Source organism: Furfurilactobacillus entadae, assembly GCF_045862745.1.
Taxonomy (GTDB): domain Bacteria; phylum Bacillota; class Bacilli; order Lactobacillales; family Lactobacillaceae; genus Furfurilactobacillus; species Furfurilactobacillus entadae.
The window spans coordinates 1-55,962 of sequence record NZ_BQXN01000014.1 but is presented as its reverse complement, the minus strand read 5'-3'; the positions used below and the strand labels follow the sequence as shown (position 1 = coordinate 55,962).

The following is a 55,962-nucleotide window of genomic DNA, read 5'->3' as shown; positions in this document are numbered from 1 at the left end:
ATTCAATCAATGACTGATTGGTTGGATTATTACAAACAACGCCGAATCAAAACCAAACTAAAAGGCAAGACACCGGTTTAATACCGGCAGCTTGCCCTTCAATCAGTCGCTTAATATACATGTCCAACTTAATGGGTTCACTTCATCAGGGGTGTTCTTATTTATCTTTATTTTCGTGTTTGGCCACGTAACCAATCGCAAACCAACTCGGCAAGAAACCAGTAACATATACCAACGCCGTCGTATAAATACTAGTTGGTGCATGGTTCCACTGTTTTAAAAACAAAGCATGTGCAGACGCGCCGGTAATAAAGATGATTAGCGTAAGTCCAACACTAATCATTTTTGCAACAGGATCGAGCAGTGGAAACAGTGATTTTATGTTGTGGGCAATAATCGAATTATGCGAAAAAATTAGCACTTGCAAAAAATACGATATAACATAGTGACTGATTAGAACAGCTAACAAAAGAGAATCGTTTTTAATGACAAATATAGAGGCTACTATGATAAATCCTGAGCTACTAACAACCACAAAGATTACCAATGGGATTACCTGTTCATAGAGAAAATTTATATTGAATTTCATGCTCGAATTATAACAAACGACGAATCTCATCGCTAGTTTATATAATGCTGATTAGGGCAAATTCACCCACAAATTCGTGTATTATCCCTAACTGCACTAAAACCTTAGCTCATCCAAATTGGTATCGGTTATGATTGCCTACTTTGGCGGTATTTCGCCAGCACAAAAGTTAGCAAAATCACTTTGCGAAGTAGCTAATGAAGTGGGTAAATGATACGCTTATAAGTGGCCACGTTGTTTTCAACAATCTGGTCACATTGGTGGTGATCGAAATGTACGAACGAAAACAGCTACCTTACAAGTTCATCATGATTGTAGCTTTAACGGTTATCGTTGTTTTGAGCTTGTTCACAGTTAGTGCTTCTTAATGAAGCCAACTGTAAGCGCCTCTTGCCCGGCAGCAAGAGGCGTTTTTATTTACAAAAAAACACTCGTGCCGGCAGACGCGAGTGTTTGGTGATCGAAATGTACAACAACTACCTTACACAAAATATTATAACGACATTTTGTGGAAATAACAAATCTAAGTCGCTAGATTTTGCTTAAAGATTCTCTGGTTAGCGTTTCATTTTGAACACTAAAATAGAAATCGTGGTTTTTCATCTTTGGCCAAAAACACCTCAATGCCTTTAAAGATGCGCAGGTGCTAACGGCCGTTAATTATAGCCGCGGTCGCCGAATGGTTGAAGCTTTGCGAGCCATTCTTCACGGAGGTCCTTGAGGGTTTGCCGTAGGTTTAAAACATCCGCAGCGTCTTTTCGATACAGTTCCGTAAATTCAAAGTTCTCCCGACCAAACGTTTTCCAGTCGGCCTGAAGCTGGTGAACAGGAAAGCTCCCGTTATCCAGGTTCTGCTGATAAAATGACCAGCGATTCTTGAGGTTAGGGACAGCGGCAATGTAAATCTTCCCGTTTTGCTTATTTTTAATTTGGATGACGCCGTAGTAGACCTTGATCTGGGCGTATTCATCGAGTAATTGTTGTTTTCGTTGTGGATTCATAATGGCTCCTTAAATAAAGCGCATGACGGTGTGCACGAGATTGGTTGGTAACTTGTGAAGGTCAGTGAAGTCCAGGAAGTGGTCAGCGCCGTAAATTTCCTTAAGGGTGGCAGCATCATCGCCCAGGGCCGCAGAAAGTAATGTACAACCACGACTGGTGGCGAGTTTAACCACGTCCTGTAGGTCGGCTTTTGCGAGTGCGCCGGTATAATTTGGTAACGCCCGGGGCTGGCCATCACTGAGGTTGAGTAATAATTTGGTTTGTTCCGGTCGGTCGGCTAGCTGATCTAAGAGGATGCGAAGGGCGCTACCATCACGATTATTATTAAACGCTTTGAGGTCCGCTAATCGTAATAACGCGGTGTCGTAATCATCAGCAAACGTCTTATAGGTGTAGATTGAGGTGGCCTCACGGGCGCTGATGTCTGCCGTGTCACCGCTGATAGCAAGTGGAATGTCCAATGCCCGACAAAAGGCGGTGAGGGTAAGGATGGCGGCCTGCTCATGAGCAATCCGGTCATCATCGACCATTGAAGCGGATTGATCTAACCGAACCGCAATCGCCAAGGTGGGCGCTTCGTTTGGGGGCCGTTTTTTGGTGAAGTAGCGAAAATCTTGATTCACGGTGCGCGTCGCGTCAAACGTTTGTCCGAATGGCTTCCCGTGAGCGACGGTTGTCGCACGCTGATGTTGTAAAATGCCCTGCATCTGACGAACAAGTTGGGTCATGATTTGCTGATTATCGGCTAGCAAAGCGTGCGCCGTTTTCATGCTGGCGTCCGTAATGTCCGGTGTATGGACGATGAGGCCCTCATGCGCGTTCATGGTGTGACGAAGGCTGGCTCTGGCCGTAAGGTTAAGCTCGTGTCGTTGTGCCTTGGCGGCATTTGCATCAAGGTGTGGCCGGTGAAGCGTTATTCCGGCGTGAAAACTGGCGCGCGTTTGGGCCCGACCATGACGACTGTCAACGGTGAGACTGGCATCGCGGGATTGTGGCGCTGCCGTGGTTACTTGTTCGGCTTGACTAGGACGTGTGGCCTGTGCAGACACTGCTGGCGAAGCAGCAGAACTTGCGGCCGCTTGGTGGCTAGCGGTGCCTCGCCGAAGACGCTGGCGCAGTTGTTGCGGAAGATGCGGTGGGAGCCTGAGTCAAGGGCTGCTTGTCCGTGACCGTTTGGGGTGTTGATGGTCCTGTGGCCGCGGTTGGGTGAACGATGGCCTGCAAGTCAGTCCAGAGACCACTTGCGGCCAATGCATCATGCAACAACGCCAGTTCTGTTTCATCCGTGGTGATTTTATAGAGGACGAGTTGGTCAAAACCGGTGAGCAGATCAGTGAACGACGCGCTGGCGGCCCAGTACAGGTAACTCCGCATGCCGGCGACACCGCGAATCCCGTTAGCGGTCGCTGTTTCATCCAACAATCGAATGATTTCCGCCATGATGGTCAGGGCAGCTGTGGTGGTTGCCGTTGTTTTGGCTTGGGCACGGGCAACCATGACCGGAATGGTGGGTAAATCCATTTTTTCAGAATACTGCATCCGGTCACGGAGCGATTCGTTTAGTGGCCGATTCCCTTGGTAGTGCCGGTTAGTTGTCAAAACGACCACGGTGTCAGGATGACGGGGAATCTGTCCCTGCAAGGTTTCAAGTGTGCCGTTTGGCTCTAGGACAGCGTTTAAGGCGACCAGGACAGACGCATCACGAATGACGGTTGGTTCCTGAATTTCTAGCAGATAACCGTGTTGAACTGCGCGAACGATCTCAGACGGATAAAATTGGTAATGAACGGTCTGGTGCTGTTGTTCATACTGATCAAGGTACTGCTGGGTGGCAGCGGGCGTTAACCCCAAGTGCTCACCCAATTGGTTGAGAAGATCCGTTCGGGTCGTTGCTCGTTCGAAGATTTCTTGAATGGCGGTGTCACCATCCAAAACGGGAAGCAGCGCGCCAAGGACATCAGTTTTGTCCATGTCGGCAAAACAGGTAATCTTTGTGTAGGGAAGCTGAAAGTCAGCAGAGAGGGCTTTCGCGAGCTGGGTCTTCCCGGAGCCTGCGTCCCCTTCAAGGAGAAGGTTGATAATGCGTAATTCTGGTTGGTCCCAGGTGGCGCTGACGGTTGCCACGATACGGCGTTCCTGAGCACTCATAACGTGTGTCGTCAGTTTATGCCAAATCATGGCCCGTTCGGCCGGGGTATAGGTGGTTCGTTGTTTGGTTAATGGTGCAGTCATAATGGGGTTACTCCTTCTTGCTAGTACCCCAACTTTGCAAGCTCGTCGCGCAACAGACGGTAACGTTCACCGTAGAGTTCGCCATCAGCTTGAAGTTGGTTATAGAAAAATTGAATGTCGTGGGCCAAGGTGTCGTTGTCTGTGGCAACGGTGATTGGGAAACTGGTGCCTTGTAATGCATGGCGGGCAATTTCCGGGTGGTCCGGATCGTAAAGTGCCGGTAGTTTGTAGGCGGCCTCTGAAAAGTAAGCGTTGGTGCTTAGAATTAATAGCGCCAGGTCTAAAATGCGGGTTGCGGGGACCGTTTTAGCTGGATCATCGTCCAGTTGAACCATGAGTTCCCCAGTTGTGGGCCGGGCACCGAGCGCGTCGCCATAGCTTGCGTGGTGAATTGTGGTCGCCTCTGTGGCGCGACCATCCGTTTGGGAGAAGTTTTGGTTATGTGAAATTGGTTGGTAAGTCATTTTGATTATCCTTTATTGTTTGCGTGGTGAAGTGACCCAGTAGTCGGCGCCGTCACGGGTCCGGCTAAGGAACCCGTAATCGATAAGGTAGCGGCGTAATGTGACGGGATCACTGGTGATGGTCTTTAGGTGGGCAGTAATGTCATGCTCATTCCAATGTTGATCAGTAGGTAAGTCTTGGGTGATGCGGTCTAAAACGATGATGATTTGTTTCTGCTTTTTCGGGATTTTTGTCAGCGTGAGGTGTCCGTTTTGCTCAGTAAAGGCCTCGGAAACGGTCGCTTGCCATTCTGCATTGGTAATGGCAAACCGATCATCAGGTTTTGCAACGTGTCCCGGTGTGGGGATGAGGCTGTCTGCTGAATCTGGTTGGACCTCAAAAACATTGTGGTACATGGCGAGGTACTGAAGTGCCTGCTTCGCCTTCTCCCGAAACGTAAACTTTTGGTGGCGGATGGTCGAGGCAGAAACACCAAGTGCTTTAGCAACGGCGGCATCTTTTTCACCGTTGGCAAAGGCGTCCAGTAGTTCCTGCTGTTTTTTGGTGAGTTGGTTGTATTTAGTGTCAGCATGAATAAGTTGCTGGGCGTTACCGCCGTGCACATCAGTGATGTGGTGGCGAATGGCCGGGGCAGCCGCATAGAATTGATCGCCAAATTGATAAACTTGGTCAGCAACAAATGCCGTCTCGCAGTAGTTGCAGTAGTAGGTGTCACCATCCCGGTGCCAGCCCTGTTCCATTTCTTCAAGTGTTTGATTGATTGACATTTTATCACCTCAATTGATAAACGTATTCTAAATGTGTTTACTATATTCGTCAACACTTTTTTGAAAACAGGAACAAATGAGCGACAAAAAACGCCTGACGCCCCAAACTTTGTGGGGAATCAGGCGTTTTCGTTTTAATGGTGCTTGAGTGATAGATCAGCTGAGGTGACAGTGGCCTAATTGTCAATTGCCGTCAGGGTAACGCGGTACGTGCCGTTTGGAGCGACAACGCTGACCGTATCACCAATAACATGATCCATGACCGCCCGGCCAAGCGGGGAGTCAAATGAAAGTTTGTTCTGGTTTAAATCGGCTTCAAACTTACCGACAACTTGGTAACGGTCGGGGGCGTCATCATCATCAAACGTGAGCGTGATGGTAGAACCCACTTCCACGTGGTCCGTCGTTTCTGGTGTGACCACCTCGGCATACTGAAGCAATTTATTGAGGTAGCGCAGGCGGCTTTCAAGGTGACAAAGGTCACGTTTAGCAGCGCTATACTCAGCATTTTCGGAGAGGTCGCCCAGGGCGCGTGCCTCCTGGAGCTGTTTGATTTTGTGCGGCCGATCTAATTCAAGGGCAGTGATGGCCTGCTCAATTTGGTGATAGCTGGCAGGGGTCATTGTGTTTACAGTGAGTATCATAATAAGATCCTTTAAAGTAATTAACCGGTTAATGGATTGTTGGGATTGATAAAAGATGGGCCATTCAGTTATTCAGAAGACTCCGTTAACCAGTTAACGAAACGGCGTTAACGGATAAGATTACTTACCCCATAAAAAGTCGATAATCAGCTTATTGACTGCTGCGTTGTTATGAAGGCGACTGTGCTGGGCGCCCTTACCGGTAATCATTTTGGCGGTGTAGTGCCGCGGCGTAGTACCAAGTAAGTATGCTAATGATTTTGAGGACACGTTGCTGACTCGACCGTCGGAGGCCGTCCCGTCGTTGAGGTTGCCGTAGACGTTAAGAACGCTAATCTGATTTTTGGGAAAGTTGGCTTGGTGCTTTAATAAATACCGGTATGAGTCGTTCATGCGAGCAGGCTGGCCATTACTTAACAGGTGGTTTTGATTGGCCTTATCGTCCATGCCAAGGATACCATCAAAGTGACCAGCTAACGCAACGTACTTGTTAATTTGTGGCAGTGTCCGTTTTTGCCCGAAGCGCGCCTCATAGTACATGAGATCAAGGTTGCCCATGGAGTGGGCGACCACGTTGAATTGGGTGATATGATAGCGACGTTGAAGTGCCGTGACCACCCGTTTTAACCAGGTTGCATTTTGAAAAAAATGGCCATTTTTGTTGTCTTTAAAAATGACTTGAACCATGGGATTGACCTTTCCACGTTGCCAATGACCGCTCAGGGAAACGTTGCCGGAGCGGCTGACGGTTGCGGTTAGAACTTTGGTTGCAGCGCCGCTTGATTGCGCCGCGTTAATCATATCCTTTGTTGAAGATGAACCACCACCATAACCGTGAAGAAAAAGGGTTGGCGTTTGACTGTAGTGATAGTTGGCATTGTTTGGTTTACTGGCAGCATTTGTATGCCAGCTGATAAAACCAATAATGAAAACAAGAACAACGGTGACCAATGCACCAATAGCTTTACGCATGAATGATTCCCCCTCGTTAACGTTTATTGTAAGACACTCACCAAGTCGTGCCAACTGGGAACATGTTATTGAATTGATAAGAACTGGATCACTTAAAAAAAGTTGGAAAGTGTTAGAGTTAAAAAATAACTGATTTAAGGGAGGGCCCGTAACGTGGAATACCGAACGTTAGGTAAAACAGGCTTTGAAGTGAGCGAAGTGTCACTGGGAACGTGGCAACTAGGGGGGAAATGGGGGACGCGGTTTAACGAGGAAGATGCACGGGCAACACTTGATGCCGCATATGACGCCGGGGTCAACTTTTTTGATACGGCTGACATCTATCAAGATGGCGCAAGTGAAAAGGCAATTGGTGCGTTTTTAAAGGGGAAAGCTGGTAAGGTGCACGTTTCTACAAAGATCGGTCGGAAACTCGATCCCCACGTTGCGCGTGGCTACACGAAAGAGAATGTTGATAAGTTCATTGATGAATCTTTGCAGAATCTAGGGGTGGATTCATTAGATAACGTGTTGCTTCATTGTCCACCAACGGCGGTTTATTATGATCCCGAAGTGTGGTTTGAATTGGAGCGGTTGAAGCAAGCCGGAAAGATTCAAAACTATGGTGTTAGTGTTGAAAAAGTTGAAGAGGCCATCAAGGCCCTGGATTACAACATTTCAACGGTTGAGATCATTTTTAACATGTTTAGATTTCGGCCATCAAACCGGTTCTTTGAGATGGCAAAGGAAGCTAACGTGGGAATCTTGGCCCGGGTTCCGTTAGCATCCGGGTTATTATCCGGGAAGTACACGGCAACCACGCAGTTCGGAATGAACGATCACCGTTTTTACAATCGTGACGGGGCTGCGTTTGATAAAGGGGAAACCTTCTCAGGTGTTGATTACAAGACTGGGGTCAAGGCCGCTGATGAACTGAAGGAACGGTTAGGAACAGATAACTTGGCAGAAGTAGCGCTTCGCTGGATTCTGATGTTTGACGCGGTGTCAACAGTGATTCCTGGCGCCTCAAAGGCCAGTCAGATTGATCGAAACGTCAGTGCGGCGGATGCACCGGCGCTAACGGACGATCAGATGGCCATTGTCCGGGACGTTTATGATAAGTACATTAAGAACCCCGTTGAGTACCTTTGGTAATCCGGGATTCTAAACAAAATGACTGATTGCCCAGTAAGTGGCAGTCAGTCATTTTTGCTTGCAATTATTCAGGATGATCTTCATTTAGCCGGTGACGGCGCTGAACTTCGCTCTTCAACATTTCATACTGAGTGTCCATGTTGGCATAGATTTTTTTAGCGTTGTCCAAATTCTGTTTCGTGGTGTTTAAACGACCGGCTAGTTCTGCGTTTGAATAACCTGAGAGGTGTTGTTGCGTGTGAACGGTCATGGTGTAGGCCCGCGTAACGGAGCCGTAGCTGACTTTGCCGAGTTCCGCAATCTCAACGCCGATGCTCCGAACTGAGGGCTCGGTACTAAACCGTTGAATGCTGTTAATGGCGTGATCACTGACATGGACGTTCCAGTAGGTGATGAGTGGGCCGGTGAAAAAGGCCACAATAATGGTCGCAACGCCAACGGGACCACCAGCAAAAAAGGCAGCAATCATAAAAACAACGTCTTGGATAATGCGGGCCACGCGGTAATTAATGTGAAAGCGGTCAGACGCAATCGGTGCTAACGCATCATAAGGGGCAACGCCAAGATTTGTGGACATGTACAACGAGGCGCCAAGTGTGAAAAGCAACAAGCCGATAATGGCGTTCGCTAAAATTGTAAAGAGGGTGACACGTTGTGGGAAAAAGGTTTGGTACAATGTCGTAAACCACTGAATTTCATAACCAACAAGGACCATGTTTAAAATGGTTCCAACGCCAATTTTCTTCCGATCGAATAGTAAAACAAGCACAAAAATGGCAGCGTTAGCGGTCAGCTGATAGGCGCCGAGGCTCCAACCAAAATGATTGGCTAAACCGGTATTTAGCGCCGTAAACGGATCCAGGCCAACTTGGCCAGCGCGAAGCAGCGTTGTGCCAAGTGAGAGGATGGCGATGCCGAAAAAGGACATGATCGTCTTTAAAGTGAGGTTAACGGCCTTATTAACCTGCGGGTCTGTCGTTGGTGTTTCGCTTATCATGATGAAAACCTTTTGAGGACCAAAGTGACATAAATTAGGTTCCAACATAACAAAAAGTTGTTTTTGGTTTCAAGGGGGCCTGGCCAATTGGTCGACTAAACGAGTAAGATGAAACGTGAAGTAGCGCCGTGATGACGGGGCTGCGTTGTCCAAGTGGTCTAATGATTAATAAAACGTTACGTTTGGGTGACAGGGACCGGTTAACCACGTGTGTGTAACAGGAGGAGGTTAGTGATGAATGAACAACAAACTGATGGTAACGCGGATTTAGGCGACGTGTTGAAAGTGATTGCTTGTACGGTCGTCATGGTGCAAACGGTTCTAGGGTTGGCTGTTCATGAGTCGCTAACCACAACCCAGCAGACCTGGGTCATTGGCCTTAATGATCTGATGAAGTTTAGTGCACCAGCCTTTATTTTTGGAATCCTGTACACAACGGCAAAAACGACAACGTTAACGACATTTCGTGGTGACTACTTGCCGTATCTCCAGACCCAATGGACGAAATTGATTGCGCCAACCATTTGGTGGACGGCAGCGTACCTCTTGTTAATGCCGGGAGAACAGGTTCACCATCATTATCATGATCTAGCGAGCTTTAACTGGCAGTTTATTAGTGGCAATGCCGCACCCCATCTGTGGTATAGCATCATGATGCTCCAGTTTATTTTGCTCATGCCCGGATGGCTCGGTGTCGGCAAGTGGTTGGATCACCGACCGCAACGCTGGGGGTTTGCGGCCTTACTGGTGGTCCCAGTTTACGTTTGGTGGGTCGCACTCTACGATGTCTCAGTGTTTAACGGGCCACGTGCGGCCAGCTGGTACCTGATGGATCGCCTCTTTATTAGTTTTGTTCCGTACGCGTTACTCGGCTTGTTTGCATGGTCCCACCGTGAACTGGTTTCAAAATGGTTGCTTCGCTGGTGGTGGGTGCTCATTATCGTTAGTGGTCTGACATGGTGGCGTATGAACGTCGAACTGAAAAGCTACGGGGTGCCCATTAATTTAGATAATGCGCCGTACCTAAAACCAACGACTGTACTGTATGCAGTGACCATGATTGGCCTCTTAAGTGCTGTGGGAAATTGGTTAATTGCGCATGGTGGCTGGCTTAATGGCAAAATTCACCGCTTGGCGCAGATCGCGTACCGCGCGTTTTTGGGCAATGTGTTCTGGTTAAACTTGTTGTGGTGGGGAACTGCACGGCTTGGCTGGCACACGGCGCTTGGATTGCGAATGTTTGTGATTGTTGTGTGCGGATGGGGACTATCGTTTGGCGTTGCCGCTAATGGTGGCCGGATGAGCCGGTGGCTAATAACTAAACTGAATTTGAAGAATGATGCAAAAAAACGTTAAGCTGCGCGGATTCAAACCGCGCAGCTTAACGTTTTTTATAACATAGCAGGTAATAACAATCCAAGCCCCGCTACGAGAATGACAGAGCCGAGAAGGATCGCGTGCACCCACTTATGGCGGGTAAAGACCGCAATGTATTCACGGATGATGGCATTTGGAAGGAAGAAACGTGCGGTATGAGAGCCAATGCCGTCAGCCTTCACGCCCGCTTGTTTAGCAATTAAGCCGGCACGAAGCGTGTGGTAATTACTGGTCACAAAGATGGCGTTGGGCTGTTGATGATCGCCAATGTTGTGCATTAATTTGCGTGAAAAGAGCATGTTTTGAAGGGTATTTAATGAGCGGTCTTCCGCCAGGGCATGGTCGGCAGGAATGCCGTGTGCCACTGCATATTCGCGCATGGCCACACCTTCTGGCCGCGTCTCATTGCCACCCTGACCGCCCGAAAGAATGAGGATCGGGGCGACGCCGGTTGCGGCACGCTGCCGCTGATAAAAACGAATGCCACGATCGATCCGCTGTGCGAGCAATGGGGGGACGTCGCCACCATTGATCAGACCGCTGCCAAGAACGATGACGTATTGTTGATTCAGTTTGGGCCGGTTAAATTGGTAAAGGACGAGGACGGTCAGGTAGTTGTAGAACCAAAATAAAAGGTAAAAAACGACCAGATCGGTAATCATGGCGAAAAAGTTAAACCATCGTTGGGACAGAAAGTGACCTGCCAACCGGTCGATCAGCGGAATCAATAAAATGCCAAGTCCCAAGATGAGGGTGAGCATGTTCCCAACAGAATGACTTTCACGGCGCCAGACAACGGCCGCGTTCCAAAGAAGTAAGACACTTTGACCAAGAAAAAGCGCCATGATGCTTAGTAGAACAATGATAAATGGCACACCAAAGGCGATGATCAACAGGTGATTGTTGAGGTGTAAAATGCTTCCACCAAGGGCTGCGAGGGCTGTGTAAAAGGCAATGTTAAACCAAATTCCGTTGATGAGCCGCCGTTTTTCGATGTGCCAAGAAAGTGCAAAGCCGCCGGCAAACATAATGGCAATGAGCCACATGCCAAGTAGCAATAGCGTTGCTGAGTCATGAAGTTGCATAAAAGGTGGTTCCCCCCGGTCAAATAATGAATTTTTGGGGCCGACACCAGGATACCGGCGCCGTCCCCAAAAATCCGAGTGTCGAAAAACGATTGATCACTTAAGAAGTGACCAATCGTTTCAAGGAAAATTTGTTTATTGAATCACGTTAGCGTTTCAGACGGGTCGCTAGCCCCCAAAAAGGGATGTCCACATCATGAAAGCACCGATAAGTGTCATCGCCAACATCACGAGTGTGACACAAAGCCCAGCAAGATACCATAAGGCATGGTAAACGGTCACTTTATTCATCATCATTTCCTCCGTTACACTTCACCTTAAAGTGTAGTGACTGTGGTGGAGAAGTCAATCATAAACTACATAAAACGGAATAAAGTGGAAACAGCGCAATTATTTTAGTGGAAAACCATTCCGCCATCAACCGTAATCGTTTGACCAGTGATGTAGTCAGAATCGCTGCTGGCAAGAAAACCAACCACGTTAGCGACATCTTCGGGTTCTGAAAGACGTTTCAAAGCGATGTCCTTGGCGAATGTTTGCATGCCCCATTCGTCATCTTTACCCGCGTTTTGGCCCACTTCATGGGCGATGTCTAACATCATTGGTGTCCGAACGATTCCTGGTGCAAAGGCGTTAACGGTAATGTTCTCGTCAGCTAATTCCTTAGCGGTTGTTTGGGTGATTCCGCGGATGGCAAACTTCGTGGAACCGTACACCGTGAGGTTAGGGTTTCCGACTTCACCGGCTTGAGACGTTGCGTTAATAATTTTGCCACCGTGATTTAACCGCTTCATGGCAGCATGTGCGGCCTGAGTACCCCAGACAACACCACCAGTGTTGATCATGGTGACATTGGCCAGTTGTTCAGGCGTAACGTCGTCAATGGGTGTGGTTGGGGCAACTCCGGCGTTGTTGACCATAACATTTAGGTCGCCAAGTTGGGCCACTGTTTCATCAACGGCTGCAAAGACAGCATCGCGGTCAGCAACATCGGCAGCGATGGAAATGGCTGTTCCGCCATTTGCAATGATCTCTTCAGCAATGTGGTCAGTTTTTGATTTTGTCCGGCCAACAAGTGCAACGGCAAAACCATCATTAGCTAAACGACGGGCAATGGCGGCACCGATTCCCTGGCCGGCACCGGTAATAAAGGCAACTTTTTGTGTCATGGGAAAATCCTCTCTTTGACTTTGTGATTTTAATAACTAATCCCTAGTATAGGGGACACGCGGCAATAAGGAAAGGACGAATAAAAAAAGGTGTTGGATGGCAGGTTCGATTAGGAAATAAACAGGCAGAGGAAAAACGACTGATCACCGGCATACCAGCGGATCAGTCGTTTTCAATTGAGTAGACCTCGTGGTGTGCAGGCACTACCGCAACTATTTAATGGTTAGGGGTTGGTAGGCAGGGGTCCACTTCGTTTTAAGGACTGCTTCCTTAACGTCAGTAATGGGCCGCTGATTCAGGTGCTGGTCCACAGCGCTTTGAGCCACGGCCTCGGCCACCGTTTCGGAAAAGACACTGAGTTTATCGACAGGTGGCAAGACGGCAGCCCCTGGTTGGGTTGGATCAACGAGCCCACCGAGTGAGTGGGCGGCCTTACTGATCATCGTATCGTTTAGAACCCGGGCCGATGACGCAATCGTGCCGAGGCCCAGTCCCGGATAAACGAGGGCGTTGTTAGCTTGGCCGATGTGATAGGTCACCCCGTCGTAGACAACATCAGGGTTTGGAATTCCGGTTGCAATCAGCCCGCGGCCGTCCGTCCATTTAATGAGGTTGCTAGCGGATGCTTCGGCCAGTTTGGTTGGGTTCGACAACGGGAAAATGATCGGGCGGGGCGTGTGAGCAGCCATGTTTTTGATGATGGCTTCAGTAAACGTACCCGGTTGGGTGGACGTTCCAACCATAATGGTGGGGTGAATGGCGTCGACCACGGCGGCCAAGTCCGTGAGTGCCTCAGGATGAGCAAATTCACTGCGTTGGCGGGCAAATGGCCGCTGTTCCGGTGTCAGATCTGTCATGTCATCGAACAACAAGCCCTGTTTGTCGACCATGTAAAAGTGGCGACGCGCCTCAGCCTCGCTGAGCCCCTGTTCAACCATTTCATCGAAGATGCGGTTGGCAATGCCGGCACCGGCCGATCCTGCGCCAAACGTTAAGTAAGTTTGGTCCGTTAACCGCTGTTTCGAAATGTTGAGAGCACCCAAAATGGCGGCTAACGTAATGATTCCGGTTCCCTGAATGTCATCATTAAACGTCACGTACTTCTGCTGGTACTTTTTAAGGATCCTGGCGGCGTTATTACGACCAAAGTCTTCAAAGTGAAGGTACATTCCGGGAAAGAGGTCTTCGGCGGTCGTCACGAACTGGTCGATAAAGTGATCGTAGTCAGTGCCCTCAATGCGATGATGACGATTGCCAAGGTATAACGGATCGTTAAGCAAGGCCGCATTGTTGGTTCCGGTATCAAGGACAACGGGGAGGACCTTGTGGGGGTCAATGCCAGCGGCAGCGGTGTACACCATGAGTTTGCCGACAGAAATGTCAACGCCCTGGACGCCCCAATCACCAATGCCCAAGATCCCTTCGCCATCAGTCACAACGATGAGCTGAATGTCACGATCACCGGCCACGTTGAGCAACGTTTGGCGCATGCTACCGGGATCATCAATGGATAAAAAGGCGGCGTACTGGGAGCTTAAAAATAGTTCACTGTAGTTTTCGATGGTGTCTGCGATCGTAGGATCATAGACGATGGGCATGAACTCAACTACGTGCTGACTAAACAACTTGTAGAACAAAATCCGGTTTTCATTAAAGAGGGTCATGAGGTACAACCGTTTATCCAACATGGTTGCCTTGGCCTGAAACTGTGCGTAAACACGTTCAAGCTGGTTCTCAATGCTTTGCACCTGGGGTGGTAACAAACCGAGTAAACCAAACTGGCGGCGTTCCTCAGCCGTAAAGGCAGTGCCTTTATTTAAGAAAGGGTCTTCTAAAATTTCTGTTGGTGTCATAAATAGTTCCTCCAAAATTACTTGATGTGGATAGGCTACAACGCTGTTATAATCATAGTCAAACATCCGTTTTGATATAATCATTTTAAATATGGAGAGTGAACATGAATACACGTGATCTGGAATACTTTATGGCTGTCGCCAACCAACAGAACTTTTCTACCGTTGCAGCACAATTCAACGTGAGCCAGCCAACAATTACGGTGGCCATCAAGCGGTTGGAAAAAGAGTTTGGCGACGTGTTAGTGCAGCGCGATCGAACCCACGCGCTGGCCAAACTAACGACGGCCGGGGTGATCCTGCAAACTCGTGCTGAAATAATGCTCCAAAATCTGACGTTGGCACAACGAGAGATCGCACAATCACGGGCGACCACAATTCGCTTTGGGCTCCCGCCAATCATTGGAACGATTTACTTTCCAAAGTTGGCAGGGCGACTACTGTCGGACAACATTCTGTCACACTTGCGAACCCGTGAGGCAGGGTCGGATAAACTCTTGCAAGAGTTAGAGGACGGCGAGATTGATGTTGCCCTGTTAGGATCGGTACGCCCCTTACAGAATCAAACGTTGACCACCACACTGCTCGCACAGCGCCCCTTTAAGGTGATTGTGGGTAAGCAACACCGGTTAGCTAATCAAACAACGGTAAGTTTTAGTGAGCTTGCCGACGAAAACTTTGTGACGTTAACAGATAATTTTATCCACCCGGAGGCGCTTCAAAAATTCGCGGCCGCTAGTGGCATTGAACCACACGTTATTTATAAATCACCAGACATCCCGTTGATCAAAGGGCTAGTGGCGGAAGGTTTAGCGGTCAGTCTTTTAGTCGGCGACGCCATTTTCGAAAGTGATGACGTGGTGGCTTTAGAAATTAGTGATCCGTTGACAATGCGTTTTAACATTTCGGTAGCTTACCGAAAGGGCTTTGTGCCGACCACGGCACAACAACGGTTTATTGACGACCTTGCGCTTATTCAGTAAGCTCATTTTGAACGAAAATAACCCCCTGAACTTGGCATTTGCCGAGTTCAGGGGGTTTACATTTATTGTGATTATGAGGGTGTTTTGTCGGCGGCCTGAACTAAGCTCAGGTGACCGTCCTGAATTTTATAAACGGCATCACTTTCGGCAGTGAGACGTTCATCGTGGGTAACCATGATGATGGCCGTCTGCCGTTGGTGAGCTTGCTCAATGAGCCGCTTTACGACATCAAAGGACCGGGCGGTGTCCAAACTAGCCGTTGGTTCATCCGCTAAGATGAGTTCTGGCTGGTGATAGAGGGCCTTGGCAATGGCCACCCGTTGGCGTTCACCACCAGACAGTTCGTTTGGATAAACGCGTTCTAACCGTTTAAGCCCCAGTTGGTCCAATAAGTCACGCATGTGGCTTAACTGGAAGGGGCGGTGTGCCAGTTTATCGAGTGCTTTAAACTGTTCGGCAACGGTAAGGTATGGGATTAAGTTTGAGCCTTGGAGAATAAACCCGACGTGGTCAAACCGGTACTGAAGCCGTTGCTTCTCCGATTGGGTCGATAGATCGGTGTCGTTTAAAAAGACCTGGCCGTGCGTTGGCAACTGAAGGCCAGCGGCAATGGTGAGTAACGTGCTTTTTCCGGAGCCAGACGGGCCGATGATCGAAATGAATTGGCCCGGTTCAACACTCATGCTGGCATCCTTTAACGCGGTCACCGCGGTGTGATCTTTCCCGAATTGTTTTGTAACATGATTTAATTTTAAGACTGCTTGAACCATAAACGTAACCTCCTAACCAATGGCTGTGACGGGGTTGATCCGGGCAATGGTTCGCCAAGAACAACAAGCGCCAAGAAGGGCGGCAACGACAAGGAGCACACTGTAGATTCCAAGCTGCGTGTAATCGAGGGCAAACGGCATGCCAGTTGGGGCGATGACGCCAACACCACCGGCTAAAAGCAGCCCGATGAGGACACCGACCACACTAATGATGGCAGCCTGAATGATAACACTGGCGAGGATGTGTGTGGTGCCGATCCCCTCAACCTTTAGGATGCCAAAGAGGGCCTGCTTTTGAAGGGTCAAGATGTACATAAAGATCCCAATGATGGCCAGTGACATGGCCACTAAAAAGTAGATCATGGTGTTTAAGGTTGCTTGTTCAGCAGTGTAGCCAGGAAGGTGCTGAATGAATTCAGCGATGGGCAACTTTTGAAGGCCCTTTGAATTCGTCAAAGCGTGATTATTCTTCATCACAACGGCATTGACCATGGTCGTTGGGCTGTTGGTCAGCAGTGAGAACGTTTCGAGATCAGTATAGACTGTTGGGGTAATGCTGTACGTGCTGGCTTGGTAATCACCAACAACGGTAAATGTTGTGGCATTGGTGCCAAAGCGCAGTTTGTCACCCACCTTAATGCCCTGTTGCCGTAAATTATCCGAAATCAACAATTCCCGCGAATGCTGCAGGGTGCGGCCATGGTTAATTGATGGGATAATAAACGCCTTTTTTTTGGTCGCTAAAACAGCCACGTTGATCTTCTTGCCGGAGCCTGTTCGTAAAACGGTGTTAGCAACACTCAACGGTGCAACCGTTTTGGGATCCGTCTGGTTCGTGGCTGTCAACGGAATTTGTGACGCATTCAATGTCTTGTTTGCCGTTTCATTCAGATAAACGTTTTGAGCGTTCCACTGATCAACGGCCAACCGGTTTCCCTGAGAGAGACCGTTAGCAAGGCCAGCTAAAATAAAAACAACAACGGCAATCAGTGTCATGACACCAGTTAATAGCGTAAACCGAAGCCGTTCGTAGCGCATTTCTTTCCAACCAAGGTACATGTCGCGCACCTCCCCGTGTTAGTTATCAGGTGATAAATATAGTTACACCTAATGATAACCGAGGTTAAATCAGAGCGCAATTAATCCGTCTGTCGGGGTGGTTGATCAGTCAGACTTGATAAGCGAACAAGCAAGTCATGATGGCGTTCTTGCCGTGTAACGAATGTCCGAATCATTTCGTCGGAATACCCCGTTTGAATGAGGCATTGTGATCGATTAAAAATAATTGGAAACCGCAACATGCTTGGCTGCGCTTCAATTGCCCGAATCAGTTCAGTAAGGGGCAACTCATCAATGTTATGCTCACTGGCTAAAACTTGGTAGGCGTGCGAATGGGGGGCCAGCAGATCCTCAACCCCATTTTCCGATGCTGTTAAAAGTTCTTTGACCGGAACCGGCGTTAATTTTGGTTGCGCTGGATGAACGCGATGCTCATGAAAGGCGACCTGGTGGTCAGTAAGCCACTGAATCGCTCGCCGTGATGGTAAGTTAGATGGAATCGTATAGATATCGATCATCATGCTGTAACCTCGAATCGTAATCAATTGACTACATGATAATAATTATTTGTAAACATAGCAAACGTTTTACCTAGTTAACGGTTAATTTTATCAAAACGAAAGATAAGTGCGCAAGCTGAATTAACAAGCTTTAATAATGTAAGCGCTGACTTAATTTATTAAAACGATTATACTGACGATAATGATGGATAATATAGGAGGTAACTGAATGAACTTAGCAAACAAAGATCGGTATGAGTCGATGATGTACCGGCGAGTTGGCAAGAGTGGCTTAAAATTATCAGTGCTTGGCTTAGGACTCTGGCATAATTTTGGCAACGTGGACGTTTACAGCAACCAACAAGCAATTGTTCGAACCGCCTTTGATGCCGGGATAACGTATTTTGACCTAGCCAATAATTACGGACCAGAACCTGGGAGTGCGGAAGAAAACTTTGGCCGCATGATGAAAAGTGATCTTGGCGCTTACCGGGATGAATTAGTGATCGCGACCAAGGCGGGGCACCGAATGTGGCCTGGCCCTTATGGTGATGGCGGGTCCATGAAAAACATTCTGGCGAGTGCTGATCAAAGTTTGAAGCGGATGAATTTAGACTATGTCGACATCTTTTACTCACACCGTCCTGATCCAGAGACGCCGGTGGCGGAGACTGCGTATGCCTTGGATAAATTAGTTCGTCAGGGAAAGGCACTGTACGTTGGGATTTCTAAGTATGATGTGAACCAAACGGCTGCGATGGAAGCTGTTTTTCAGGACCTTCACACGCCCTACATTGTGCATCAGGATCGCTACAATTTATTGGATCGTCAGTTTGAACAGCAGTTACTGCCAACGTTAGCAGAACGAGAAACGGGTGTTGTGACGTTTAGTTCGCTCGCGCAGGGGCTATTGACGGGTCGGTACTTAAACGGAATTCCAGAAGATTCACGGGCGCACCGGTCAGACAGTCCGTTTCTCCATGAAGATCAGGTGGCAAAAACGTTGACCCTGGTGCGGGCGTTAAACGATCTCGCGGCGAACCGTGGTCAAACGTTGGCGCAAATGGCATTATCCTGGTTATTAAATCATCAAGAGGTGACCAGTGTCTTAGTGGGCGCGAGTCGGCCGACTCAATTGACTGACAGTTTGCAGGCGTTGAAACACATTGATTTTACGCCGGAAGAGCTGGCAGAAATTGATCGGTTAACGTTGGCAGAATCGTAAAGATAAGTGAAATCTAAAAAGGCTGATCTCCCGGGTGGGAGGTCGGCCTTTTAGCAGTGTTAATCACGTTTGATTAAGCGCTTACATTTTCACGAGACGGAATCGGTTGGGGCGCTTACTTCACCAGCCTGAACAGGATCTTCCTTTTTGAGGGTAAACGCTGCGAACAGGGTAATGGCAAAGACCAGAATGCCCATCCAAATGTAGGTATGTTGGTAGCCAATGACATCGTACATTTTGCCGGCAACAGAAGAAAAGATGAAGACGGAAATTTGTTTGGCAAAGTTTGATGCAAGGGCGTAAACCGTTGCGTATAAGCGAATGTCGAAGGCACCGGCAATGTACTTCATGATCGAAGTCAGTAACAGTGGCATTTCCAATCCAGCAATCAACCGGAAGAAGACGATCCAGCCCCACGTTGGTGATAGGGCAGATCCAAGGATGCGGATGCAGGTCAGAAAGCCGTAGATGATTAATCCATGCTTGGCACCAATTTTATTGATGATCCAGGGCATTGGGAACATGAGTAAGAATTCGATGGCTGTTTGGCCAGAGGTCATGTAGCTGTAAACTAACGTTCCTTGAGAAGCGGTGTGGAAAAACGTCTTGAAGAAAATGATGAACTGTTGATCGAAAACGTCGTAAACGGCTGATGCACCCATGTAAAAAATGGCAAGGTACCACAGGTTTTTGATTTTAAACACGTTGGCAACGGTTTTCATGTCCAATGAGTTAGAGGTATCACCCGCTGCTGCGGCGTTATCCAGGTCAACCTTGTCACTGAAAATAAGCAGGCCTGTTAAGATAATTGCGGCAACGGTACAGGCCCAGAAAATTGAGTTGGGGTGCCAGAGAAACAGCCGTCCGGCAATGAGTGAGGCGACAACACCAGCAACAGAACCGCCGACCCGTGAGTGAGCGTATTCAAAGTGGTTAGCAAGACTAGCCCGTTGAACGTACTGCTCAATGACGGAAACCCCGCCGTTTAACACAAAGCTAAGGAAGGTCCCAGTGACAAGCGCAACAAGGAATGAATTGATGTGTAACAGCGGCATGAAGAGCCACTGGAAGTACGGGCCAATAAAGATGGCAACAATGGCGATTAACAGGACAAGGTTCTTTTTGAAGAGGAGTTTGTCGGAGACGATCCCGAAGACCGGTTGGAATAAGAGCGAGATGCCGGCCATCATTGAGAAGACGGCACCAGATTCCGTCCCATTGAGGTGGCCAACTTGCTCTAACCACAGCGTTAAGTAACCGTAAATGGTCGCCAAATGAAGAAATAGCTAAAGTGCGTCAGGGGAAATCCCCAGAAGTGTTTGGTTGATTTTTGTTCAGTTTTCATGTGAATGTTTGCCTCTATTCATAGTTGTATGGCACGGGTTTGCCGAAGTGAGGGGTTCCGTCAGCATTCCAGGTGAATGCTTGGATCTTTGTGTGACGGTTAGGATCGTACAAGGGATCACCGGTGATGTCGGTGTAGTCGCGGCAGTGGTACACCAAGATGTCTGTAACACCGTCTTCCGCCACCGTAAATGAGTTATGGCCGGGGCCGTATTGGTGGGTAGCGGGGTCACTTTGAAAGACTGGGGTGGTCTGTTTATGCCAGTTGGCGGGGTTCAACAAGTCGGCGTCGTCTGCGATGGTCAACATGCCCATGCAGTAGTTTTCATCCGTGGCACTGGCTGAATACGTGAGAAAGAACTGACCGTTGCGATGAAGGACTGCGGGCCCTTCGTTGACCCAGAAACCACGCGTTTCCCAGTCAAGTTCTGGTTTGGAAATCATGACCGGCGCTGTTTTCAGGGTCCACGGATTGCTCATCTCGGCAATATAGAGGTTGGAATTGCCGCGGATGGCGGGATCTTTTTGGGCCCAAACGTAATACAAGGTGTTATTTGCGGTAAAACAGGTGGCGTCAAGGGCAAATGAATCCAGTGGTGTGCTTACTTGGCCACGTTCCTGCCAATCCGCTTCACTGTGCATTGGGTCAACGGCGTCACATTCCAGGCAGAACATCCGGTGTTGGAACATTCCGTTTGCATCAAAGGCGGTTGTTTCGGCAGCCGCAAAATGGATGAACCATTTGCCATCAATGAAGTGAAGTTCTGGAGCCCAAATTAGCTGACTCATGGGCCCACGGTCGTGTTTTTGCCAAATGGTGCGCGGGGCTGAATGGGCTAAACCGGCAAGTGTCTTTGCTCGGCGAAGTTCGATGCGGTTGTAAGCTGGGACAGAAGCCACAAAGTAGTAGTTTCCATCCGAATGGCGATAGATGAACGGATCAGCACGTTGAACAATGAGTGGGTTGGTATACTGTGGTGAATAAGTCATTAAGTTATGTTCCTTTCGTGTTACTCATAATGGTTGGGGACTTGTGCACAAGTTCAGAATAAATGGCAAATTAACCGCTTACAATAGTATTTATATTGTTTTAACTGATAAAGTCGCTGAATAAAAGCGTTTATGTTGCTTTAAAAGACTAACAAACCGTTTAATATTACGTTAAAATGATGTTAATGTTGTTTTTATAAACGAAACAAATGAAAAGGTTGGTGTTGATGATGGAGCTCGATTTATCTGATGCCGCATTAAATGCATATAAAGCGCTGGCAAGTTCGGTCCGGCTGGAAATCTTACGAAAGCTGTCTTATAAGAAGCTAAGTGTGCAAGATTTAGCGACGGAAATGGGCTTGAGCAGCACGATCATCTTGATGCATTTAAACAAGTTGGCAGAAGCAGGATTGATCGAATTTGAACGGATTGGTCATAACAAGGTGTCACGGCTTAAAGTGGATCACATTAACGTGAATTTCCCTCAGGAAATCTACACGGCGTTTTCGGTTTACACGACGCAAGTTCCGGTGGGGCACTACACCAATTTTTCCGTAACACCATCATGTGGTTTAGCGGGTAAGACGGACTACATTGGAAAGGTCGATAATCCGGCCTACTTCATGGACCCGGAACGAATTCATGCGGGGATGATTTGGTGGACCGAGGGCTTCGTTGAGTACCAGTTTCCGAATTATTTGAATAAAAATGACCAGTTAGAGATGATCGATTTATCGATGGAGTTGGGATCAGAATTTCCGTTTTCAAACAATGTGTGGCCCTCAGACATTACGTTTGCAATTAATGGTCACCGGGTCGGGGCGTGGACAAGTCCTGGCGATTTTTCCGACACGCGGGGGAAGTACACGCCGTTATGGGTTCCGGATAATGTGAACCAGTACGGCATGCTGAAGGTATTACGAATTACCAATCACGGGAGTTATTTGGATGGGCAACCATTTTCGGAGGCCTCGTTGGACGACTTAAAGGTCGATGGCGATACGGTGACGGTTCGCTTTGAGGTGGCGAAAAATGCGGAACATCCGGGCGGGTGTACGTTGTTTGGTCATGGCTTTGGAAATTATAATCAGGATATTGAAATGAAGATGTTTTATAGTTAGAGAGCGAAATTGCCCGCGGTAGGCCCCCTCATCTAACCCCACCAACGCTTATGGACGGTTTATGTCCATGAGCGTTGGTGGGGTTAGATGAGTAGTGGGTCTGCGGACAATTTCGCGTTTTCGGGAGCAAAGAACGTGGGAATGGACGGTTTATGTCCATGAGCGTTGGCGTAGTGGACCTGCGGGCAATTTCGCGTTTTCGGGAGCAAACAGGGGAAAGCAAAATGATGAGCAGCAAAAAAAGACCATCGTTAGAATTTTTTTCTAACGATGGTCTTTTTGCTATGTCTGTTAATCGCGGGCGAGCCCTTTTGTCAGGGTGTCCACGGTGTGGTTAATGATTTGCGGGGTGATCGGCTGGTTGAGGAAAAGGTTCCCAAGAATCAGGCCACTGGCACCCGTGATAATTTGGTGAATAATGTCGTGGTTTGGCCAGTTGACAAGCATGTGGTTGGCCTTAAGGTCATCGAGCTCTTGGTCTAAGCTGGCCCAAAATGAAGCAGGAATGTTGCCAATCATTTTATCGCGGGTTGCTTGATTATAAGCCAGTTCGGCAATCAAAATTTTAATAACCTTGCGATTAGCCAAGAGAATCTCAACGCGGGTTGTAATAAACGTTTCCAAAAACGCGTGGAGGGTCAAGTATTCAGTTTGTGTTTGATCCGCAAGCAACTCCGTCATGGTATTGGGGAAAATGGAGGAAACAACGGGGTCGATAATGGCTGTTAATAGCCCCCGCTTGTTTGTGAATTTGCTAAAAATATTACCTTCTGAAACGCCGGCCCGAGTCGCAATCTCCTTGGTACTGGAGTTTGAATACCCCTTTTCTGAAAAAACGTCGATGGCAGCAACAAAAATTTGAACTTGTTTGTCCGTATAGTCGGTCAACGCGTGAGCGTCTTGGTAAAGGCGCAGTTCTGGATGTTCCATGGGTGGACTCCTTTAAAATCGATGTGAGTTGATATGACTAGTATACCGCAAATTTACGTTGATAAATGGGGTTCATTCAAGGAAAAATATTTTTAATTGAGCGCTCACTTATTTCGTTTGATTCAACAAGTTGTTTCCGTAATCAACCATTATTGCCTTTTTATCGGCGTTTTTAGGAATAGCTAAAAAATGTTTGACACACATTTAAACCCGTGTATAATGATTTTTGGAAAGAATATTGAGTGTTTACTCAATCCTGAATTTCTAAACCAATAGAAAAGAGGGCTTGCACATGAAGCGTGTTGCCATGAACGAAAAAGAATTGCGATTCGAAGAAAAGGCGGTTGGAGAAAAGAGTTTAAACGAAATTAACGGCAGTGTTCAGGTTCCACAAAACGCTGGCTTCTGGCGGACGTTGTGGACGTACACCGGACCGGGCGTGCTGATTGCGGTTGGGTACATGGATCCGGGTAACTGGATCACATCGATCGCCGGTGGCGCACAGTTTAAGTACCGGCTACTGTCAGTCATTTTACTATCAAGTTTGGTGGCCATGCTTCTTCAAGCGATGTCAGCACGGTTGGGTATCGTCACGGGGAAGGATTTAGCGCAACTCACCCGGGAAAAGACCTCAAAGAAGATGGGCATCTTTCTCTGGATCATCACAGAATTAGCCATTATGGCAACGGATGTTGCTGAAGTGATTGGCTCTGGAATCGCTTTGGAACTGATCTTCAAGATTCCGTTGGTGGCTGGGATCATTATTACAGCGGCGGACGTCTTGCTACTACTACTTCTGATGAAGCTCGGGTTCCGCAAGATTGAGGCCATTGTGGCAACGTTGGTCCTGGTGATCCTGTTGGTCTTCTTATATGAGGTACTGTTATCCAACCCAAGTGTTAACCAGATCATTGCTGGGTATGTCCCAACGCCATCACTGATCAGTAACAAGTCCATGTTGTACTTAGGTCTAGGAATCGTTGGGGCAACGGTTATGCCACACGACCTCTACCTTGGTTCATCCATCTCACAAACCCGGGCCGTTGACCGGAAGGACCGCGGCGCCGTTGCTAAGGCCCTGAAGTTCACCACGATCGACTCAAACATGCAACTGCTTTTGGCCTTCGTCGTGAACAGTTTGCTACTGATTCTGGGCGCTTCATTGTTCTTCGGTACAAACAGCGGTGTTGGGCGGTTCGTCGATTTGTTCAACGCACTGAGCAATAACCAAGTGGTCGGCGCCATTGCCAGCCCAATGCTTAGCATGTTGTTCGCCATTGCTTTACTGGCTTCAGGGCAAAGTTCAACCATTACGGGAACGTTATCAGGACAAATCATCATGGAAGGGTTCATTCAGCTAAAAATGCCAATGTGGGCCCAACGCCTCATCACCCGTGGTTTGTCAGTCCTGCCAGTGTTAGCCTTCGCCATTTACTACCACGGTGACGAAGCAAAGATTGAAAACCTTCTAACGTTTTCACAAGTATTCTTAAGTGTCGCCTTGCCATTTGCGATTGTCCCACTAGTTATTTTCACCAGTGATAAAAAGCTCATGGGAGAGTTTGCAAATCGGCGGTGGGTTCGGCTCACCGCTTGGGTGATCACGATTGTCCTAGTCACCTTAAACGTTTACCTGATTCTTCAAACAATGGGGATTATGAAGTAAGCGGTCGGATAAAACGAATTAGAAAAGAGGAAACGTCAATGTTTAAAAATAAATTTTTTGGATTTGCCATTATTGCTGGTTTGTTACTCACGCTGATCCTGGTTATTGCCCAACTACCGGTGGCAAAAGCAAAGCTTCAGGACGCACCCGTTGCGGTCGTTAACTTGGATAAGGGGCCCATGGGAAAACAGATTACTAAAAAGATGTTAAAGATGAACCATAAGTCTGGTACAAAGGCCTTGCACTGGCGCAAATTTAAGTCAGAGACGGCAGTTAAACGGGCGATGAAAGAACAACGTTACTATGGTGCATTAGTTATTCCAAAGGGCTTCTCACAGTCAATTACGTCGCTTGCCAACCCAACGGCGACCGGTAACGCCAGCATTAAGGTGATGGTCAATGAAGGAATGAACAGCACACTGAGTGCGTCAGTTAAACAAGTGCTCACAGGAATTGTGAACGGGATCGGAAGTGGCATGCAAACAACCATGCTGGCAAACTTCCAGAAGTTAAACGTCCCAGTTCCGGCCGCCGTTGCGGCAAAGTTGGCTCATCCAATTACCGTTAAAACGGAGTCCCTAAACAAAACAACGGGCTTGGCCGCTGCTAGTTCTGTCTTCTTCCAGCCAATCTGGTTATCAAGCCTCGTAATGAGCCTACTGATTTTCTATGCAGGCCGTGGCAAGGTAATGTTACAACGGCGGGAACGGTTACAGTTTAAATTGACGCAGATGGCGGTTGCCGCAGGGTTAGCATTGATGGCAGGCACGGTGACCGCCGTTTACGCGCAGTGGATCTTAGGCTATGACTTTAGCCACTTCATGCCACTGGCAATGTTCCTTTCAATGGCAAGCTTCGCCTTCATGATGTTGTTCTCAGGCGTCATTACGTGGTTAGGAATCGCTGGGGTTGCGGTCTTTGGGCTGTTACTGTTCTTCTCTGCACCACTCATGCAATTGGCACCAGAAATGATTCCCCACTTCTACCAACAGTGGATCTTGCCATGGTTGCCAATGCGATTCTTGTTTGATGGCGCTCGTGACATGTTGTACTACAACGCTTCCTTCTGGAATTCGGCAACAAGCGCCCTGGTCGTTATTTTGGCTCTCGGCATGGCAATGTTTGTCTCAGAATTATGGGCACCAAAGCACCGTCGCACGGCAATGGCAAAGTAAAAAACAATCGAAAACAGGCGCCCAAACGTTGACTCACGTTTGGACGCCTGCTTTCGATTGTAGTGAAGTTTAGTGCTGAGCCATTAGTGAAGCAATGATGTATAACGCCCAGATGTGGAGGGGATAAAAGACGTAGAAGAAGTACTTTAAACTCCCACCCTTGAGCCCGTTGTACAGATAGATCGGGATGATGGCAAAAACCATGATCCATTGACTCATTCCAAGCAGAAGGTACAAGAACGCAACAATCGCGATGGCAATTAATTGAATGGTCCGCTTGTTACGGAATACATATAGGATTCCTGCGAGATAGAATAAAACGAAATATTCGGCAAAGAGAATGGTTGGAACAACACCTAAAAATATTTGTGCAACAATCCCAGCCTTCATCAGGATCAATAAAGCGGCAATCGCTGTTGTCAGAAGTGGGGCCAGGAGCACACTGATTCCTAAAAGTGGCCGCTTTTGTTCAAAGAAGTAAATCCCAAGCATGGTGAGCACGCCCAGAAATAAATCAGCAAAAATATTATTGGTAATGGCTTGGCCGCGTAACTGGAAGAAGTGCTGCACAATGGTGTTCCCTAAGTTCATGAGCCAAAAGCCGATGAGCAAACGGGTTAAGTACAAGCGTTTGTTTCTCGTATGGGTAAAGCCTTCCACGCTCACAAAAAAGAAGATGATGGGGACTGGTCGACCGAACCAGTCCACCCACGCGGGAACGCCGAACGAAGCGAAAAATTCATGAAAGTGATCGATAACCATGAGGATCAACCCCAGGATTTTTAGAGAAAAGGTGGTTAGTCCAAACCGTTGTTTAATTGCCATGATGCTCCTTTAAGGGGGACGTTAGTGAATGTTCTAGCTAAGCAAACTTGCGGTTAGCATTGTAAAGGAAGAAGCCGATCATCAGCAAGGAAAAATACTTTAATGTTTAACAATGAGGAGGGTTACTTTACTATTATCTGATTAAAGGTTACTTTTTTAATAGTTTACAAGCGTCAGAAAACAATCACGCTGATTACGGAACGCATCGGCCATTTTTGGAGGAACGAATGTCAATCATTCTAGTGTTGCTGGCTTTTATCATTATAATGAGCGTGTTTGTGATGAGGCGGCCCAATTTTTGGATCGGGTCGATCCTCTCACTGAGTGTGCTTATTTTCATGATTTTTTTGGCTTGGCGGCTCCTTTTACTTGTTTTAAATGCAGTTTCGTCGTGGTCGATTATCGCGGGCCTTATCTTGCTTGCTGTAATCGTGCTTGCTTTTGTTGCAGTCGCCATTTACTTTATTTGGAATACCTCGGTGATGTCGACGCGAGAGGGGCGCAGCTTCACTGGAAAGTTGTCGGCAATTTTTGGAGTAAACTTGCTGATTTTGATTCCCTTATTTTGGGGCCTGATTAGCTCTGAGACAGTGGTTCTTAAAATCATCTTTGCAATTCTGTTTTGGGAAGACATTTTTCTTTCACTATTGTTCTTCTCTTACATTAACTATTCGGCGTTAAACCAACTGTTAAGACAGCCGAAAAACGTTGATTACTTCATTGTCTTGGGCTCGTGGTCTGGACGAAATGACGTCATTCCGGCGCTGCTCAAAGGCCGGGTTGATAACGCCATTATTCATTGTCGGCGGGATGGCTCATCGGCTAAGTTTGTCGTTAGTGGTGGCCAAGGTCCGGATGAAGAAAAAAGTGAGGCTGCGGTGATGGCCGCCTACTTGAGGAGCCAGGGGATTGAAGACCGTAATATCTTAGTGGAAGACAAATCACGAACAACCCTTGAAAACATGCGCTTTTCAAAGAAATTGATCGATCAGGATTGGTCACGGCAGCAGCCACCAGTAATTGTCTTTTCGACAAATAACTACCATGTGTTGCGAGCCAGTATTTATGCCAAAAAGGCTGGCCTTAACGCAACGGGGATTGGCTCGCCAACGTCCTTTTACTTTTTACCGAGTGCGCTTCTTCGGGAATTTGTGGCGCTATTAGTTCTTTATAAGAAGACAACGGTGACGTTACTAAGTGTGATTGCACTGGTACTGATCTGGTCGTTTACGCATTAATTAAATTTTAAGTAAACAATAAAAAGCCACGCTTTGATTAGCGTGGCTTTTTATCACTCAGTGCGTTGTTACATAACTGCTCGAGCTGGAATCGAACCAGCACACTCTCGATTAACAGTCGAGCGCAGTACCATTGTGCCATCGAGCAAGGATGATTGATTTGATTGACACTAGTATAGCTGACGCTAAATGAAAAGTAAATGAAAACGTTTATTATTTTCTCATTTATTTAGTGGTGAGCAAATGTGCTGCCGCTGGTCCGCAGTATAAAAACGGACGGCAGTATGCTAAAGTGATAGCTATTAGACCACGAAGGATGGAAACAAGGATGTTATTAGCAACAGGAATTAACGCCTATTTTGATCAATTTAAATGGCGGACAGTCGGCCCCCATATCTTTGATGCGGTGTTGCAGATCATACTTTATGCGGCCCTCTTTTGGATAATTAACCGGGTGGCAATTTTTTTGATCGACCGAAGTTTTGACACATATATGAAGGGCCGCCACATTAATGAAAAGCGGGCCCAAACGGTGCACACGCTGGTTCGGAATACCACACGCTACGTGGTGGTATTCTTTGCCATTTACACAATTCTAAGTGCGCTTGGTTTTCCCATTGGCACGTTGATTGCGAGTGCCGGAATTGTGACGGTTATCGTTGGTCTTGGCGCGCAGGGGATCATCCGCGATGTGATTGCCGGCTTTCTCATCTTAATGGAACAGCAGATGGAGGTTGGCGATAGCGTGATTATCAACAACAATACGACAGGGCGGGTGGTTGCGTTTGGGCTCCGGGTGACCACCATTAAGGATGCTGATGGTGGACTGAACTACATTACGAACAGCAGTATCACCACGATTACAAACCAGTCACGCGGTAACGTGCGGGTGCAAATTGATCTGCCATTACACCAAAATGTCGCCAGTAGCCAAGTGACAAAGGTCGTTAAACAGGTGAATGAACGTTTGTTGCCAAAGCATCCAGAGGTTGTGGGGCGGATCAGTATTCAGGGTCCGATTATGCTGCCACAGACGACCACTGTGGGTGTTTCCGTTACGTTGTTTGTCAAACCTGGTGAGCAGGGGACAACGAAAGCAACGTTTACGACCGCTTACCTTAATGCACTGGGCCAGGCGGGAATTGATCTTTCAACAACGATTGGTAAATAAAAAGCAGCGCTACGAAATTTTTCGCGGCGCTGCTTTTTAATGTGCTGATTGTGTCAGCCAGCGATTAACACTGGGCCAACTATTGTCGTTGATAATGATTCGTGGTGTACTCCGTAAGTCAGTGTGGCGAGTGACGATCCCTGTATTAAGGGTGTAGATAACCTGGAGTGGTTGGCGTTCCAGGAATGATTGAACCTGGGGCGTCCCGCTCCCGTATGGATACGTGAAGATCGGTGTTTCGGCACCAATTTTTTCTTGCATGACATCCTGACTGACCGCGTAATCACGACGAAACTTACTGAAGTTCCCAGGAACGTTGAACACCGGAGTTCCGTTACGGGTGAGGTAATGCATGTTGTTTGTGTGAACCGCAAACGTGACCAGGTTACCCATGTCTTTCTTCATGGTGAGGATTTGTGGCCATGAGGCGAGCTTGGTTCCGTCACGATAGGCGCCGGTGTCACCAGTGATAATGGACACGGTAAACGGGAAGTGGTGCTGCTTCATGACCGGTGCGGCGTTATCAATCGTTGTCCGGTCGATGTCGTCAAACGTTAGCACCACGTAACGGCCGTGGATGTGGCGATGTTCGTTTAACATCTGGGTCATTTGGGTGGTTGAAATTACGGTCACGTGGTCGCGTTTAAGCGCGGCCATCTGTTTTTTAAACGTGCTGAGGTTGACGTTGAAATCGTGGAACTGACTGTTGGGCGACAACCGTTCATCTAGCTTAACGGTGTCGGTGTCGTTTAACACACGGTGATAACAGAACACCATGATCCCATTTTGTTTGTGCTGATCGCGGGCCGAGACGGCATAGCTTGGTCGGTTTCCCAGTTCAAACTGAATGCTGCGTTGCACCGTGATGCCGAGAATAACACAAATAATGACAGCGAACCCAGCGAGAAGCCACTTACGCGTTGTTTTGCTCATGATGGCGGGCCCTCCGTTTCAGTGTGTTAATGTGCCATGTGCCGTAAACGGTGATGAGGGCACTAACGATAATGACAAGCACAGCCATCACCTTATACAGGTGGAGAGACAGGTTAAGCACAAGGTAATCGGCCACTAAATCATCGGAGTAGATCCCCAATAAAAAGCATACGTTGATGTAGATGATGAAACCCGTGATGACCCACAAAACGGCGAGAATAATGAGCCGTCGCAATGACGCCCAGAGTGACGATTTTTTCCGAATGATGAGGTTTTGTTGTGAGTGCATGCGTTAGAGCCCCCGATCTGGACTGCGCCACGTCCCCACTCGTTGCGGATCTAGGAAGAACGAGACCAGAGCACTTAGACAGCTAATGAGGTTAATGAACCAGTAAAAAATAATGTAAAGTGGCAGTAATAATAGGTCATGCCAAGCAATGAAGTCAGACTGTTTGGAGTCCGCAAAGCCGATTAAAAATTGCACGAGACTAATCAGTAATAATAAAAATAAAATGACGCCATCCAACAGAAGTGTTTGGGTGAAAGCAATGGTAAATACGTAAAAGAGGAGCACAAACGCACAGGCGAGGGCCCAGCTATCACTGAGCACCATGTCGAACAAAAGCCACTGGGCGCTGAATGGACCGGTAACAAACATCCCCTTGTTGCGCCACAAGACGTCGTAGCCACCGCGGGCCCACCGCTGCCGTTGGTGAATGAGGGCGCCAATGTGTTCAGGCACGAGGATCCAGGCAACGGCGTCTGGACAATAGCTCACCCGCCACTTATTCCGGTACAGTTGCCAAGTCATGTCGATGTCTTCCGTGATGGCTTGGGGATTCCACCAACCAACATCTTTTAGTGCACTTGCACGGTAGGTCACGATCACACCAGAAACGGTGGTGATGTGGTTTGTTAAAAAGGCCTGCCCCCGTTTAATGATGTCGATAACCCCGATGTATTCCAATAATTCTAGCCGCCCGAGTAAACTTGTTCGGTTACGGACGACGGGTTTTCCAGCCACCGCGCCAACACGATCGTCATCGTAAAATTGGGCGAGCATGGGGGCCAATGCGTTTGGATCAACCGCACAGTCGGCATCGAGACAGAGGAAAAATTCGCCACTGGCGGCCTGGGCCCCAACGTTTAACGCATGGGCCTTCCCTTGATTGGGTGTAACGGGGACAACGTGAACGGCACAGCGTGACTGATATTGCTCAGCGAGGCGGTGCATTTCTGCTAAAGTATCGTCATCGCTCCCATCGTCAATGAGGTAAACATCGATGTTTTGGTAGGCAAGCGCAGCGACGGAGGCCATAACCCCGTTGAGTGTTTCTGCCTCATTATGGGCGGGAATAAGCACAGATACGAGTGGATCACGTTTGTCCGTTCGGGTGTCGATTAGCGGTACAGTTCGGCGCTGAATGGAAAAAAAGATGGAGCTGATGATCCAGATGATGGAAACGATGACTGGATATAAAATGACATATGAACTAATGAATTGCATGAAGCTCCCCTTTACATAGGATCAGATTGGTTGACGGGCAAGGGCAAAAAAGTCGTGGAGAAAGGTCGTTGAGCGGGTGACGATTTGTTGATCAGAAATCTTGCCTGCGTCATCGGCCCAGAAACCAACGCCACTTCCCGTGATGTTGTGGAGTGAGTTTAGACTAGAATCTTCATCGTTATCCCAAATCGTTGGGTCCCAGTTTTCCTTCATGTCGCTACTCATGTAGGCCACGTTTTTTGCTGTCATATTCTTAGGTGAAATGTTGAAGTAGAGGTAATAGTCATTATCATTTTGAACCTTGAACCCCTGATGAATAAGCGTCGGCATGCTAGCCCGTGCTCGCTGAAGCTTTTGTTTAGTGGCACCGTGGGCATCGCCAGTCCAGTTCCAGTAAGTAACCTGAATGTTGTGGTCAAACTGGTTAAGGTCGTGATTCAGAAAGCCGTCATTCCATGCTTCAGGCGTGAAGCCGGCTTGCTCCACTGTTTTCGCAACCGCGTTTACGTACGTCACGTACTTGGGATTTGCCTTTGTGCTGCTCGTGAACTCATCGCCACCGAGATGAAAGTAGGGGTTCGCTTGGTTGGTGAAAGAAGTCGCAACCTCGTTGTCAATTTGACTAACAAAAGTGCTACTAGCGGTCGTCAACCGCATTTCTGACCCGTAATCGCTTGAGGTTTCGGTAAGTTGTTTGGCAAGCGTCTGTTGGCCACTCGCTTTTAGCGTTGCCACCAGGCCGCCAACGTGAGCGGGGGTGTCAATTTCTGGAATGAGGGTCACATGCTGTTGTTTAGCATAGGCGACCAGGGTTGCGAGTTGATCCTTACTATAAAATCGTTGGTGGGTTGTGTTGTTACGCCACACGCCGTCTTTTTGGGTGGCGTGATCGAGCGTTTGGCCCACCGTGTTATTTTCAATGGCGAAACTTTGCTCATCCGTCAGGTGAAGCTGAACGAACTGGCCGTGGTCCTTGGCGACAGTATTAATGAGCGTTTTTAATGTATCGACGTTGTAATAGCGCCGGGCGACGTCAATGGTTAAACCGTTAAATTGACCGTCGCGCGGTGCCGCACTAGCAGATCGGCTGGGAATTAGGAAAAGAATCATGATTGGTAACAAAATAAATAGCTGATGCATCCGCTGTGTCATGTGAGCCTCCTTAATCGCGCCTATTAGAATAGTCTCTTCTGGCGAAGATGGGATAGGATCGCCCCAAGCTTAAAGTAAACTAAAGCATCGCTTAGAAAAGTTTAGTTGAAACGGTTGGGATTTGAAAGAAATCGACATTAAGCGTTACGGGCGGACTGCGATGATTCAAGGTTCCCCGCATAATAATGATGGTCGATAATGGATTCGAATAAATTTTAATTCATGATGGCAATTAATCTGACCGGTGAGGGATTGCTATTGGACGATGAAACTAAATTCCTATGATAACAGGTGTTTTTATCAATAAATTCATTGCTAATTTATTGAAAAGACGACTCATTTTCGCTAAACTAGGGTTAAACATGATTGATATGAAGTTGTTATGAAGACTGTGGGTGAAGGGTTCATGGAAAATAAGTATCAAAAGGTGAAGAATGGGCTAAAAGAAGCCATTCTGGCTGGTCAGTATAAGGTTAACGATAAGCTGCCAACGGAAACAGAACTCATGGAAGCCTACGAAGTCTCGCGTTACACGGTGCGTCGGGCAGTGGGTGATTTGGAAACGGATCACTTTATTTACCGCATTCAGGGTGGCGGGATGTTTGTTCAGGATTGGCACAGAGACTGGTCCACGGAACCAGACAGCAAGATGATTGGTGTTATCACGACACACATTGCGGACTACATTTTTCCAAACATCATTGCGGGAATTGACCGTGTGATTTCTGACGCGGGGTATTCGCTCTTAATTAGTAATACGCATAATGATCATGACAAGGAACGCAAAAGTTTGATTAACATGCTGGATTCAAAGGTGGCGGGGCTGATCATCGAACCGACACAAAGTGCGTTGCCTAATCCTAACCTGGATTTGTACCATGAAATTAAGGATGACCAGATCCCAACACTGTTTATCAATGCGAAGTATCCGAGCCTTGATTTTCCTGGGGTCACAACGGGCGATCAAGCGGCGGAAGAACGGTTGGTTGATTACCTGTTTGAACTGGGTCACCAAAGCATTCTGGGCGTGTTCCAGGTGGATGATAGCCAGGGGGTCGCCCGGATGAACGGATTTGTCCAAGCGTACCAAGCCCACCCGGAATTTTCATACAAGAGTAACCAGATTATGTATCAATCTGGAGATGATTTTGCCAAGCTTTCGGAGCGGATTGGGGCGTACATGTCCCTCCCAGAGCGGCCAACAGCGATTGCTTGTTACAACGACCGGTTGGCGATTCAGGTGATGGCCGATTTGCGCAAACGGGGCTTCCGCGTACCGGAGGACGTTTCCGTGGTTGGATTTGATGACTACCAGTTGTCACAGTACATGACCCCGGCGCTCACGACGCTTAGTCATGAAAAGGAACGAATGGGTGCGGATGCCGGGACGATGCTGTTACAAATGCTGGATCAGCAACCCGTCACGGACATTGAGTATCAACCCGAGCTGATTAAACGAACGTCAGCACAAGCACCGGACGTTACGTCTAAATAAGCACAAAAAAACTGATTCCATTTTCAGGAATCAGTTTTTTTGTGCTTATTTAGCAATGTGACCATGCGTAGCTGGATCATCTTCTTCAGCGTGTTCACGCAAACTAGCTTCAATTTCTTCAAGTGACTTACCGCGTGTTTCAAGGAAGTGGCGACGGGTAAACCAGATGCAGATCGCACAGATGGCAGCGTAGAACAGGAAGGAGCTTGAGAGGCCAATCGTGCTCAGCATTGCTGGGAATGTGAGGGAAACTAACATGTTGGCGGCCCAGTTAGTAGCTGAACATAATGAAGTTTCGAGACCACGAATGTTTAACGGGAAGACCTCACCGATCAAAACCCAGGTAACGGGGGCCCACGTAGCGGCGTAGAAAGCCACGTAAACGGTTAAGGCAATCGCACTGACGATGGCAGCAACCTGTGAACCGTTATCAAACTTCAGAATGATACTCATGACTAACAGTGAAAGACCCATTCCGGAAGCCCCAAAAATCAGCATCTTTTTCCGGTCGATCTTGTCCATTAACAACATGGCAATGATGGTGACGATAACGTTAATGACCCCGATCCCAATGTGGGCAAGGAGGGCAGCGGCAACACCCCAACCAACCTTAGTGAAGATGGTTGGTGCATAGAAGATAACGGTGTTACTCCCGATAACTTGTTGGAAAATGGCGGCGCCTAACCCAGTAACTAATGCAGGCCGAACGGTTTTTCCAAAGAGTTGGTGCCACCCACCAGTTGCTTGACCAGCTTGAACCTGAATGTCAGCCAATGCGGCGTCAACGGCTTCGGCATCACCCTTATTGGTGTTGATCAAAACGGCTTTAGCTTCGTCAACCTTACCAACTTTGACTAAGAAACGAGGACTTTCTGGCAGGAAGAAGGCGCCGGCAAACAAAATTCCAGCGGGAACAGCGGCTAAGCCAAGCATCCAACGCCAGCCAGTGAAGATGCCGGCAAATGAGTAGTTTAAGATGTAGGCCAACAAAATCCCAATCATGATCATCAATTGGAACATTGTGGCAACGGCACCACGCTGCTTTTTGGGTGCCAGTTCTTGGAGATAGGCAGGAATCAGTGCGGATGTGATCCCAACACCAACCCCTAAAATAACCCGGGTCACGAGCAAGAAGTAGAATTCTGGTGCAAATCCTGAACCAAGTGCCCCGATGAAGAAGATGATGGATGCCCACAGAAGTAACTTGCGCCGACCATATTTATCAAGGAACTTACTGGTGGCAAGCGCTCCAATGATGGCCCCAATCAGAACGGCACTAACGACCATTCCCTGTTGCCAAGACCCTAAATTGAGTTGTCTTTGAATGAAGAGGATGGCTCCGGAAACAGACGCAATGTCGTAACCAAAGAGCAACCCACCGAGTGCACCAAACGTATAAATGAATCCATTCGAAACTTTTTTCAACGTTAAACCCTCATTTCTGCATGTTATCCGATGCAACGATCGGACATGATCAAGTTGACTAAGCAATAAAATGGCAAAAGCGATTGATTAAAATTGTTGATAAAAAGAAAACGTTTTCACAAATGAATATACAATATTGGTTCGGATAAATCAATACCATAAAAATTCGTTTGATGAAAAAAGCATCAATTTGTCTTAAACAGAATCGTTTGAAGGGTGTCGAAGCATCACAAAAGATACTAACACAGCCTTTCCTTTAATGAAGTAACTGAATAACGAGACGGTTAATGGCGATTGCAGCGACATAAGCGGGCTTAAGCAGTGATGAAAAAGGAACTGGGAAAATTAACTGTGCTTTTTCAAATAAATAAAATTTGTGTTGATTTATTCGAATGAATATTCTAAACTATGGTCGTTGATGAAAATGAAAACGTTTTAATTTAGATTGAATTTGGAGGCACACCGCATGAACTTGATTGAAACAGCTCAGGCCATTACGGCGGGCGAGGTTGCTCTGGGAATTGAACTTGGTTCGACGCGGATCAAGGCGGTGTTGACCACCCGCGATTTTCAAACCATCGCCACAGGAAGTTATGTTTGGGAAAACCAACTGGTTGATGGCGTGTGGACATATCCCTTAGAACAAGTTTGGACGGGGATTCAGGCGAGCTACACGCAACTAGCCGCCACGGTTCAAAGTCAGTATCACTGCCCAATAACGAAACTAGGTGCAGTTGGTGTGAGCGCCATGATGCACGGATACCTTGCGTTTGATCAAGCGGGCGAACAACTGGTTCCGTTTCGAACGTGGCGCAATAACATCACGGAACAAGCCGCTGATGAATTAACGAAATTGCTGGACTTTAACATTCCACAACGGTGGAGCATTGCCCATTTAGAACAGGCCATGCTAAACGATGAGGGGCATGTGAGCCGCATTGACTTCTTAACGACGTTGGCTGGTTATGTTCACTGGCAACTATCGGGTGAACGGGTGCTAGGAATTGGTGATGCTTCCGGAGTCTTTCCGATTGATGAAGCAAGTGGTACATACGACCAAGCCATGTTAGAAGCGTTTAACAACCAGGCACTGGTGCAACGTTATCCTTGGAAGACCGAAGCCATTCTCCCAACGGTTTTGACCGCGGGACAACCGGCCGGCACGTTGTCAGCCGATGGCGCGGCACTACTTGATGTGACGGGCACGCTCACGGCTGGTGCTGTGATGGCACCGCCAGAAGGTGACGCTGGAACCGGGATGGTCGGAACTAACAGCGTGCGGAAACGAACGGGGAATATCTCTGTTGGCACCTCCGCGTTTGCGATGGTGGTCTTAGACCAGCCGCTAACGGCAGTGCACCGGGACATTGACATGGTGACAACGCCAGCAGGGGCGCCCGTTGCAATGGTCCACATTAACAACTGTTCCTCAGACATTAATGCATGGGCCAATATTTTCGGTGAGTTTGCGGCCCAGTTGGGTGTTGATCTTGGCGCAGACCGCCTGTATGAAACGTTGTTTTTGCAGGCGACCCATGCTGATCCCGATGCTGGTGGCTTGGTGAACTACAGTTATCTGTCGGGTGAAAACATCACGAAGATGAACGCCGGGCGGCCGCTGTTTGTCCGGACACCAAAGAGCCACTTCACGTTGGCAAACTTCATGGTGACCCAGTTGTACGCGGCGTTTGCACCGCTGAAGATTGGGATGGACATCTTAATGAATGAAGAACACATCAAAACGGACGTCATGATTGCCCAAGGTGGCTTGTTCAAGACGCCGGTCATTGGTCAGCAGGTGTTGGCCAACGCACTGAACGTCCCGATCACGGTAATGAAAACCGCTGGTGAGGGTGGTCCGTGGGGCATGGTCGTGTTGGCAGAGTTTGCGCGGCAACATGATGATCAGGCATTGGCAGACTTTCTCGATGAACACGTTTTTGCTCAGCCTGAAAGCATGACGCTCAGTCCGGAACCTGCTGGTGTGGCAGGATACCAAGAATTTATCGACCGGTATCAGGCAGGATTACCCGTTGAGGGCGCAGCCATTACCGCGATTACGGAACAATAGTGAGGTTGACAAATGTTAGAAAAATTAAAGCAAGAAGTTTATGACGCAAACATGCAACTCCCAGAGCTAGGCCTTGTGACGTTTACGTGGGGCAACGTTTCGGGAATCGACCGCGACCGCGGACTGTTTGTCATTAAGCCTTCCGGTGTGGATTACAACGATCTGACGCCGGCAGACATGGTGGTGGTTAACCTTAAAGGCGAGGTGGTCGAAGGGAACATGAACCCATCGAGTGATACACCAACCCACACAGTGTTGTATAACGCATTTCCAAACGTTGGCGGAATCGTGCACACCCACTCACCATGGGCCGTTTCGTTTGCGGCTGCGGGGATGGACGTGCCAGCGCTCAACACGACGGCTGCCGACACCTTTTTCGGTGATGTGCCCGCCGCGGATGCGTTGACGAAGGAAGAAATCGAAGAAGACTACGAGGGCAACACCGGGAAGACGATCGTTAAAACGTTTGCCGAACGGGGCATGGACTACGAGGCCGTTCCCGCCGCCCTGGTGAGCCAACACGGCCCGTTCGCCTGGGGACCGACGCCGGCGAAGGCCGTTTATAACGCCAAGGTACTTGAAGTGGTGGCCGAAGAGGATTACCACGCGTTGCAATTGACCCGCAACAACATTGAGTTGCCACAATACTTATTGGATAAACATTACTACCGTAAGCACGGCGATAACGCGTACTACGGACAGAACAATGCACAGTCGAAAACACATGCGGTGCATGAATCGTAACCATTACTGATAATAAAAAGGAGTGCTCATTATGTTAGCTGTACCTGATTATGAATTTTGGTTTGTTACTGGTAGTCAACATCTTTATGGTGAAGAACAATTACAAGAAGTCGCCAAGGATGCCAAGAACATTGTTGATAAATTAAACGCCAGTGGAAAATTGCCGTACAAGGTGGTCTTTAAGGATGTAATGACCACCGCCGATGGCATTACCCAATTTATGAAAGACGTGAACTACAACGATAACGTCGCTGGTGTCATCACGTGGATGCACACCTTTTCCCCAGCCAAGAACTGGATCCGCGGGACGAAATTATTACAAAAACCACTGTTACATCTTGCCACACAATACCTGAACAATATTCCGTACGACACGATTGATTTCGATTACATGAACTTGAATCAAAGTGCCCATGGTGACCGTGAATACGGCTACTTAAACGCCCGGTTAGGCATTCGGAACAAGATCGTCTACGGTTTCTGGGGTGACGACGAAACGCAAACTGAAATTGCCAAGTGGGAAGACGTTGCCGTGGCCTACAATGAAAGTTTCAAACTGAAGGTTTGCCGTTTTGGGGACACCATGAGAAATGTTGCCGTTACCGAAGGTGATAAAGTTGAAGCCCAAATCGACTTGGGTTGGACCGTTGATTACTACGGCATTGGTGACCTGGTTCAAGAAATTAGCCAGGTGAGCGACGCGGACATTGATCGTGAATACGAAGCGCTGGAAGCCAAGTACACGATGGTTCAGGGCGACAATGACGCCGACAGTTACAAACGGGCCGTTCGGATTCAACTCGCCCAATACCTTGGCATCAAACGATTCATGGATCGTGGCGGCTACACGGCCTTCACCACTAACTTTGAAGACTTGTGGGGCATGGAAGCCTTGCCTGGGTTAGCTGCACAATTGTTAATGCGTGACGGCTACGGCTTTGGGGCCGAAGGTGACTGGAAGACCGCTGCTTTGGGCCGCTTACTAAAGATCATGGCCCACAACGAAAAGACAGCGTTCATGGAAGACTACACGTTGGACTTACGTAAGGGTCACGAAGCCATTCTTGGTTCACACATGCTGGAAGTGGACCCATCCATTGCTAGCGACAAACCACGGGTCGAAGTTCACCCATTGGACATCGGTGGAAAAGCTGATCCTGCCCGGTTGGTCTTCACTGGTTCTGAAGGGGCCGCCATTGATGTAACCGTTTCAGACTTCCGTGATGGCTTTAAGTTCATTAGCTACCCAGTTGCTGCCAATAAACCAGAAGCAGACACACCACATTTACCAGTTGCTAAACAATTGTGGACGCCAACGGTTGGCCTAAAGGCCGGGGCAACTAAGTGGATCGAAAATGGTGGTGGTCACCACACGGTCTTCACGTTTGCGCTGGATGAAGAGCAGATCAACGACTTGGCAACCATGTTAAACGTGAAATCAGTTGTGATCGACTAAGAAAAAACGAGCTGTGATAAGGCCCGGTTAGCAGCAAAATTTGTTGTTGATAACGCGTTCCAAAGTCCAGAACATTCCGCTTAAACTAAATTGACCGACTTCCCCAAAACCGGGAAATCGGTCAATTTTCTTTAATGCTCGTTTTCTACCCGGACTTTGTCACAGCTCGCTAAATTAAAGGAGAACGACAATGACAGTATATGATGACATGCGGGTTGGCCGGCTTTTCGACGTTTACGATCATGACCTTGTGGCACGACGAGCAGCAGCGAGAGAACAGGTGGAGCGGTTTAACGCGCTGGGGGAAACGAACCCAGCAGCCAGTGCGGCCATTATTAAAGGTCTGTTTGGCGCGAGCGGGCCTAAGTGTAGTGTTCACGCGACGTTTCGGTGCGATTATGGCAGCAACATCTACATTGGCGATGACTTTTTTGCTAATTATGATTGCGTGATGCTGGATGTTGCCCCGATTCGAATTGGGCAGCACTGTTTGCTGGGCCCGCACGTTCAGCTGTATTCGGTCAATCATCCAGAGGACCCGTTGCTTCGCCGAAATGGCGCTAAGGGGATTGGCAAACCGATCACACTTGGGGATGACGTGTGGGTTGGCGGTGGCGCCATCATTTGTCCGGGTGTAACGCTTGGGAATAACGTGATCGTGGGAGCCGGGAGCGTGGTGACGCATTCTTTTGGGGATAACGTGGTCATTGGTGGCAACCCGGCCCGGGTGCTGAAGCGGTTAGGTGCGGTATGCCCCGATTCTCAGTGAATTATAGTTGACTAGTTTTCTGGTTGAAAACGCGAATCACCATGCAGGCTCCGTCTCATCTAACATCAAACAGGCACTCACGGACCGAGTATGCCCTGATTCTCAGTGAATTACGGTTGATAACTTTTCTGAATTGAAAACGCGAAATAAACCGCAGGCTCCGTCTCATCTAACACAAATAGGCATCATGGGCCAAGTGCGCCCATGGTGCCTATTTGTGTTAGATGAGCAAGCCTAACCGCGGTTTATTTCGCTCTGATCTTAAAAATTCGTTCCGCGTTTCCATGCGCGATCAATTCCTGGGTCGTTTCCGACAAGCCGCTCGTTTGCAAGAACGTTCTCGCGTTTGCTGGCTGCTTGTATGGATAATCAATGGCGTAGAGCAAGTGCTCCGGGCCCATTTCGGCGAGCATGAAATCCAGTTGCGGTTTCGTTAACATTCCGCTTGGTGAAACGTACACGTTCTTTCTGTAGTAATCGGCAAAGGACCGCTTTAGTGGTGTGTGACCGGTAAGCTCGTCATCAAGGCGTTCGAGGAACATTGGCACCATTTCACCTCAGTGGCCGGACACCAGTTTGAGGTTTGGAAACTTGTCAAAAAGCCCACTGACAATCATTCGCATGACCTGGATGCCGACATCCATGTGCCAACCGAACCCAGCGGAACTCAAGATACCGGTGGTTAAATCAGACCAATTGTCGTTTTCATAATAGTGATGTGTAACGCTGGCCGGGATGAATGACGGGTGGAAGTAAACGGGGACGTCAAGGTCGCTGGCCGCCTGGAAAATCGGCAAAAAGAAGGGGTCGTCAAAGAACCGGTTATCGTAATTGCCCTTGAGAAGGACGCCCTTGAGCCCAAGTTTTGTGACTGCGTAGTGCAGTTCCGCAGCCGCAGCGGTTGGATCGCAGACTGGGAGAACCGCCAGGCCAGCAAACCGGATTGGGTTGGCGGCAATCACGCTAGCCAGTTCATCGTTAGCCAGTTTACAAAGTGGGATGGCGACGTCTGGTGCCAAGTTTTGTGGGGATGAATTTCCGTAAGACAGTAATTGCATATCAATGCCGTGCTGATCCATGTAGGCCAGCCGTTCGCTGGTCACATCCTGCATTAAGGCAGGACTGGGCAGCTCGGTCTGCATGTAGTGGCGCATTTCTGGGCTCATTGTTGGGACCGCACCAGTAGTGCCGTTTGCCGCTTGAATAGCGGCGGTAACGGTGGCGGATTCAAAGTGTTCTTCAACGGTAATTAGTTTCATGGTGGACTCCTTTATAAAGTTGCTGGATTAATTTGAATAACTAAATTGTAGGATGTTCCACGATGAAGACCAATCACGATATGAGACAAATGGCGTATAATGTCTCATATGAAAACAGCAAAAATAAATCTTGATCACCAATTGGTCGTTGATGCGCGCATCATGAAAACACACGCGGCGGTGATGACGGCCCTCACGGCGGCCTACCAGGATGGGCGTCCGTTTAACACGGTAACGGTCACAGAAATCGTAGCCAATGCTGGCGTTAGCCGGGCAACGTTTTATCGCCGGTATCAAAACCTTGGGGATGTGCTGATCGTTGCGTTAATGGCTGTCCTCCATCAGTTTGAACAGCGGGTCGATGCCCGAGCAAGCATTGATTTTGAGCAGGGGACAACGATTATTACGGCATTGATTCGAGAACACGGACAGCTGATTCGCCTCCTTCAGTGGGCGAACCAACGCGAGGCGGCTGAACAATTGATAACCGGTGAAGTTTTAAACGTCTTAACGTTGCGGGACCATCAAGCAGCGCACCGGCAACTGATTGGGGCGTGCATGGGGGCAACGCTGTGGGCGTTTGCTAGTCAAATAGCGGCGTTATCGCCAACACCAAGTCTTGATGAGGTTCGAACGCTATACCAACTACTCGTGTCGCACCAACTTTAAACGGGGTTCATTAGGGTCTATCCCCGGGCTGTGCTAAAGTAGACAAAGACATTTTTAAACGGCAGGAGGTGAACCTTTTTTGGCAAGCATTAAACTAGGCATTCGAGAACTGGTGGAATTCGTCTTACGGAGCGGGGACTTAAATCCGCAAACGGATGGTAGTCATAACACGGCGCAAATGGGCGCACGGATCCATAAGGAATTACAAACAGAACGGTTGGCGGCCCATCCTGATTACCAAAAGGAAGTTGGTCTGAAAATCCCGGTGATGATGAATGGTCAAGAATATTCTGTTCATGGTCGTGCTGATGGGATTTTTACGACGGATGAAACGGTGCACATTGAGGAAATCAAGACGTCTGGATTAGCGTTTGAAGATGTGCCGGAGAGTACGCTGGCCTTGTACTGGGGTCAGGCCAAAGTTTATGGCTACTTGCTCATGAAGGAGCGGGAACTGACTGCGGTCACGCTTCAACTCACCCACTATCAGGTGGAGGACGACGCCATCACCGTGACGGAACAAGCGCTGACGTTGGCGGATGCTGAAACGTTTTTCCAACAGCTAATTGACGAATACGAAGCGTGGCTGATTTTACGGGCAGATTTGCGAAAACAACGGGATGAGTCGATCAATGCACTGGCGTTTCCGTATCCGGAGTATCGAAATGGTCAGCATGAGCTGGCCGTCGCCGTGTACAAAACCATCATGCTTAAGAAACAGTTGCTGGTGGAGGCGCCCACGGGAACGGGGAAGACAATTTCAACGCTTTTTCCAACCATTAAGGCAATGGGCACGGGCCTCATCCAACGCACGTTCTACCTAACGGCAAAGCAAAGTACCCGCCGTGTTGCGGAAGACGCCCTTGCCCTAATGGCGACTGATGGGCTTGCTCTAAAGAGCATCACACTAACGGCCAAGGAGACGATTACGTTCCCAGAGGAAGCAGATGTTTTACCAGTGGATAATCCGTTTATGTTGGGCTACTACGACCGCTTGAAGCCGGCATTAATGGATATTTTAGCGCACGAAAATCAGTTGACCCGTGCGGTGATTGAAACGTACGCCCGAAAGTACACGCTGGATCCGTTTGAATTTTCACTGGATGCCAGTGTGTTTTGCGACGTGATTATCTGCGATTACAACTATTTGTTTGATCCCCAGGTGTACCTGCAACGCTTCTTCAGTGATGCGGATGAGGATAACTTTTTCCTTGTGGATGAAGTGCATAATTTGGTGAATCGCGCCCGCGAAATGTATTCAATCACGGTAACGGAACGGGCCGTTTTAGCGCTTAAACCGCTGTATAAGAGTGATCGGCGGTTCCATCGACAGGTGAATGCACTGGCACGAACGTTTAAGGACTTCAAACAATTATTAACCGAGCAACATCAAGAAGAACTGGTGTCGCAACCGGAGCTAACAACGTTTAGTCAGGCAGTGGAACGGTTTGTCCTCTTTTTGGGGCGGTGGCTTCCGAAACATCCGGATGACAACGATTTAGGCGTTGTGCTGGATCTATATTTTGCGTGTTTAAATTATCTGCATTTGTGTGAGGAATATGGTCCAATCTACCGGACCAGAATCTTCAAAACGAACCAGGGGATGGCGGTGCGTTTGGTGTGTTTAGATCCCAGCTCATTTCTCAACCGGTCGCTTCATTTAGGGCGTGGGGCGGTCTTGTTTTCCGCAACAGTTTCACCATTGGCCTACTATCAGCGCGTCCTGGGTGTGGATCAAGATGGACTTACCTATCAGCTGCCCTCACCGTTTGTGCCAGAACATCAAGAAATTTTGGTGACCGACTATCTTCAAACGACTTATCGGGAGCGAACGGCAAATCAAGCGGCACTATTAGCGAGCATCGAGGCACTGATTGATGGGCAAACCGGAAACTACCTGATCTTCTTTCCCTCGTATGGGTATCTTGAAACGGTGGCCACAGCGTTTGAACAAGCTCACCCAACGATGACAATCATTCGGCAAACGGTGGGCATGACCGGCGATGATCGGGACGCCTTTCTTGCAGAATTTCAGGCTGCCCCGGCGAAATCGTTGGTGGGGTTTGCGGTCCTCGGCGGAATCTTTTCGGAGGGGATCGATCTGCCTGCCGACCAGTTGATTGGGGTGGGCATTGTGAGTGTGGGTCTGCCCGGGTTGAACTCAGAAACGGATCTCATTAAGGATTATTTCAACGGGAACAATGGCCGTGGGTTTGAATTTGCGTACCAGTTACCCGGGTTTAATAATGTGCTCCAAGCGGCAGGACGATTGATTCGTAGTCGGCATGATCGTGGAATCGTGGTGCTGATGGATCAACGGTTTGCCCAACCACGGTATCGGCAAATTTTCCCGCAGCATTGGCAACACTGGCAACAGGTTGGCAGTGTTCAACAACTCACAGCACAAATCGCTACGTTCTGGCAACGGGAGGGCTAAATATGGCAACGTTATTAACAACAGAAGAAATCAAAACGGCTAAAGAATGGATTGCTGAATCGCCAACACTAGAAGGATTTGTCCCGGGTGAAGGGTCGCTAACCCCACGGTTTGTGTTGGTTAGTGAGGCACCCGGGGCGACAGAAGCGGCGGTGGGGCATCCGTTTCAAGGCCCAGCTGGTGCGACACTGGACGACTGGTTGGCCAAAATTGGTGTGACCAGGGACGAACTCTACCTGACGGGGGCGGTTCGGGCCCGGCCGTTTAGCGAAACGAACGGGCGTAAGCGAGACCGAAAGCCAACAAGCGCTGAGATTGCCCAGTTTGCGCCGCTCCTCGACCACGAGTTGGCGGCGTTAACTGGTCGTTTGTTGGTACCGCTGGGAAACACAGGCCTTCAGCGATTGCTCGGGAACAAGCTGAAGATCTCGCAGGTTCATGGACAACTATTAAAGAGCCCCATCATGGAGTGGCATCCGGCAACAAAGCGATTTCAGCCGGGAAAGACAACCTATTCAATTTTGCCGCTGTTCCATCCGTCGTACATTCGGCGGTTCCCAGGAAAACAGGAGTTAGTGGCGGCTGATTTAGCCATGCTTCAGTCAATTATGTAAAACAAGCACCCAGCGGCGGTTAAACGTCGCTGGGTGCTTGTTTAGTTGTGAGTTCAATAAGAGATGAGCCGTGGCTATTTTGTTGAAGCAAAATACTGTTTAAAAATGGCAACGGCGGCATTATCTGGGCTGTCAGGAAACATCTGCTGTAAGACGTCCTGCTTAGGAATCCAGTCGGCCACGGCGAGCTCTGCTGATTTTGTCAGTGGTTGTTTAGATGTTACCGCCGTGTAGCCATGCATCAGGATCTCTGTTTTGGAGAACCAGTACGTCCCGGCGTAAGCAACGCGATCTAAGGAGATCCCCAGTTCTTCGTCGACCTCTCTTATGGCTGCTTGTTCAGCGGTTTCACTGGGTTTCATGTACCCACTAATGAGTGACTTATAGTCTGTTGAAAGGTACGGCATTTTAACTAGGGCCACGTCGTCGAATTCATCGGCAACTAAAACAATCACGCAATCCGCGAAGGTGGGAAACCAAAAGCGCTGGCAGCTTGAGCAATAAGGGGTTAATCCGTCGTCACCAGCCTCCTTTTCAATCAATTTGGTGCCACAAGTGGGACAATATGTATAAACCATGTTAACGAAGCCTCCGTGAATTTGTCATGAGCCTGGCCAAAACTGGCTCAACCTCGCATTAATAATATAATTTTTTATTTGTTGCTGGTGGCCGTAATTGGGAATTATTTGGTGAATTTTAGTAATGGGAGTGTTTATGCTTGAGATTTTAACTGTAATATTTATAATTACAGTTAAAAAGGAACCCAATCATTTTTTACTAACGGAGGTCAATAAAATGAGTCGAATCTTAATTTTAGGTGCCAGTGGTCGAATTGCTCAGTTTGCACGAGCAGCACTTTTGGCGGACCAAACGACGCAATTAACGCTATTTGCCCATCATGCTAGAAAACTAACAGATGTGGACAACGCCCGGGAAACGGTTGTTGAGGGCGACGCTGCTAACGTGGCTGATTTAACGGCCGCAATGAATGGCGTCGATGTTGTGTACGCAAACTTGGCGGGTCGAAACATCAAAGCCCAAGCACAGGCAGTCGTCAGCGCAATGAAGCAAACCGGTGTCCGGCGGTTGATCTGGATTTCAACGTTGGGGATTTATGATGAGGTTCCGGGGAAATACGGTGAGTGGAACCACCAGATGTTGGATGACGGGTATTTGCCGACGTACCGGGCGGCAGCGCAGGTGATTGAAGAAAGTGATCTGGATTACACGATCATTCGGCCAGCATGGTTGCAGAATAATGATGAAGTTGAGTATGAGCTGACACAAAAGGGTGAGCCATTTAAGGGAACCGAGGTCTCACGAAAGAGTATCGGAACGTTGGTGGCAAAAATTGCACTGGCACCGACGGACTACGTGGGCGCATCACTGGGTGTGGATAAACCGGGAACGGATGGCGATAAACCAGCCTGGTATTAAAAGACAGAGCGAAAAAAACAGAGCGAAAAAAGACGCGGTTAGGCCGCTTCGGGTAATGCAAACAGGCATTCATGGGTGATTTTTGCCCATGGATGCCTGTTTGCATTACCTGAACCAAGGCCTGCGTCTTTTTTCGCGTTTGCGGCAGTCAGAACCAGAGTTCATGGGTGATTTTTGCCCATGGGTGCCTGTTTACATTAGATGAACTGAGGCTTGCGTCATTTTTCTGCGTTTGCGGCAGTCAGAACCAGAGTTCATGGGTGATTTTTGCCCATGGGTGCCTGTTTACATTAGATGAACTGAGGCTTGCGTCATTTTTCTGCGTTTACGGCAGTCAGAACCAGAGTTCATGGGTGATTTTTGCCCGTGAATGCCTGTTTGCATTACCTGAACCAAGGCCCGCGTTTTTTTTCGCGTTTGCGGCAGTCAGAACCAGAGTTCATGGGTGATTTTAGCCCGTTGATGCCTGCTTGCATTAGATGAACTGAGGCTTGCGTCATTTTTCGCATTTGCGGCAATGGTAAAAAAAGTTGTTATTAGGGCTTGTCTTAGAGTGCGCTGGAAGGTCTAAAGTTAGTCTTCGTTAAATTAAGTAACGGAGGCATCACAATGAAAGACAAGCGGTTTGGCATCATTTTGCCAATTATTTTATTGAGCTATTTTATGATTCTTTTGGATAATTCAATCGTTTTTACCAGTACGGTTAAAATTGCAGCAGACCTACACATGGGCGCGCAGGCACTTGCCTGGGTCACCAACGCGTATGCGTTAACGTTTGGCGGGTTACTCTTGCTGGGCGGCCGCGCGGGTGATTTGTTTGGTCGGAAACGGGTCTTTATGTGGGGACTCGTCATTTTTAGCATTGGTTCCTTAATGGTTGGGCTCGCAACGAACGCAACGATGATTATTTCAATGCGGGCGCTTCAGGGTGTTGGGTCTGCCATTTTGGCACCAACAACGTTAGCGCTACTAATGGATAGTTACCAAGGACCACAGCGTGTTCGGGCAATTGCTTACTATGGGGCAACTGGTGGGCTTGGCGCTAGTTTTGGTCTGGTAATTGGGGGTGTTATCGCAAGTTACCTGTCCTGGCGGGTTGGCTTCTTACTAAACGTGCCGTTGGGTTTAGCGATGCTAGTGCTTTCCGCAAAGTTTATTCAGCGCCAAAACGGTCAATCGGGGGCACTTGATTGGTGGGGCGCAGTGACGTCTGTCATCGGTGTAGCCGGTCTGATCTACAGTGTCAGCGGTAATGCCGGGGCCGGCTGGGCCGGCATTGTGGCGGTGATTTCATTAGGACTATTTGTGTGGCAGGAAGCGCGAAGCCACGCGCCATTGATGCCCTTACAATTGTTTGCCAATAACGAGCGAACCAGTGCATACATTGCCCGGTTCTTCTTTCTTGGCGCAATGATCAGCTACTTTTTCCTTACGCCTCAGGCAATGCAGCACGTATATGGCTACACGCCATTAATGGCGGCCATCGGATTCTTGCCGGAAACCGTGCCACAGTTTGTGAGCGCAACGGTGTTATCACGATTAAACGGTCGGTTTACAAACACACAGTTATTACTGTTTGGGATGATTACAACGTTAATTGGTATTGTGTTTGGCGCCGTTATGGGGGTTCAAGCAGGTTATTGGTTGGCAATTGGCCTACCGATGGTGATCATTGGGATTGGTCAGGGGTTTGTTTTGAGTCCGCTAACGGTCGCTGGTGTGGCGAATACGGATGCGATGATTGCTGGTTCGGCGTCCGGTGTTGTTAATACGGTCCACCAGGTGGGAAGCTCGTTTGGGCTCTCCGTCATCGTTGCGTTAACAAGTCACTACGCAATGCCACAGACATCGTTTGACCATGCCTTATGGCTGATGGCCGGCTTTGTTGGGGTGGCACTGGTGGCAAGTTTAAACATTTTACGGCGTGATCATCATTAAAAGGAGAAAACAAGATGAACATTAAACGTGCAAGTGAGCTCACGGGCGTTTCGTCAACAACGATTCGGTACTATGAAAAGGAAGGACTGGTTCCACCGATTGATCGAAGTGAGACAGGGGTTCGCGAAATTGATGAGCGCATCATTCGTCGAATCATGTTTGTCAAACAAATGTGTGGTGCAGGCATGCCGATTGAGGCATTGCTTAACTACATTCAGCTGTTTGACGCTGGGGAAGATAACCGGAAGGCTGAATTGGCCATTCTAACGGAGCAAGCGGCCATTATGGAAGAAAAACGGGATGATCTGCAGGCTGCGATTGACCATTTACACTGGAAGATTGCTCACTTTAATGACCACATGGCGATGACGGAAGCAGAATTGACCGCGTTGGAACGAGTAGGGCGAGCGGATTAGGAAACTTTTCAATGATATCGAGACAAAAACCACCTTGGAAGTGAATGCCTCCAAGGTGGTTTTTGTCTTAGCTCTTTAGGTTACTGACTTAACAGGGATTAACTACAGGACAGTTAGTTTTGCCGTGAAGCTGTTCGTTAGGGCAAGCGGCTGGCAAACAAGTTACCAATTGAACGCTTCATAGTAAACCTTGTTTGGTGACACCCCGTGGGCGTGCAACGCTTGCCGCCAGGTGTGGCCGAGCAAACGGGGACCAGACAGAAGGTACGTTGTGTTTGGAACCGTAAACGTTGAGACCGTTTGGGTAACGTCAAACCGACCGGCCTGAAGGTGAACGGTTAATTCAGGTCTGGTCGTCGCTAGCTGGCGGAGTTCATCAGCATAGATCAACTCTTGCTCTGTGTGTGCTGTGTAATACAGCGTGATTTTTTGATGGGGATGGGCCGCGATGAGCGACAACATGGGAACAATGCCAGAACCGCCAGCAATGAGCACCAGGTGGTCAGCCGGTTGTTCTGTTCCTTTAAAACGGCGGCGAAGCGCCCAAAGCCACCCTCAACAGCCGCCTTGGCGCCAAGTGGAAGGGACTGAACGAGGCGTGAAAAGTCGCCATCACCACGAATTGCGAGAACGATTTCACCAGTTTCGGTTACCGCATTGACCACGGAGAATGGATGAAGCTCCTTTAGGTGGTCAACGTTTGGAAAATTGACAAAGACATAGTCACCAGGTTTAATGGTCACCTGATCTGGCCGCCGAAGTTGAAGCCGAAATTCAAAAAAGTTGGGTGCTAGTTCACGTTTATCAACCAGGGTGGCTGCAGGCAGTCCCCAAACGTGGGTGGCCTTGTGAATGAGGTAAGCAGCCAGCACGAGAATGGTGTAACCGTCAAAGAAAATCATAAAACTGGTTATCGACGTCACGTAGCTAATTAATTGAACGTGAAGGAAGACCAGTGCCACGGCAATTAAGTTTAACCGGTGGAGCCAGACAGAGAGTTCATGGTGAAAAATCACCTCAAGCCGGTGCTTTAATTGGTCTAACAGTGGGATCCGGCTGGTTAGCCAACCGGCCATAAAAATCAATGAGTAGAGCATGAGGCCAAGGAAAAGGTCAAACGCCCAATCACCAGTCTGCTTGATTAAACCACCTGATGACGTCTCCGTTTTGTGTAAATAGGCGAGACCGATGGCAAACATACTGAGCATCCCGTGGATGAAGTAGACACTCGGTAAGCCAATGAGCCGGTCCAACCATCGTGGCCGGGTGCTTAGATAAATTGCTGCTAAAAACCAGACGTACGCGATGGACCCAAATTGAATGGCTAACGCTTCACTTGAATAAATGGTGGGTAAACCGAGTGCGAGTGTCTGAATCAACGGTAGGGGGATAACAAATAAAATCACCAACCAGACGAGTCCGTTTAGGTAAGGAACTTTTTTCAACATGGGATCAGCCTCCCTAAATAGCGATTGCACAGTCGTTTTGATCAATGAGCAGGCCAGCGGTTGAATACTGCTGACTAAATTGAAGAAACGCTGATTGACCCATTGAAACCGCAGCGGTGGCGAGAATGTCAGCCTCAATGAGGTCTAATGACAGAATGGTTGCTTGTTGCAATGTTTTTTGATGATCTGTGCGAACAATGTGTTCACCATGGCGACTGGTTCCAGAAGTTGCGATTGCGCCATTTTGGAGCGCATATTGATGGCAGAGGTGGTCAGGTGCTTGCGGGTATTCAATGCCAATGTGCCAAGTAAACGTTTCGCCTTCTGCAACACCTAGTTGCATGTCACCGGCACCATTAATTGCCGCGGCGACCAGCGTGCCATCCAGTAGGTGTGGCTGCAAAAAGCGTTCAAACGCCCGCTGAATGGCCCACCCTTTGACCAGACCGGTGGAATCGTAGTGATTGTTAAAGAAGGGGTTAAACGCCCCCTTGGTGAGGGTCATGGCCGTATCGGCGAATGCGTACACTTCCTGAAATTCAGCGGTGAAATCAGCAGCTTTCAGTTGGTCATGTTGATAGCGGGAGACTAGGGAATCAGTTTTAAAGGGAGAAAAATCGTCATCAATGTGTGTTAAGTACGTCAAAATGTTGGTCTGGACGGTCGTGATCTGTGCCGCTGTCAGGGGCCGGGTTGCTGGGGCAACCAATTTAATGGTGAATGGCATTGCCATGGCCGTTAGTTGAATTGTTTTCATTACATCGCCGCCTTATTTAATGCGTCCTGAAGGGAACCAGTAAAGCCTTTATACGTTTCACTAGCGCCTGAAACAAGTTGAATGTTGGCACTTTGTTTTTTAACCGCTTCTGATTTATAGATGGGTAACGCGCGGGCATTAACTTGCTTATCATGGTCGTTATCATTCGGGTAGGATAAGACCTTTACGGTTGTTAACTTCCCGTTCTTAATGGTCGCTTGAACCTGAACGGCACCCCATTTTGTGGCAGTTGCCTGGCCCGTATACACGCCATTTTTATAGGTTCCAGCGGACTGAGTGCTACTGCTGCTGGCACTATTAAGACTGCTGGTTGTGGATTGGCTTGAGGTTGTTTGACTGGATGTTGTTTGTTGATTTGTAAGACGATCTTTGATGAATAAAAAATAACCATCAATAATCATAGCACCAGCGATAATAATTGCGATAAGACTTCCGATTACTTTTTTCATTAGCGGACCTCATATCTAAAATTTATTTGATTATGAACGTTATGGGTAAAGGTAACCTTATAAAGAGGTTAAGATTGTTTTACGGGGTGAACCGATAGAGTTAGTTTTAAAATGCTTTTATTTTTATATAGAAATGGGTTAATTGACCTAAGGTACGATGATCTTTTGTATAATTTAGGTGACCTGTTAAAATGGTTGTATTAATTCATTTATTTTAGTCAATTGACTACATGATTGGGGGATCATCAACATGAAAAAGACACGCTTACGTGTTGCGTTACTTGGTGTTGCATTATTAATGGGTGCCGGATTAGCCGGATGCGGGAATAATACGGGTGCTACTGCTTCAACGGATCAAAGTAGTGCCTCAAGAAGCAGCAAGGTTAGTTCACAAAAGGAATCCAAAAAGGTCAGTTCATCAGAATCAGCCACTTCTTCAAGTGCCACAACACAGTCTTCTAGCCAGGCAAGTCAGTCCGTTACGGCGTCATCATCTAGCTCGACGGATAAAGCGTCTGGAAGTTCCAGTGCGACAGCAACCAGTAAAGCAACGACGGCGGTTGCAAAGAGCGCCGCTGCGGGTGATTTGAATGTTGCGGCCATTGATAACGGTGACATTAGCTCAATGGTTGGGACGTGGAAGAACGGCGCTGGTGACGTGTTGACTATTAATGCTGATGGAACAACGGGTGCGAACATGACCATTAAAACGGTGCCTAACTCAGAACAAACGAGTGGTGTGCCATATGTGAATGTGATGGACGGTTACGTTGGTGCCGCAGCCATTGGATTATATCAGGCCGGGTTTAAGAACCCCGCGGGGGATCAATCAGACACCTCAAAAGCACGGTTAACGATTTCACAACAAAACTCAGATTTTCCTGCCTCAAGTTACTACTACCGGCAGTAATTAAAAGTATCACGGTAATAAATGGTTAAGTCAAAAAATCCACCTAAGAATGATTTTCTTAGGTGGATTTTTGTGTCCTCTCCCGTCATTAATCGTGATCGAGCAACAATTTGATTTTTTGAATGGTGTCATCCGTTTCAACCGGGGTGAAAACGTACATCCGCAGATCAACATTATCACCAACGATAAAGCTCGTTTCATCGAAATGAACTTCACCAACAACAGGAAAAAACATCGTCTTATGGCGTTCAATTTCAGGGCGGATGTCGTGTTTTTGCCAGAGTTGATCAAAAAGGGGACTGTCCGCGCGCAATTGCTGAACGAAGGCTGTTAATTCGTCATCGGTTGTTAACGTTGCGTACTGTTGGCGAAACCGGCCCACCATGTTACTGGCCACGATTTGCCAGTCAGCAATGACCCGTTGAAAGGCCTCATCCGTAAAGAGTTCGCGGAGCAAATTACGGTGTAAGAGCGCATGACCAACAATTGTTGAAGCAAATTGGGCTGTGAGGGTATTAACGGCCACAAAGTTCCAGCGTTGATCGAGAATGACGACGCCGGAGAGGGGCCAACTGTCAATGGTCCGCTGGAGCCTCGGGTTGATTTGTTCAGTAAACGGTGGCGTTGTGGTCGGTTGATTAACACCCGTTAACGTGAATAGATGGGTAGCCTCGGCGGGGCTTAATTTAAGGGCGGCAACCAGCCCGGTCACAATCTGTTCAGAAACCTGAATGTCACGGCCCTGCTCCAACCAAGTGTACCAGGTCAGACTCATGTGGGCTAGAGCAGCGACTTCTTCACGCCGAAGCCCAGGCGTTCGGCGGTGGCCAGTTGTTGGTAACAGGTGGTTCAGGTTATATCGCTGAATATTTAATTGCCCAGCTTTTAGCGAATGGGTAACAGGTGCGGGCCACGTTACGATCAATGAAGCGGGCTGAGTCAGCCCGTGCAGCGATTGCAAGTCTTGGTGCGCCACACCTTGATGACTTAACGTTTGTTCAAGCTGACTTAAGCGCTGATGCAGGGTGGTCAGCCGCAATGGCTGGTGTGAGTCAGGTCTACCACGTGGCGTCTCCGTTTCCAATGACCATGCCCAAGGATGAAAATGATGTCATTATTCCAGCCCGTGAAGGGGTTAAACGCGTCCTGACGGCGGCTGTTTCCGCAGGCGTTAAACGCCTGGTGATGACCGCTGCCTTTGGGGATGTGGCGATGGGGTACGACAAGAGCCATAACGATCATGTTTATACTGAACGCGACTGGAGTAACGTCGCCCCTGATTCAAAAATTACGGCTTACTATAAGAGTAAAACGTTGGCGGAACAGGATGCCTGGGAATTTGCAACGGCACATCCAGAAATGGAGCTTGTGACAATGCTGCCGGTTGCCGTTTTGGGTCCGGTCATCGGCCCGCGCATCACGGGATCAAACTCGCTGATTGAAAGCTTGGTTAAGGGCACGATGCCAGGGTACCTTCATTTTTACATGCCGATTGTGGATGTTCGTGACCTTGTTTCTGCGCACATCCTCGCAATGACCACACCAGCGGCAGCCGGGCAACGGTTTATCATCAGTAACGGCCAGGCCCTAAGTTTTAAGGGGATCGGCACCATTTTAGCAAACGGCGTAACGGCCCCCATGAAGTTGCCGCGGGTGACACTGCCAAACTGGGCAATCTATCTGTTGGCACCGTTTAACGGGCAGGCGAGTGATGTCATTCCTGAATTAGACGTTAGACGACAAATGTCGAGTCAACATGCAGCGGATGTTTTACATTGGCACCCACAGTACACGGTGGCTGACACCATTGTGGCAACGGCTAATTCGATTTTGGCATTGTCGTAAGCACTCCTTTTCCTTAGGCAGATTTTAGTTAACCGGGTCCGTTCAACGTGATTATGATAAGCTGGATGTACAGTAAATGAAGATGGGATGTTAACTAATGAGTAAAGGACGATTAACGGCGTACACCGACGCAATTTTGGCAATCATTGCTACGATTTTGGTGCTGTCGCTACCAGATCTTAATAGCTTTTCTTACCACGCGTTGGCCAGTCATTGGCAGGCCTACATTATTTATGTGATTACGTTTCTCCAATTGATGGCGATTTGGTTAAACCACCACAATCTGTTTGCTGGCCTGAAAAAAATCACGAGCGGGATTTTCTGGGCAAACGCAATCTGGCTACTGGTGATTTCCTTCTTGCCGTATGCGGTGAAATGGGTCGGCGAGTATCCCAACAAGTGGCAACCAGAAACGTTTTACGTGTTCATCATTGTCCTTGGGAGTGTCATGTTTTCCTGGCTCCGGGTGATCGCGGGCCGAACAAACGGGTTTAAGGTGAAAATTCGCAACTGGATCTATGTAATCTTTGTTCCGGCGGTGATCGTGACCTACTTCATTCCGTTTTTTGGAATCGTGACAGCTGCATTCTTAATCATCAATTTGATTATGAACCCAATGGATCGTGACCTGCTTGACTAACGTTAAAAGGCTGAACCCGTGACCTTTACCCCGAAAGTTGAAACAAACTTTTGGGGTTTTCTTATGACTAAAATTTCTATTGAAACTAAAATCATTGCTGTTGAAGCGTATCTAACAGGAACGGATTCAAAACTTGCTGTTCGAAACAGATATCACATTGCCGGACAGCTATTCAGTGTCTTAGTTGCTATCTATGAAGAATATGGCCGCTAAGGATTGCTCAATCCACCTAAAGTTACTGGTAAGTTCCGTGTTGATCTTGTAAAGTGGAAACAACAAAATCGCG

53 protein-coding genes, 1 tRNA gene and 2 pseudogenes are annotated in these 55,962 nt (G+C 48.2%); 25 read left to right on the top strand and 31 right to left on the bottom strand.

All coding sequences use genetic code 11. From position 1 onward, the window contains the following. Positions 1–786: 786 nt before the first annotated feature. A complete protein-coding gene (locus ACKTR5_RS07255) occupies positions 787–957 on the top strand; it encodes a hypothetical protein (RefSeq protein ID WP_407880380.1) in 171 nt (56 codons plus the stop codon). Between the two features lie 288 nt (positions 958–1,245). Here the strand turns inward: ACKTR5_RS07255 and ACKTR5_RS07250 are convergent, their stop codons facing one another. The 7 genes from ACKTR5_RS07250 to ACKTR5_RS07220 all read right to left on the bottom strand — a co-directional run bounded on the left by ACKTR5_RS07250 (position 1,246) and on the right by ACKTR5_RS07220 (position 6,671). After that, positions 1,246–1,590: a GIY-YIG nuclease family protein gene (locus tag ACKTR5_RS07250; RefSeq protein ID WP_407880378.1), complete on the bottom strand. Its 345-nt coding sequence runs from the start codon at positions 1,588–1,590 to the stop codon at positions 1,246–1,248. Between the two features lie 9 nt (positions 1,591–1,599). Then, the gene (locus tag ACKTR5_RS07245; RefSeq protein WP_407880377.1) at positions 1,600–2,640 is read right to left on the bottom strand and encodes a vWA domain-containing protein; all 1,041 of its coding nucleotides are present in this window, start codon (positions 2,638–2,640) and stop codon (positions 1,600–1,602) included. 37 nt (positions 2,641–2,677) lie between these two features. Continuing rightward, positions 2,678–3,823, bottom strand: a complete 1,146-nt coding sequence (locus tag ACKTR5_RS07240; protein ID WP_407880375.1) for an AAA family ATPase — start codon at positions 3,821–3,823, stop codon at positions 2,678–2,680. Between the two features lie 20 nt (positions 3,824–3,843). Then, on the bottom strand, positions 3,844–4,287 hold the full coding sequence (locus tag ACKTR5_RS07235) for a DUF6530 family protein (protein ID WP_407880373.1): 444 nt from the start codon (positions 4,285–4,287) through the stop codon (positions 3,844–3,846). A gap of 12 nt (positions 4,288–4,299) precedes the next feature. Next, positions 4,300–5,055: a DUF2087 domain-containing protein gene (locus ACKTR5_RS07230; protein ID WP_407880371.1), complete on the bottom strand. Its 756-nt coding sequence runs from the start codon at positions 5,053–5,055 to the stop codon at positions 4,300–4,302. Between the two features lie 176 nt (positions 5,056–5,231). After that, complete coding sequence (greA, locus tag ACKTR5_RS07225) at positions 5,232–5,699, bottom strand: transcription elongation factor GreA (RefSeq protein WP_407880369.1); 468 nt, start codon at positions 5,697–5,699, stop codon at positions 5,232–5,234. Positions 5,700–5,819: 120 nt separating this feature from the next. After that, complete coding sequence (locus ACKTR5_RS07220; RefSeq protein WP_407880367.1) at positions 5,820–6,671, bottom strand: alpha/beta hydrolase; 852 nt, start codon at positions 6,669–6,671, stop codon at positions 5,820–5,822. Positions 6,672–6,824: 153 nt separating this feature from the next. Here ACKTR5_RS07220 and ACKTR5_RS07215 point away from each other — a divergent pair, with 153 nt between their 5' ends. Next, positions 6,825–7,805: an aldo/keto reductase gene (locus tag ACKTR5_RS07215; protein ID WP_407880366.1), complete on the top strand. Its 981-nt coding sequence runs from the start codon at positions 6,825–6,827 to the stop codon at positions 7,803–7,805. 64 nt (positions 7,806–7,869) lie between these two features. On the opposite strand, the gene ACKTR5_RS07210 is transcribed toward ACKTR5_RS07215, so the two are convergent. Next, the gene (locus tag ACKTR5_RS07210; protein WP_407880364.1) at positions 7,870–8,802 is read right to left on the bottom strand and encodes a YczE/YyaS/YitT family protein; all 933 of its coding nucleotides are present in this window, start codon (positions 8,800–8,802) and stop codon (positions 7,870–7,872) included. Positions 8,803–9,036: 234 nt separating this feature from the next. Here ACKTR5_RS07210 and ACKTR5_RS07205 point away from each other — a divergent pair, with 234 nt between their 5' ends. Continuing rightward, complete coding sequence (locus ACKTR5_RS07205) at positions 9,037–10,158, top strand: acyltransferase family protein (protein ID WP_407880362.1); 1,122 nt, start codon at positions 9,037–9,039, stop codon at positions 10,156–10,158. A 35-nt stretch (positions 10,159–10,193) separates the two neighbouring features. Here ACKTR5_RS07205 and ACKTR5_RS07200 read toward each other — a convergent pair whose 3' ends face one another. The 3 genes from ACKTR5_RS07200 to ACKTR5_RS07190 form a co-directional block, all read right to left on the bottom strand. Continuing rightward, positions 10,194–11,264 carry a YdcF family protein gene (locus ACKTR5_RS07200; protein ID WP_407880360.1) on the bottom strand — a complete coding sequence of 357 codons (1,071 nt, stop codon included), beginning with the start codon at positions 11,262–11,264 and terminating at the stop codon, positions 10,194–10,196. Positions 11,265–11,659: 395 nt separating this feature from the next. After that, on the bottom strand, positions 11,660–12,433 hold the full coding sequence (locus ACKTR5_RS07195) for a (S)-acetoin forming diacetyl reductase (protein WP_407880358.1): 774 nt from the start codon (positions 12,431–12,433) through the stop codon (positions 11,660–11,662). 213 nt (positions 12,434–12,646) lie between these two features. Continuing rightward, entirely contained in the window at positions 12,647–14,287 is a 1,641-nt protein-coding gene (locus ACKTR5_RS07190) for a malolactic enzyme (protein WP_407880357.1), read from the bottom strand. Positions 14,288–14,391: 104 nt separating this feature from the next. On the opposite strand from ACKTR5_RS07190, the gene ACKTR5_RS07185 reads away from it, so the two are divergent. Then, positions 14,392–15,270 carry a LysR family transcriptional regulator gene (locus tag ACKTR5_RS07185; protein ID WP_407880355.1) on the top strand — a complete coding sequence of 293 codons (879 nt, stop codon included), beginning with the start codon at positions 14,392–14,394 and terminating at the stop codon, positions 15,268–15,270. A 71-nt stretch (positions 15,271–15,341) separates the two neighbouring features. Here the strand turns inward: ACKTR5_RS07185 and ACKTR5_RS07180 are convergent, their stop codons facing one another. The 3 genes from ACKTR5_RS07180 to ACKTR5_RS07170 form a co-directional block, all read right to left on the bottom strand. Then, positions 15,342–16,040 (bottom strand): ABC transporter ATP-binding protein, encoded by a 699-nt coding sequence (locus ACKTR5_RS07180; RefSeq protein WP_407880353.1) that lies wholly within the window; start codon positions 16,038–16,040, stop codon positions 15,342–15,344. A 12-nt stretch (positions 16,041–16,052) separates the two neighbouring features. Next, on the bottom strand, positions 16,053–17,099 hold the full coding sequence (locus tag ACKTR5_RS07175) for an ABC transporter permease (RefSeq protein WP_407880352.1): 1,047 nt from the start codon (positions 17,097–17,099) through the stop codon (positions 16,053–16,055). An 80-nt stretch (positions 17,100–17,179) separates the two neighbouring features. Continuing rightward, positions 17,180–17,620, bottom strand: a complete 441-nt coding sequence (locus ACKTR5_RS07170; protein ID WP_407880351.1) for an ArsC/Spx/MgsR family protein — start codon at positions 17,618–17,620, stop codon at positions 17,180–17,182. Positions 17,621–17,828: 208 nt separating this feature from the next. Here ACKTR5_RS07170 and ACKTR5_RS07165 point away from each other — a divergent pair, with 208 nt between their 5' ends. Beyond that, positions 17,829–18,824: an aldo/keto reductase gene (locus tag ACKTR5_RS07165; protein WP_407880349.1), complete on the top strand. Its 996-nt coding sequence runs from the start codon at positions 17,829–17,831 to the stop codon at positions 18,822–18,824. An 89-nt stretch (positions 18,825–18,913) separates the two neighbouring features. On the opposite strand, the pseudogene ACKTR5_RS07160 reads toward ACKTR5_RS07165, so the two are convergent. Next, positions 18,914–20,169: pseudogene (locus ACKTR5_RS07160) on the bottom strand (oligosaccharide MFS transporter). A gap of 14 nt (positions 20,170–20,183) precedes the next feature. Beyond that, positions 20,184–21,158 carry a glycoside hydrolase family 43 protein gene (locus tag ACKTR5_RS07155; protein WP_407880348.1) on the bottom strand — a complete coding sequence of 325 codons (975 nt, stop codon included), beginning with the start codon at positions 21,156–21,158 and terminating at the stop codon, positions 20,184–20,186. A gap of 230 nt (positions 21,159–21,388) precedes the next feature. Between ACKTR5_RS07155 and ACKTR5_RS07150 the strand changes: the two genes are divergently transcribed. Continuing rightward, positions 21,389–22,279 carry an ArsR/SmtB family transcription factor gene (locus ACKTR5_RS07150; protein ID WP_407880382.1) on the top strand — a complete coding sequence of 297 codons (891 nt, stop codon included), beginning with the start codon at positions 21,389–21,391 and terminating at the stop codon, positions 22,277–22,279. A gap of 291 nt (positions 22,280–22,570) precedes the next feature. On the opposite strand, the gene ACKTR5_RS07145 is transcribed toward ACKTR5_RS07150, so the two are convergent. Continuing rightward, positions 22,571–23,209: a TetR/AcrR family transcriptional regulator gene (locus ACKTR5_RS07145; protein WP_407880347.1), complete on the bottom strand. Its 639-nt coding sequence runs from the start codon at positions 23,207–23,209 to the stop codon at positions 22,571–22,573. A 292-nt stretch (positions 23,210–23,501) separates the two neighbouring features. Here ACKTR5_RS07145 and ACKTR5_RS07140 point away from each other — a divergent pair, with 292 nt between their 5' ends. Next, entirely contained in the window at positions 23,502–24,875 is a 1,374-nt protein-coding gene (locus tag ACKTR5_RS07140; protein WP_407880345.1) for an Nramp family divalent metal transporter, read from the top strand. Between the two features lie 38 nt (positions 24,876–24,913). After that, positions 24,914–26,050, top strand: coding sequence for a YhgE/Pip domain-containing protein (locus ACKTR5_RS07135; protein WP_407880344.1), 1,137 nt, complete (start codon positions 24,914–24,916; stop codon positions 26,048–26,050). Positions 26,051–26,119: 69 nt separating this feature from the next. Here the strand turns inward: ACKTR5_RS07135 and ACKTR5_RS07130 are convergent, their stop codons facing one another. Further along, complete coding sequence (locus ACKTR5_RS07130; RefSeq protein ID WP_407880342.1) at positions 26,120–26,875, bottom strand: TraX family protein; 756 nt, start codon at positions 26,873–26,875, stop codon at positions 26,120–26,122. A 227-nt stretch (positions 26,876–27,102) separates the two neighbouring features. On the opposite strand from ACKTR5_RS07130, the gene ACKTR5_RS07125 reads away from it, so the two are divergent. Then, positions 27,103–28,113 (top strand): YdcF family protein, encoded by a 1,011-nt coding sequence (locus ACKTR5_RS07125; protein ID WP_407880340.1) that lies wholly within the window; start codon positions 27,103–27,105, stop codon positions 28,111–28,113. Positions 28,114–28,189: 76 nt separating this feature from the next. Here the strand turns inward: ACKTR5_RS07125 and ACKTR5_RS07120 are convergent. Further along, positions 28,190–28,261, bottom strand: a tRNA-Asn gene (locus tag ACKTR5_RS07120). 180 nt (positions 28,262–28,441) lie between these two features. Here ACKTR5_RS07120 and ACKTR5_RS07115 point away from each other — a divergent pair. Continuing rightward, positions 28,442–29,284 carry a mechanosensitive ion channel family protein gene (locus ACKTR5_RS07115; RefSeq protein WP_407880338.1) on the top strand — a complete coding sequence of 281 codons (843 nt, stop codon included), beginning with the start codon at positions 28,442–28,444 and terminating at the stop codon, positions 29,282–29,284. A 36-nt stretch (positions 29,285–29,320) separates the two neighbouring features. Here ACKTR5_RS07115 and ACKTR5_RS07110 read toward each other — a convergent pair whose 3' ends face one another. Genes ACKTR5_RS07110 through ACKTR5_RS07095 form a run of 4 tightly spaced genes read right to left on the bottom strand, consistent with a single transcriptional unit; the run spans position 29,321 to position 32,876 of the window. Further along, positions 29,321–30,217 (bottom strand): polysaccharide deacetylase family protein, encoded by an 897-nt coding sequence (locus tag ACKTR5_RS07110; RefSeq protein ID WP_407880336.1) that lies wholly within the window; start codon positions 30,215–30,217, stop codon positions 29,321–29,323. Continuing rightward, a complete protein-coding gene (locus ACKTR5_RS07105) occupies positions 30,198–30,506 on the bottom strand; it encodes a hypothetical protein (RefSeq protein ID WP_407880334.1) in 309 nt (102 codons plus the stop codon). The genes ACKTR5_RS07110 and ACKTR5_RS07105 overlap by 20 nt, the downstream gene beginning before the upstream one ends. Positions 30,507–30,509: 3 nt before the next feature. Next, a complete protein-coding gene (locus tag ACKTR5_RS07100) occupies positions 30,510–31,724 on the bottom strand; it encodes a glycosyltransferase (RefSeq protein ID WP_407880332.1) in 1,215 nt (404 codons plus the stop codon). A 21-nt stretch (positions 31,725–31,745) separates the two neighbouring features. Then, a complete protein-coding gene (locus tag ACKTR5_RS07095; protein ID WP_407880330.1) occupies positions 31,746–32,876 on the bottom strand; it encodes a family 20 glycosylhydrolase in 1,131 nt (376 codons plus the stop codon). Positions 32,877–33,282: 406 nt separating this feature from the next. Here ACKTR5_RS07095 and ACKTR5_RS07090 point away from each other — a divergent pair, with 406 nt between their 5' ends. Next, positions 33,283–34,371, top strand: a complete 1,089-nt coding sequence (locus ACKTR5_RS07090) for a GntR family transcriptional regulator (RefSeq protein ID WP_407880329.1) — start codon at positions 33,283–33,285, stop codon at positions 34,369–34,371. Positions 34,372–34,416: 45 nt separating this feature from the next. Here ACKTR5_RS07090 and ACKTR5_RS07085 read toward each other — a convergent pair whose 3' ends face one another. After that, positions 34,417–35,796: a sugar porter family MFS transporter gene (locus ACKTR5_RS07085; RefSeq protein ID WP_407880326.1), complete on the bottom strand. Its 1,380-nt coding sequence runs from the start codon at positions 35,794–35,796 to the stop codon at positions 34,417–34,419. 466 nt (positions 35,797–36,262) lie between these two features. Between ACKTR5_RS07085 and ACKTR5_RS07080 the strand changes: the two genes are divergently transcribed. The 4 genes from ACKTR5_RS07080 (at position 36,263) to ACKTR5_RS07065 (ending at position 40,836) form a co-directional block, all read left to right on the top strand. Next, on the top strand, positions 36,263–37,867 hold the full coding sequence (locus tag ACKTR5_RS07080) for a xylulokinase (protein WP_407880325.1): 1,605 nt from the start codon (positions 36,263–36,265) through the stop codon (positions 37,865–37,867). Positions 37,868–37,879: 12 nt separating this feature from the next. Further along, complete coding sequence (locus tag ACKTR5_RS07075; RefSeq protein ID WP_407880323.1) at positions 37,880–38,611, top strand: L-ribulose-5-phosphate 4-epimerase; 732 nt, start codon at positions 37,880–37,882, stop codon at positions 38,609–38,611. Between the two features lie 31 nt (positions 38,612–38,642). Further along, a complete protein-coding gene (araA, locus tag ACKTR5_RS07070) occupies positions 38,643–40,067 on the top strand; it encodes an L-arabinose isomerase (protein ID WP_407880321.1) in 1,425 nt (474 codons plus the stop codon). Positions 40,068–40,257: 190 nt separating this feature from the next. Further along, entirely contained in the window at positions 40,258–40,836 is a 579-nt protein-coding gene (locus tag ACKTR5_RS07065) for a sugar O-acetyltransferase (RefSeq protein WP_407880320.1), read from the top strand. 245 nt (positions 40,837–41,081) lie between these two features. On the opposite strand, the pseudogene ACKTR5_RS07060 reads toward ACKTR5_RS07065, so the two are convergent. Then, positions 41,082–41,948: pseudogene (locus ACKTR5_RS07060) on the bottom strand (amidohydrolase family protein). Positions 41,949–42,257: 309 nt separating this feature from the next. On the opposite strand from ACKTR5_RS07060, the gene ACKTR5_RS07055 reads away from it, so the two are divergent. From ACKTR5_RS07055 to ACKTR5_RS07045, 3 genes are all read left to right on the top strand, one after another. Further along, on the top strand, positions 42,258–42,764 hold the full coding sequence (locus tag ACKTR5_RS07055) for a TetR/AcrR family transcriptional regulator (RefSeq protein WP_407880318.1): 507 nt from the start codon (positions 42,258–42,260) through the stop codon (positions 42,762–42,764). Positions 42,765–42,843: 79 nt separating this feature from the next. Next, positions 42,844–45,201: an ATP-dependent DNA helicase gene (locus ACKTR5_RS07050; RefSeq protein WP_407880317.1), complete on the top strand. Its 2,358-nt coding sequence runs from the start codon at positions 42,844–42,846 to the stop codon at positions 45,199–45,201. A 2-nt stretch (positions 45,202–45,203) separates the two neighbouring features. Further along, on the top strand, positions 45,204–45,815 hold the full coding sequence (locus ACKTR5_RS07045) for a uracil-DNA glycosylase (protein ID WP_407880315.1): 612 nt from the start codon (positions 45,204–45,206) through the stop codon (positions 45,813–45,815). Positions 45,816–45,889: 74 nt separating this feature from the next. Here the strand turns inward: ACKTR5_RS07045 and ACKTR5_RS07040 are convergent, their stop codons facing one another. Next, positions 45,890–46,270 (bottom strand): NAD(+) diphosphatase, encoded by a 381-nt coding sequence (locus tag ACKTR5_RS07040; protein WP_407880314.1) that lies wholly within the window; start codon positions 46,268–46,270, stop codon positions 45,890–45,892. A gap of 340 nt (positions 46,271–46,610) precedes the next feature. On the opposite strand from ACKTR5_RS07040, the gene ACKTR5_RS07035 reads away from it, so the two are divergent. The 3 genes from ACKTR5_RS07035 to ACKTR5_RS07025 all read left to right on the top strand — a co-directional run bounded on the left by ACKTR5_RS07035 (position 46,611) and on the right by ACKTR5_RS07025 (position 49,606). Continuing rightward, positions 46,611–47,252, top strand: a complete 642-nt coding sequence (locus ACKTR5_RS07035; protein WP_407880313.1) for an SDR family oxidoreductase — start codon at positions 46,611–46,613, stop codon at positions 47,250–47,252. A gap of 609 nt (positions 47,253–47,861) precedes the next feature. Beyond that, the gene (locus ACKTR5_RS07030) at positions 47,862–49,190 is read left to right on the top strand and encodes an MFS transporter (protein ID WP_407880312.1); all 1,329 of its coding nucleotides are present in this window, start codon (positions 47,862–47,864) and stop codon (positions 49,188–49,190) included. A gap of 14 nt (positions 49,191–49,204) precedes the next feature. Further along, complete coding sequence (locus tag ACKTR5_RS07025) at positions 49,205–49,606, top strand: MerR family transcriptional regulator (protein WP_407880310.1); 402 nt, start codon at positions 49,205–49,207, stop codon at positions 49,604–49,606. Between the two features lie 162 nt (positions 49,607–49,768). On the opposite strand, the gene ACKTR5_RS07020 is transcribed toward ACKTR5_RS07025, so the two are convergent. The 4 genes from ACKTR5_RS07020 to ACKTR5_RS07005 are packed head-to-tail and all read right to left on the bottom strand — an operon-like array spanning position 49,769 to position 52,281. Further along, the gene (locus ACKTR5_RS07020) at positions 49,769–50,068 is read right to left on the bottom strand and encodes a hypothetical protein (RefSeq protein ID WP_407880309.1); all 300 of its coding nucleotides are present in this window, start codon (positions 50,066–50,068) and stop codon (positions 49,769–49,771) included. Further along, positions 49,993–51,054 carry an FAD-binding oxidoreductase gene (locus ACKTR5_RS07015; protein WP_407880307.1) on the bottom strand — a complete coding sequence of 354 codons (1,062 nt, stop codon included), beginning with the start codon at positions 51,052–51,054 and terminating at the stop codon, positions 49,993–49,995. Before ACKTR5_RS07015 ends, ACKTR5_RS07020 begins: the two co-directional genes overlap by 76 nt. 13 nt (positions 51,055–51,067) lie before the next feature. Beyond that, positions 51,068–51,811 carry an FAD:protein FMN transferase gene (locus ACKTR5_RS07010; RefSeq protein WP_407880305.1) on the bottom strand — a complete coding sequence of 248 codons (744 nt, stop codon included), beginning with the start codon at positions 51,809–51,811 and terminating at the stop codon, positions 51,068–51,070. Next, positions 51,811–52,281 carry an FMN-binding protein gene (locus ACKTR5_RS07005; RefSeq protein WP_407880303.1) on the bottom strand — a complete coding sequence of 157 codons (471 nt, stop codon included), beginning with the start codon at positions 52,279–52,281 and terminating at the stop codon, positions 51,811–51,813. The genes ACKTR5_RS07010 and ACKTR5_RS07005 overlap by 1 nt, the downstream gene beginning before the upstream one ends. 250 nt (positions 52,282–52,531) lie before the next feature. Here ACKTR5_RS07005 and ACKTR5_RS07000 point away from each other — a divergent pair, with 250 nt between their 5' ends. Next, on the top strand, positions 52,532–53,191 hold the full coding sequence (locus ACKTR5_RS07000) for a DUF6287 domain-containing protein (RefSeq protein WP_407880302.1): 660 nt from the start codon (positions 52,532–52,534) through the stop codon (positions 53,189–53,191). Between the two features lie 88 nt (positions 53,192–53,279). Here the strand turns inward: ACKTR5_RS07000 and ACKTR5_RS06995 are convergent, their stop codons facing one another. Further along, a complete protein-coding gene (locus ACKTR5_RS06995) occupies positions 53,280–54,152 on the bottom strand; it encodes a helix-turn-helix transcriptional regulator (protein ID WP_407880300.1) in 873 nt (290 codons plus the stop codon). On the opposite strand from ACKTR5_RS06995, the gene ACKTR5_RS06990 reads away from it, so the two are divergent. The 3 genes from ACKTR5_RS06990 to ACKTR5_RS06980 all read left to right on the top strand — a co-directional run bounded on the left by ACKTR5_RS06990 (position 54,116) and on the right by ACKTR5_RS06980 (position 55,889). Continuing rightward, positions 54,116–55,036 (top strand): NAD-dependent epimerase/dehydratase family protein, encoded by a 921-nt coding sequence (locus ACKTR5_RS06990; protein ID WP_407880298.1) that lies wholly within the window; start codon positions 54,116–54,118, stop codon positions 55,034–55,036. The two genes, ACKTR5_RS06995 and ACKTR5_RS06990, sit on opposite strands and share 37 nt — an antisense overlap. Positions 55,037–55,133: 97 nt before the next feature. Next, a complete protein-coding gene (locus ACKTR5_RS06985) occupies positions 55,134–55,676 on the top strand; it encodes a TMEM175 family protein (RefSeq protein ID WP_407880297.1) in 543 nt (180 codons plus the stop codon). Between the two features lie 63 nt (positions 55,677–55,739). After that, the gene (locus ACKTR5_RS06980; protein ID WP_407880296.1) at positions 55,740–55,889 is read left to right on the top strand and encodes a hypothetical protein; all 150 of its coding nucleotides are present in this window, start codon (positions 55,740–55,742) and stop codon (positions 55,887–55,889) included. Positions 55,890–55,962: the final 73 nt, after the last annotated feature.

Excerpts from the sequence above, each read along its gene's own strand:
- ACKTR5_RS07255 (WP_407880380.1), top strand. The coding sequence starts at position 787 with ATGAAGTGGGTAAATGATACGCTTATAAGTGGCCACGTTGTTTTCAAC.
- ACKTR5_RS07250 (WP_407880378.1), bottom strand. The coding sequence starts at position 1,590 with ATGAATCCACAACGAAAACAACAATTACTCGATGAATACGCCCAGATC.
- ACKTR5_RS07240 (WP_407880375.1), bottom strand. The coding sequence starts at position 3,823 with ATGACTGCACCATTAACCAAACAACGAACCACCTATACCCCGGCCGAA.
- ACKTR5_RS07235 (WP_407880373.1), bottom strand. The coding sequence starts at position 4,287 with ATGACTTACCAACCAATTTCACATAACCAAAACTTCTCCCAAACGGAT.
- ACKTR5_RS07230 (WP_407880371.1), bottom strand. The coding sequence starts at position 5,055 with ATGTCAATCAATCAAACACTTGAAGAAATGGAACAGGGCTGGCACCGG.
- greA (WP_407880369.1), bottom strand. The coding sequence starts at position 5,699 with ATGATACTCACTGTAAACACAATGACCCCTGCCAGCTATCACCAAATT.
- ACKTR5_RS07220 (WP_407880367.1), bottom strand. The coding sequence starts at position 6,671 with ATGCGTAAAGCTATTGGTGCATTGGTCACCGTTGTTCTTGTTTTCATT.
- ACKTR5_RS07210 (WP_407880364.1), bottom strand. The coding sequence starts at position 8,802 with ATGATAAGCGAAACACCAACGACAGACCCGCAGGTTAATAAGGCCGTT.
- ACKTR5_RS07205 (WP_407880362.1), top strand. The coding sequence starts at position 9,037 with ATGAATGAACAACAAACTGATGGTAACGCGGATTTAGGCGACGTGTTG.
- ACKTR5_RS07200 (WP_407880360.1), bottom strand. The coding sequence starts at position 11,264 with ATGCAACTTCATGACTCAGCAACGCTATTGCTACTTGGCATGTGGCTC.
- ACKTR5_RS07195 (WP_407880358.1), bottom strand. The coding sequence starts at position 12,433 with ATGACACAAAAAGTTGCCTTTATTACCGGTGCCGGCCAGGGAATCGGT.
- ACKTR5_RS07190 (WP_407880357.1), bottom strand. The coding sequence starts at position 14,287 with ATGACACCAACAGAAATTTTAGAAGACCCTTTCTTAAATAAAGGCACT.
- ACKTR5_RS07185 (WP_407880355.1), top strand. The coding sequence starts at position 14,392 with ATGAATACACGTGATCTGGAATACTTTATGGCTGTCGCCAACCAACAG.
- ACKTR5_RS07180 (WP_407880353.1), bottom strand. The coding sequence starts at position 16,040 with ATGGTTCAAGCAGTCTTAAAATTAAATCATGTTACAAAACAATTCGGG.
- ACKTR5_RS07175 (WP_407880352.1), bottom strand. The coding sequence starts at position 17,099 with ATGTACCTTGGTTGGAAAGAAATGCGCTACGAACGGCTTCGGTTTACG.
- ACKTR5_RS07170 (WP_407880351.1), bottom strand. The coding sequence starts at position 17,620 with ATGATGATCGATATCTATACGATTCCATCTAACTTACCATCACGGCGA.
- ACKTR5_RS07165 (WP_407880349.1), top strand. The coding sequence starts at position 17,829 with ATGAACTTAGCAAACAAAGATCGGTATGAGTCGATGATGTACCGGCGA.
- ACKTR5_RS07155 (WP_407880348.1), bottom strand. The coding sequence starts at position 21,158 with ATGACTTATTCACCACAGTATACCAACCCACTCATTGTTCAACGTGCT.
- ACKTR5_RS07150 (WP_407880382.1), top strand. The coding sequence starts at position 21,389 with ATGGAGCTCGATTTATCTGATGCCGCATTAAATGCATATAAAGCGCTG.
- ACKTR5_RS07145 (WP_407880347.1), bottom strand. The coding sequence starts at position 23,209 with ATGGAACATCCAGAACTGCGCCTTTACCAAGACGCTCACGCGTTGACC.
- ACKTR5_RS07140 (WP_407880345.1), top strand. The coding sequence starts at position 23,502 with ATGAAGCGTGTTGCCATGAACGAAAAAGAATTGCGATTCGAAGAAAAG.
- ACKTR5_RS07135 (WP_407880344.1), top strand. The coding sequence starts at position 24,914 with ATGTTTAAAAATAAATTTTTTGGATTTGCCATTATTGCTGGTTTGTTA.
- ACKTR5_RS07130 (WP_407880342.1), bottom strand. The coding sequence starts at position 26,875 with ATGGCAATTAAACAACGGTTTGGACTAACCACCTTTTCTCTAAAAATC.
- ACKTR5_RS07125 (WP_407880340.1), top strand. The coding sequence starts at position 27,103 with ATGTCAATCATTCTAGTGTTGCTGGCTTTTATCATTATAATGAGCGTG.
- ACKTR5_RS07115 (WP_407880338.1), top strand. The coding sequence starts at position 28,442 with ATGTTATTAGCAACAGGAATTAACGCCTATTTTGATCAATTTAAATGG.
- ACKTR5_RS07110 (WP_407880336.1), bottom strand. The coding sequence starts at position 30,217 with ATGAGCAAAACAACGCGTAAGTGGCTTCTCGCTGGGTTCGCTGTCATT.
- ACKTR5_RS07105 (WP_407880334.1), bottom strand. The coding sequence starts at position 30,506 with ATGCACTCACAACAAAACCTCATCATTCGGAAAAAATCGTCACTCTGG.
- ACKTR5_RS07100 (WP_407880332.1), bottom strand. The coding sequence starts at position 31,724 with ATGCAATTCATTAGTTCATATGTCATTTTATATCCAGTCATCGTTTCC.
- ACKTR5_RS07095 (WP_407880330.1), bottom strand. The coding sequence starts at position 32,876 with ATGACACAGCGGATGCATCAGCTATTTATTTTGTTACCAATCATGATT.
- ACKTR5_RS07090 (WP_407880329.1), top strand. The coding sequence starts at position 33,283 with ATGGAAAATAAGTATCAAAAGGTGAAGAATGGGCTAAAAGAAGCCATT.
- ACKTR5_RS07080 (WP_407880325.1), top strand. The coding sequence starts at position 36,263 with ATGAACTTGATTGAAACAGCTCAGGCCATTACGGCGGGCGAGGTTGCT.
- ACKTR5_RS07075 (WP_407880323.1), top strand. The coding sequence starts at position 37,880 with ATGTTAGAAAAATTAAAGCAAGAAGTTTATGACGCAAACATGCAACTC.
- araA (WP_407880321.1), top strand. The coding sequence starts at position 38,643 with ATGTTAGCTGTACCTGATTATGAATTTTGGTTTGTTACTGGTAGTCAA.
- ACKTR5_RS07065 (WP_407880320.1), top strand. The coding sequence starts at position 40,258 with ATGACAGTATATGATGACATGCGGGTTGGCCGGCTTTTCGACGTTTAC.
- ACKTR5_RS07055 (WP_407880318.1), top strand. The coding sequence starts at position 42,258 with ATGAAAACACACGCGGCGGTGATGACGGCCCTCACGGCGGCCTACCAG.
- ACKTR5_RS07045 (WP_407880315.1), top strand. The coding sequence starts at position 45,204 with ATGGCAACGTTATTAACAACAGAAGAAATCAAAACGGCTAAAGAATGG.
- ACKTR5_RS07035 (WP_407880313.1), top strand. The coding sequence starts at position 46,611 with ATGAGTCGAATCTTAATTTTAGGTGCCAGTGGTCGAATTGCTCAGTTT.
- ACKTR5_RS07030 (WP_407880312.1), top strand. The coding sequence starts at position 47,862 with ATGAAAGACAAGCGGTTTGGCATCATTTTGCCAATTATTTTATTGAGC.
- ACKTR5_RS07025 (WP_407880310.1), top strand. The coding sequence starts at position 49,205 with ATGAACATTAAACGTGCAAGTGAGCTCACGGGCGTTTCGTCAACAACG.
- ACKTR5_RS07020 (WP_407880309.1), bottom strand. The coding sequence starts at position 50,068 with ATGTTGTCGCTCATCGCGGCCCATCCCCATCAAAAAATCACGCTGTAT.
- ACKTR5_RS07015 (WP_407880307.1), bottom strand. The coding sequence starts at position 51,054 with ATGTTGAAAAAAGTTCCTTACCTAAACGGACTCGTCTGGTTGGTGATT.
- ACKTR5_RS07010 (WP_407880305.1), bottom strand. The coding sequence starts at position 51,811 with ATGAAAACAATTCAACTAACGGCCATGGCAATGCCATTCACCATTAAA.
- ACKTR5_RS07005 (WP_407880303.1), bottom strand. The coding sequence starts at position 52,281 with ATGAAAAAAGTAATCGGAAGTCTTATCGCAATTATTATCGCTGGTGCT.
- ACKTR5_RS07000 (WP_407880302.1), top strand. The coding sequence starts at position 52,532 with ATGAAAAAGACACGCTTACGTGTTGCGTTACTTGGTGTTGCATTATTA.
- ACKTR5_RS06990 (WP_407880298.1), top strand. The coding sequence starts at position 54,116 with ATGAAGCGGGCTGAGTCAGCCCGTGCAGCGATTGCAAGTCTTGGTGCG.
- ACKTR5_RS06985 (WP_407880297.1), top strand. The coding sequence starts at position 55,134 with ATGAGTAAAGGACGATTAACGGCGTACACCGACGCAATTTTGGCAATC.
- ACKTR5_RS06980 (WP_407880296.1), top strand. The coding sequence starts at position 55,740 with ATGACTAAAATTTCTATTGAAACTAAAATCATTGCTGTTGAAGCGTAT.